Source organism: Pedococcus sp. P2_D9 (assembly GCF_056404275.1).
Genome location: NZ_JBFUEI010000002.1, coordinates 57,672 through 112,802 on the forward strand (window position 1 = coordinate 57,672; position 55,131 = coordinate 112,802).

At 67.8% G+C, this 55,131-nt stretch carries 65 protein-coding genes (2 of these 65 running past the window's edge); 5 read left to right on the forward strand and 60 right to left on the reverse strand.

The annotated features are described in order from the left end of the window. Positions 1–172, forward strand: partial view of a hypothetical protein gene (locus AC1DXJ_RS02990; protein ID WP_477613491.1) — the 3' end only. Its footprint begins 701 nt before the window's first position; only the last 172 of its 873 coding nucleotides appear in the window; its start codon lies beyond the left edge, outside the window; the stop codon is at positions 170–172. Positions 173–261: 89 nt separating this feature from the next. On the opposite strand, the gene AC1DXJ_RS02995 is transcribed toward AC1DXJ_RS02990, so the two are convergent. Beyond that, positions 262–912 (reverse strand): TetR/AcrR family transcriptional regulator, encoded by a 651-nt coding sequence (locus tag AC1DXJ_RS02995; protein WP_477613492.1) that lies wholly within the window; start codon positions 910–912, stop codon positions 262–264. A gap of 61 nt (positions 913–973) precedes the next feature. On the opposite strand from AC1DXJ_RS02995, the gene AC1DXJ_RS03000 reads away from it, so the two are divergent. Beyond that, entirely contained in the window at positions 974–1,558 is a 585-nt protein-coding gene (locus tag AC1DXJ_RS03000) for a dimethylsulfonioproprionate lyase family protein (protein WP_477613493.1), read from the forward strand. A gap of 19 nt (positions 1,559–1,577) precedes the next feature. Here the strand turns inward: AC1DXJ_RS03000 and truA are convergent, their stop codons facing one another. Further along, positions 1,578–2,447 (reverse strand): tRNA pseudouridine(38-40) synthase TruA, encoded by an 870-nt coding sequence (gene truA, locus AC1DXJ_RS03005; protein ID WP_477613494.1) that lies wholly within the window; start codon positions 2,445–2,447, stop codon positions 1,578–1,580. A 66-nt stretch (positions 2,448–2,513) separates the two neighbouring features. Between truA and AC1DXJ_RS03010 the strand changes: the two genes are divergently transcribed. Further along, a complete protein-coding gene (locus tag AC1DXJ_RS03010) occupies positions 2,514–3,713 on the forward strand; it encodes an MFS transporter (RefSeq protein ID WP_477636312.1) in 1,200 nt (399 codons plus the stop codon). 359 nt (positions 3,714–4,072) lie between these two features. Here AC1DXJ_RS03010 and rplQ read toward each other — a convergent pair whose 3' ends face one another. From rplQ to rpsJ, 31 genes are all read right to left on the reverse strand, one after another. Continuing rightward, entirely contained in the window at positions 4,073–4,792 is a 720-nt protein-coding gene (gene rplQ, locus AC1DXJ_RS03015) for a 50S ribosomal protein L17, sunset domain variant (RefSeq protein WP_477613496.1), read from the reverse strand. A 65-nt stretch (positions 4,793–4,857) separates the two neighbouring features. After that, on the reverse strand, positions 4,858–5,892 hold the full coding sequence (locus AC1DXJ_RS03020) for a DNA-directed RNA polymerase subunit alpha (protein WP_477613497.1): 1,035 nt from the start codon (positions 5,890–5,892) through the stop codon (positions 4,858–4,860). A 142-nt stretch (positions 5,893–6,034) separates the two neighbouring features. Beyond that, positions 6,035–6,643: a 30S ribosomal protein S4 gene (gene rpsD, locus AC1DXJ_RS03025; RefSeq protein ID WP_477613498.1), complete on the reverse strand. Its 609-nt coding sequence runs from the start codon at positions 6,641–6,643 to the stop codon at positions 6,035–6,037. A gap of 35 nt (positions 6,644–6,678) precedes the next feature. After that, positions 6,679–7,083 (reverse strand): 30S ribosomal protein S11, encoded by a 405-nt coding sequence (rpsK, locus tag AC1DXJ_RS03030; protein ID WP_057378146.1) that lies wholly within the window; start codon positions 7,081–7,083, stop codon positions 6,679–6,681. Further along, positions 7,083–7,460 carry a 30S ribosomal protein S13 gene (gene rpsM, locus AC1DXJ_RS03035; RefSeq protein WP_477613499.1) on the reverse strand — a complete coding sequence of 126 codons (378 nt, stop codon included), beginning with the start codon at positions 7,458–7,460 and terminating at the stop codon, positions 7,083–7,085. Before rpsM ends, rpsK begins: the two co-directional genes overlap by 1 nt. A 238-nt stretch (positions 7,461–7,698) precedes the next feature. After that, a complete protein-coding gene (gene rpmJ, locus AC1DXJ_RS03040) occupies positions 7,699–7,812 on the reverse strand; it encodes a 50S ribosomal protein L36 (protein ID WP_010148647.1) in 114 nt (37 codons plus the stop codon). Between the two features lie 68 nt (positions 7,813–7,880). Continuing rightward, positions 7,881–8,102, reverse strand: a complete 222-nt coding sequence (infA, locus tag AC1DXJ_RS03045) for a translation initiation factor IF-1 (protein WP_006946284.1) — start codon at positions 8,100–8,102, stop codon at positions 7,881–7,883. Positions 8,103–8,243: 141 nt separating this feature from the next. Then, entirely contained in the window at positions 8,244–9,086 is an 843-nt protein-coding gene (gene map / locus AC1DXJ_RS03050; protein WP_477613500.1) for a type I methionyl aminopeptidase, read from the reverse strand. Then, a complete protein-coding gene (locus tag AC1DXJ_RS03055) occupies positions 9,086–9,661 on the reverse strand; it encodes an adenylate kinase (protein ID WP_477613501.1) in 576 nt (191 codons plus the stop codon). Before AC1DXJ_RS03055 ends, map begins: the two co-directional genes overlap by 1 nt. Then, positions 9,661–10,974 carry a preprotein translocase subunit SecY gene (secY, locus tag AC1DXJ_RS03060; RefSeq protein ID WP_477613502.1) on the reverse strand — a complete coding sequence of 438 codons (1,314 nt, stop codon included), beginning with the start codon at positions 10,972–10,974 and terminating at the stop codon, positions 9,661–9,663. Before secY ends, AC1DXJ_RS03055 begins: the two co-directional genes overlap by 1 nt. A gap of 160 nt (positions 10,975–11,134) precedes the next feature. Beyond that, on the reverse strand, positions 11,135–11,620 hold the full coding sequence (gene rplO / locus AC1DXJ_RS03065; RefSeq protein ID WP_477613503.1) for a 50S ribosomal protein L15: 486 nt from the start codon (positions 11,618–11,620) through the stop codon (positions 11,135–11,137). Between the two features lie 2 nt (positions 11,621–11,622). Further along, complete coding sequence (gene rpmD, locus AC1DXJ_RS03070; protein WP_056924254.1) at positions 11,623–11,805, reverse strand: 50S ribosomal protein L30; 183 nt, start codon at positions 11,803–11,805, stop codon at positions 11,623–11,625. Then, positions 11,802–12,458: a 30S ribosomal protein S5 gene (rpsE, locus tag AC1DXJ_RS03075; protein WP_477613504.1), complete on the reverse strand. Its 657-nt coding sequence runs from the start codon at positions 12,456–12,458 to the stop codon at positions 11,802–11,804. Before rpsE ends, rpmD begins: the two co-directional genes overlap by 4 nt. A gap of 40 nt (positions 12,459–12,498) precedes the next feature. Next, entirely contained in the window at positions 12,499–12,873 is a 375-nt protein-coding gene (rplR, locus tag AC1DXJ_RS03080; RefSeq protein WP_477613505.1) for a 50S ribosomal protein L18, read from the reverse strand. Positions 12,874–12,876: 3 nt separating this feature from the next. After that, positions 12,877–13,413: a 50S ribosomal protein L6 gene (rplF, locus tag AC1DXJ_RS03085; protein ID WP_477613506.1), complete on the reverse strand. Its 537-nt coding sequence runs from the start codon at positions 13,411–13,413 to the stop codon at positions 12,877–12,879. 11 nt (positions 13,414–13,424) lie between these two features. Next, the gene (gene rpsH / locus AC1DXJ_RS03090; protein ID WP_477613507.1) at positions 13,425–13,823 is read right to left on the reverse strand and encodes a 30S ribosomal protein S8; all 399 of its coding nucleotides are present in this window, start codon (positions 13,821–13,823) and stop codon (positions 13,425–13,427) included. A 78-nt stretch (positions 13,824–13,901) separates the two neighbouring features. Further along, on the reverse strand, positions 13,902–14,087 hold the full coding sequence (locus AC1DXJ_RS03095) for a type Z 30S ribosomal protein S14 (protein ID WP_035902511.1): 186 nt from the start codon (positions 14,085–14,087) through the stop codon (positions 13,902–13,904). A gap of 1 nt (position 14,088) precedes the next feature. Next, positions 14,089–14,679, reverse strand: coding sequence for a 50S ribosomal protein L5 (gene rplE, locus AC1DXJ_RS03100; protein ID WP_477613508.1), 591 nt, complete (start codon positions 14,677–14,679; stop codon positions 14,089–14,091). 5 nt (positions 14,680–14,684) lie between these two features. Further along, on the reverse strand, positions 14,685–15,044 hold the full coding sequence (gene rplX, locus AC1DXJ_RS03105) for a 50S ribosomal protein L24 (RefSeq protein WP_477613509.1): 360 nt from the start codon (positions 15,042–15,044) through the stop codon (positions 14,685–14,687). Between the two features lie 3 nt (positions 15,045–15,047). Further along, positions 15,048–15,416 (reverse strand): 50S ribosomal protein L14, encoded by a 369-nt coding sequence (gene rplN / locus AC1DXJ_RS03110; RefSeq protein WP_056923992.1) that lies wholly within the window; start codon positions 15,414–15,416, stop codon positions 15,048–15,050. Between the two features lie 141 nt (positions 15,417–15,557). Beyond that, on the reverse strand, positions 15,558–15,848 hold the full coding sequence (rpsQ, locus tag AC1DXJ_RS03115; protein WP_477613510.1) for a 30S ribosomal protein S17: 291 nt from the start codon (positions 15,846–15,848) through the stop codon (positions 15,558–15,560). Beyond that, positions 15,845–16,099, reverse strand: coding sequence for a 50S ribosomal protein L29 (gene rpmC, locus AC1DXJ_RS03120; protein WP_477613511.1), 255 nt, complete (start codon positions 16,097–16,099; stop codon positions 15,845–15,847). The genes rpsQ and rpmC overlap by 4 nt, the downstream gene beginning before the upstream one ends. Continuing rightward, on the reverse strand, positions 16,099–16,518 hold the full coding sequence (rplP, locus tag AC1DXJ_RS03125) for a 50S ribosomal protein L16 (protein ID WP_477613512.1): 420 nt from the start codon (positions 16,516–16,518) through the stop codon (positions 16,099–16,101). Before rplP ends, rpmC begins: the two co-directional genes overlap by 1 nt. 1 nt (position 16,519) lies before the next feature. Then, positions 16,520–17,341, reverse strand: a complete 822-nt coding sequence (gene rpsC / locus AC1DXJ_RS03130; protein WP_477613513.1) for a 30S ribosomal protein S3 — start codon at positions 17,339–17,341, stop codon at positions 16,520–16,522. Beyond that, positions 17,341–17,709, reverse strand: a complete 369-nt coding sequence (gene rplV, locus AC1DXJ_RS03135; RefSeq protein ID WP_477613901.1) for a 50S ribosomal protein L22 — start codon at positions 17,707–17,709, stop codon at positions 17,341–17,343. The genes rpsC and rplV overlap by 1 nt, the downstream gene beginning before the upstream one ends. 32 nt (positions 17,710–17,741) lie before the next feature. Next, a complete protein-coding gene (gene rpsS, locus AC1DXJ_RS03140) occupies positions 17,742–18,023 on the reverse strand; it encodes a 30S ribosomal protein S19 (protein ID WP_056923996.1) in 282 nt (93 codons plus the stop codon). 18 nt (positions 18,024–18,041) lie between these two features. After that, complete coding sequence (rplB, locus tag AC1DXJ_RS03145; protein ID WP_056923997.1) at positions 18,042–18,878, reverse strand: 50S ribosomal protein L2; 837 nt, start codon at positions 18,876–18,878, stop codon at positions 18,042–18,044. A 35-nt stretch (positions 18,879–18,913) separates the two neighbouring features. Next, the gene (rplW, locus tag AC1DXJ_RS03150) at positions 18,914–19,225 is read right to left on the reverse strand and encodes a 50S ribosomal protein L23 (protein ID WP_477613514.1); all 312 of its coding nucleotides are present in this window, start codon (positions 19,223–19,225) and stop codon (positions 18,914–18,916) included. Further along, positions 19,222–20,274 carry a 50S ribosomal protein L4, sunset domain variant gene (gene rplD, locus AC1DXJ_RS03155; RefSeq protein ID WP_477636313.1) on the reverse strand — a complete coding sequence of 351 codons (1,053 nt, stop codon included), beginning with the start codon at positions 20,272–20,274 and terminating at the stop codon, positions 19,222–19,224. Before rplD ends, rplW begins: the two co-directional genes overlap by 4 nt. A gap of 5 nt (positions 20,275–20,279) precedes the next feature. After that, complete coding sequence (gene rplC, locus AC1DXJ_RS03160; RefSeq protein ID WP_477613516.1) at positions 20,280–20,936, reverse strand: 50S ribosomal protein L3; 657 nt, start codon at positions 20,934–20,936, stop codon at positions 20,280–20,282. A gap of 10 nt (positions 20,937–20,946) precedes the next feature. Continuing rightward, on the reverse strand, positions 20,947–21,255 hold the full coding sequence (rpsJ, locus tag AC1DXJ_RS03165; RefSeq protein WP_009775966.1) for a 30S ribosomal protein S10: 309 nt from the start codon (positions 21,253–21,255) through the stop codon (positions 20,947–20,949). A gap of 422 nt (positions 21,256–21,677) precedes the next feature. Here rpsJ and AC1DXJ_RS03170 point away from each other — a divergent pair, with 422 nt between their 5' ends. After that, positions 21,678–22,985, forward strand: coding sequence for an alpha-hydroxy-acid oxidizing protein (locus AC1DXJ_RS03170; RefSeq protein WP_477613518.1), 1,308 nt, complete (start codon positions 21,678–21,680; stop codon positions 22,983–22,985). Then, entirely contained in the window at positions 22,985–23,542 is a 558-nt protein-coding gene (locus tag AC1DXJ_RS03175; RefSeq protein WP_477636314.1) for a GNAT family N-acetyltransferase, read from the forward strand. Before AC1DXJ_RS03170 ends, AC1DXJ_RS03175 begins: the two co-directional genes overlap by 1 nt. Before the next feature lie 350 nt (positions 23,543–23,892). Here AC1DXJ_RS03175 and tuf read toward each other — a convergent pair whose 3' ends face one another. The 27 genes from tuf to nusG all read right to left on the reverse strand — a co-directional run. Continuing rightward, positions 23,893–25,089 (reverse strand): elongation factor Tu, encoded by a 1,197-nt coding sequence (gene tuf / locus AC1DXJ_RS03180; protein ID WP_477613520.1) that lies wholly within the window; start codon positions 25,087–25,089, stop codon positions 23,893–23,895. A 123-nt stretch (positions 25,090–25,212) separates the two neighbouring features. Continuing rightward, a complete protein-coding gene (gene fusA / locus AC1DXJ_RS03185; RefSeq protein WP_477613521.1) occupies positions 25,213–27,330 on the reverse strand; it encodes an elongation factor G in 2,118 nt (705 codons plus the stop codon). A 120-nt stretch (positions 27,331–27,450) separates the two neighbouring features. Then, a complete protein-coding gene (gene rpsG, locus AC1DXJ_RS03190) occupies positions 27,451–27,921 on the reverse strand; it encodes a 30S ribosomal protein S7 (protein ID WP_056915473.1) in 471 nt (156 codons plus the stop codon). After that, entirely contained in the window at positions 27,921–28,295 is a 375-nt protein-coding gene (rpsL, locus tag AC1DXJ_RS03195) for a 30S ribosomal protein S12 (protein ID WP_056883290.1), read from the reverse strand. Before rpsL ends, rpsG begins: the two co-directional genes overlap by 1 nt. 566 nt (positions 28,296–28,861) lie before the next feature. After that, positions 28,862–32,740 (reverse strand): DNA-directed RNA polymerase subunit beta', encoded by a 3,879-nt coding sequence (locus AC1DXJ_RS03200; protein ID WP_477613522.1) that lies wholly within the window; start codon positions 32,738–32,740, stop codon positions 28,862–28,864. 105 nt (positions 32,741–32,845) lie between these two features. Next, positions 32,846–36,322 carry a DNA-directed RNA polymerase subunit beta gene (gene rpoB / locus AC1DXJ_RS03205; protein ID WP_477613523.1) on the reverse strand — a complete coding sequence of 1,159 codons (3,477 nt, stop codon included), beginning with the start codon at positions 36,320–36,322 and terminating at the stop codon, positions 32,846–32,848. Between the two features lie 446 nt (positions 36,323–36,768). Next, positions 36,769–37,428 carry a hypothetical protein gene (locus AC1DXJ_RS03210; protein WP_477613524.1) on the reverse strand — a complete coding sequence of 220 codons (660 nt, stop codon included), beginning with the start codon at positions 37,426–37,428 and terminating at the stop codon, positions 36,769–36,771. Positions 37,429–37,435: 7 nt separating this feature from the next. After that, entirely contained in the window at positions 37,436–38,038 is a 603-nt protein-coding gene (locus AC1DXJ_RS03215) for a hypothetical protein (RefSeq protein WP_477613525.1), read from the reverse strand. After that, complete coding sequence (locus tag AC1DXJ_RS03220; protein WP_477613526.1) at positions 38,035–39,306, reverse strand: MCE family protein; 1,272 nt, start codon at positions 39,304–39,306, stop codon at positions 38,035–38,037. Before AC1DXJ_RS03220 ends, AC1DXJ_RS03215 begins: the two co-directional genes overlap by 4 nt. After that, positions 39,303–40,580: an MCE family protein gene (locus AC1DXJ_RS03225; RefSeq protein ID WP_477613527.1), complete on the reverse strand. Its 1,278-nt coding sequence runs from the start codon at positions 40,578–40,580 to the stop codon at positions 39,303–39,305. Before AC1DXJ_RS03225 ends, AC1DXJ_RS03220 begins: the two co-directional genes overlap by 4 nt. Next, positions 40,577–41,851 carry an MCE family protein gene (locus AC1DXJ_RS03230; RefSeq protein WP_477613528.1) on the reverse strand — a complete coding sequence of 425 codons (1,275 nt, stop codon included), beginning with the start codon at positions 41,849–41,851 and terminating at the stop codon, positions 40,577–40,579. The genes AC1DXJ_RS03225 and AC1DXJ_RS03230 overlap by 4 nt, the downstream gene beginning before the upstream one ends. Then, the gene (locus tag AC1DXJ_RS03235; protein ID WP_477613529.1) at positions 41,851–42,822 is read right to left on the reverse strand and encodes an MCE family protein; all 972 of its coding nucleotides are present in this window, start codon (positions 42,820–42,822) and stop codon (positions 41,851–41,853) included. The genes AC1DXJ_RS03230 and AC1DXJ_RS03235 overlap by 1 nt, the downstream gene beginning before the upstream one ends. Then, entirely contained in the window at positions 42,819–43,868 is a 1,050-nt protein-coding gene (locus AC1DXJ_RS03240; RefSeq protein ID WP_477613530.1) for an MCE family protein, read from the reverse strand. Before AC1DXJ_RS03240 ends, AC1DXJ_RS03235 begins: the two co-directional genes overlap by 4 nt. Further along, positions 43,865–45,184, reverse strand: a complete 1,320-nt coding sequence (locus AC1DXJ_RS03245) for an MCE family protein (RefSeq protein ID WP_477613531.1) — start codon at positions 45,182–45,184, stop codon at positions 43,865–43,867. The genes AC1DXJ_RS03240 and AC1DXJ_RS03245 overlap by 4 nt, the downstream gene beginning before the upstream one ends. A 3-nt stretch (positions 45,185–45,187) precedes the next feature. Next, positions 45,188–46,015, reverse strand: coding sequence for an MlaE family ABC transporter permease (locus AC1DXJ_RS03250; RefSeq protein WP_477613532.1), 828 nt, complete (start codon positions 46,013–46,015; stop codon positions 45,188–45,190). A 16-nt stretch (positions 46,016–46,031) separates the two neighbouring features. After that, entirely contained in the window at positions 46,032–46,802 is a 771-nt protein-coding gene (locus tag AC1DXJ_RS03255; protein ID WP_477613533.1) for an MlaE family ABC transporter permease, read from the reverse strand. Further along, the gene (locus AC1DXJ_RS03260; protein ID WP_477613534.1) at positions 46,803–47,801 is read right to left on the reverse strand and encodes an ABC transporter ATP-binding protein; all 999 of its coding nucleotides are present in this window, start codon (positions 47,799–47,801) and stop codon (positions 46,803–46,805) included. 177 nt (positions 47,802–47,978) lie between these two features. Further along, positions 47,979–48,245, reverse strand: a complete 267-nt coding sequence (locus AC1DXJ_RS03265; protein ID WP_477636315.1) for a hypothetical protein — start codon at positions 48,243–48,245, stop codon at positions 47,979–47,981. 269 nt (positions 48,246–48,514) lie between these two features. Then, positions 48,515–49,726: a hypothetical protein gene (locus AC1DXJ_RS03270; protein ID WP_477613536.1), complete on the reverse strand. Its 1,212-nt coding sequence runs from the start codon at positions 49,724–49,726 to the stop codon at positions 48,515–48,517. Beyond that, entirely contained in the window at positions 49,723–50,454 is a 732-nt protein-coding gene (locus AC1DXJ_RS03275) for an ABC transporter ATP-binding protein (protein WP_477613537.1), read from the reverse strand. The genes AC1DXJ_RS03270 and AC1DXJ_RS03275 overlap by 4 nt, the downstream gene beginning before the upstream one ends. Before the next feature lie 10 nt (positions 50,455–50,464). Continuing rightward, complete coding sequence (locus AC1DXJ_RS03280; RefSeq protein WP_477613538.1) at positions 50,465–50,827, reverse strand: hypothetical protein; 363 nt, start codon at positions 50,825–50,827, stop codon at positions 50,465–50,467. Between the two features lie 222 nt (positions 50,828–51,049). Beyond that, on the reverse strand, positions 51,050–51,436 hold the full coding sequence (rplL, locus tag AC1DXJ_RS03285; RefSeq protein WP_477613539.1) for a 50S ribosomal protein L7/L12: 387 nt from the start codon (positions 51,434–51,436) through the stop codon (positions 51,050–51,052). A gap of 85 nt (positions 51,437–51,521) precedes the next feature. Then, on the reverse strand, positions 51,522–52,190 hold the full coding sequence (gene rplJ, locus AC1DXJ_RS03290; protein WP_477613540.1) for a 50S ribosomal protein L10: 669 nt from the start codon (positions 52,188–52,190) through the stop codon (positions 51,522–51,524). Positions 52,191–52,483: 293 nt separating this feature from the next. Beyond that, positions 52,484–53,254, reverse strand: a complete 771-nt coding sequence (locus AC1DXJ_RS03295; RefSeq protein ID WP_477613541.1) for a hypothetical protein — start codon at positions 53,252–53,254, stop codon at positions 52,484–52,486. A 153-nt stretch (positions 53,255–53,407) separates the two neighbouring features. Further along, positions 53,408–54,127: a 50S ribosomal protein L1 gene (gene rplA, locus AC1DXJ_RS03300; RefSeq protein WP_477613542.1), complete on the reverse strand. Its 720-nt coding sequence runs from the start codon at positions 54,125–54,127 to the stop codon at positions 53,408–53,410. Positions 54,128–54,357: 230 nt separating this feature from the next. After that, entirely contained in the window at positions 54,358–54,792 is a 435-nt protein-coding gene (rplK, locus tag AC1DXJ_RS03305; RefSeq protein WP_056924021.1) for a 50S ribosomal protein L11, read from the reverse strand. Between the two features lie 92 nt (positions 54,793–54,884). Continuing rightward, positions 54,885–55,131, reverse strand: partial view of a transcription termination/antitermination protein NusG gene (gene nusG / locus AC1DXJ_RS03310; protein ID WP_477613543.1) — the end only. It continues 650 nt past the right edge of the window; only the last 247 of its 897 coding nucleotides appear in the window; its start codon lies off the right edge, out of view — the gene reads right to left on this strand; the stop codon is at positions 54,885–54,887.

A 55,131-nucleotide genomic window follows, 5' to 3' on the forward strand; every position in this document is an offset into this window, starting at 1 on the left:
GACGAACGTCCTGGGCGTCGACCCCACCGAGGTCAAGCAGACCTTCGCCGGGATGACCCGCACCCAGATGGAGGTCCAGCTGGCTGCGGTCACGGCGGCCTTCTCGACGTCGCCCACCTTCGCCGGTCTGGCGATCCACGACTCACGCGGCTACGCGTCCCTGGCTCCCTGAGCCCCGGGGCGAGCCGGCCTGCTCCCGCGTGGCTGGCTCGCCCCCGCACCCTCACCCTCACCCGGCGAACCGCACGCGACAGGGGCCCCTCAGGGGTCGCCGGTGAGCAGCATCCGACACCACAGGTCGTCAAGGTGGGCGGCGTAGCGCTGCGCCGACCAGCCGCGTGAGTCCAGGAGCAGCCAGTACTCCGGCCCGTTGGTCGACCAGACGATGTCGGCGACCTCGCGGTCGGTCAGGTCGGCCCGCAGGTGACCGGTCGACCGGAGGTCCGCGGCGAAGAGCAGCATGTTCGCTGCCCTCCGCTCCACGAGCCGGGCCCACGCCTGCGCGCACTTCTCGTCGGCGTCGCCCGCGCGACGCAAGGCGTCGATGAGCGGCGCCGTCCGCGGCATCAGCCGACCGAGCGACGCGGCATACACGGCGATCTTGGCCCGGCCCGACGGCGCAGCCCGCACCGCGCGGACGTAGTCGCGCTGCTCTGCCGGGATCGGCTCGTCGGAGGAACCCAGCACCATGTCGATCACCGCCACCATCAGCTCGGGCTTGCGCCCGACGCTGGCGTACACGGTGTCGACCGACACCCCTGCCCGTGCAGCGATCTGAGCCACCGTCGTGGCGGCATACCCGTTGTCCGACAACAGGTCTCGCGCCGCCGCCAGTACGTCGCGGCGGGTGCGGGCAGCCCGCTCGGCGCGGACGGGCGAGGTGTAGCGCCGAGGCTTGACGGAGTCGCTCATAGGGCATACCTTACCAATATTCGCCCGAATCCGTTTCGGATGAATATTCGGGAGGAACCCCATGACCGAGAAGTCGACGCCCGCCACGGCCCCCACCGCCACCGCTACCGCCACCGCCACCGCCGCCGAGCGCGACGACGAGGCCATGCCACAACCCCGGGCGGTCTTCCGGCGCCAGGGATCTGCGCGCGGCACCTGGGCCATGGGCTCGCTCTTCGAGCACCTGCTGACGGCGCAGGAGTCCGGGGGCAAGCTCGGCGTTGCCCTGGTCACCCAGCCTCCGGGCATCGCGACACCCCTGCACCGCCACCACCGTGAGGCGGAGGCGTTCTACCTCCTGGACGGCAGCATGACCTACCGCGCGGGGGACGAGGTCTTCCACCTGACCGAGGGTGACTTCATCTGGTTGCCGCCGATGCTCCCCCACGCTTTCCGCGTCACGGGCGACCGGCCGGTGCGCTTCCTCGGGCTGGCCGACCCCGGTCACCTCTTCGGGCTCTACGACGAGGTCGGCCTGCCGGCCGGCGAGCTCCGCCTGCCTGGCGCTGACGGGCGACCCATGGCGGAGGAGATCCCGCGCTGGAACGCCGTCGGGCCGAAGTACGGACTCGAGGTGGTCGGGCCGCCGCTGCCCGAGGACGCCTGAGCCAAGCCCAGGTGTCGGGTCAGCCGAGGGTTCGCCTGACCCGCGACTCCCTGGCGCGGACAGCCAGCCCCGGGTCGTCGGGGTAGACGACCTCCTCGAGCGAGAGACCGTGCGGCGGCATCACCACGACAGCGGCGTCCCGGACCGCCGCCCGCATCACCTCGGCCGGCCAGTCCACCGGGCGGCGCCCCTCGCCCACCGGCACCACGGCCCCCACCAGTGAGCGCACCATGGAGTGGCAGAACGCGTCAGCCACCACCGTCGCCTCGAGCGTGCCGTCCTCGGCTCGCCGCCACGAGTAGTCGAGCAGGGTCCGCACCGTGGTCGCGCCTTCCCGCCTCTTGCAGAACGCCCCGAAGTCGTTCAGCCCCAACAGCTTCTGTGCCGCCGCGTGCATGGCGTCGACGTCGAGGGTGCGCTTGGTGACAACCGTGTCGCGGCGACGAAGCGGGTCCGCCAGCTCCGGTCGGTCCGCCAGTCGGTAGAGGTACCGCCTCTGCAGCGCCGAGAACCGCGCGTCGAAACCCTCGGCGGCGACGGCCACGGCCCGCATGCCGATGTCGGTCGGGAGTATGCCGCGCAGCCGGCTCAACGCCGCCTCCTCGGGAGTGCGGGTCGAGCGACCTGGCAACAGCGCCCAGCCGGCCGGCTGCGGGTCGAGGTGTGCCACCTGACCGCGCGCGTGGACCCCGGCATCCGTGCGCCCAGCGACGGTCAGCCGCACCGGCTCCTCGGCGCGCAGGATGGTGCTCAGGGCAGCGGACAGCACGCCTTCCACGGTGCGCAGGCCCGGCTGGGCCGCCCACCCGGAGAAGTCGGTGCCGTCGTAGCCGAAGTCGAGCCGGATCCGCAGGGGCGCAGTCGTCGGCTCCCCCTGCTGCTCGTCCATACGTCAAAGCCTAGCCACGCGCGAGGGTTGGCCCCCGCCTGACCTGACGTCTGCCAGAGTGGCCGGGTGAGGAGTGCCACCGCCCCGCCGCCGACCACCGCCACGCTGCCCCGACACCGCGCAGCGGTCGCCGCCGCCTTTGCCGTGCAGGGCCTGCTGTTCATCTCGCTGACGACGCGGCTGCCGAGGTTCCAGACCATCTGGGACCTCTCGGAGCTGTTCGTCTCGGGCCTGCTGCTCATGGTGGTGCTGCTCGCCGGCGCTGGGTCCGCCCTCGCCGAGCTGGCGGCCACCCGCATGGGCAGCGCCGGCACGCTGCGGGCCGGGTTCGCCCTGCAGGCAGTGGGCCTGGGTGCTGTCGCCGTGGCGCCGCAGCGTGCCGTCTTCGTGGCGGGCCTGGCGGTCTACGGCCTGGGGCTGGGAGYGGTCGACGCGGCCTCCAACATGCAGGCGGTGGCGGTGGAGCACCGCTACGGCCGCACCATCCTGCCGTCCTTCCACGGCGCCTGGACCGCAGGCGGGATCGTCGCAACGCTCGTCACGATCGCCGTGACCCGGCTCGGACTGGTCGCCGGCCTGCTGCCGCTCTGTGTGCTCGCCCTCGGACTGCTCGCGGCACCCCTGCTGCCCGCGAGTGCCGACGCCCCCGCCACCGCCTCGGACAGCCCCGCCCTCGAGGTGCCCTGGCGCAAGATAGCCCTGCTCGGCGCCGCGATGGTCCTCTTCTACATGGTCGACACGGCAGCCACCACGTGGGGGCCGGTCTTCCTCAAGTCGGTGCACGATGCCCCCGACTGGTTGCTCCCCCTCGCGACCCTTCCCTATCTCGTGGCGAGCCTTGGCACTAGGCTCGCGGGCGACGCCGCGGTGGCCAGGGTCGGGGCGGTGCCGCTGCTGCGGATCGGTGCACTCGTCGCCTGCGCGGCGCTGGCCGTCATCGTCTTCTCGCCGTCGTGGCCCGTCGCCGTGCTGGGCTTCACCGTGCTCGGCGGCTCGGTGGCGGTGATCGCTCCCCTGTCCTTCTCCGCGGCGGCAGTCGTCGGCGGCGGTGGGCTCGACCCCGAGGCGCGCCGCGCGAGGGTGGACGCGGTCATCGCCCGGTTCAACCAGTTCAACTACGTCGGCGGCCTGCTCGGCGCGGTCCTCACCGGAGTCGTCGGCTCCGACTCCCTGCGACCGGGCTTCGCCGTGCCGATGGTCCTGATCCTGGCCATCCTCCCGCTCGCCGGCGCCTTCCGCGCAGAGCCGGCCCCCCGGCATACCTGACGCGGTCGACGGGCGGCCTGACGCGCAGGACGCCCGCACTTGTTGCCACACGCACGTCACCAGACCCCCGAAACAGCCCCTCCGTGACCGCCACCCAGCAACAAGTCACAGGACGCCCGCACTTGTTGCCAGACGCACGTCACCAGACCCCCAAAACAGCCCCTCCGTGACCGCCGTCTGGCAACAAGTCGCAGGACGCCCGCACTTGTTGCCGGACGCACGTCACCGGACCCCCGAAACAGCCCCTCCGTGACCGCCACTCAGCAACAAGTCGGAGACCGGACAGGCGACAGGGCCGTCCACCCCGCGTGGGGTGAACGGCCCTGTCGGTATGCCGTGTGGTGCCTGTCGTGCGTAGGTCAGGCGCCGGCCTTGGTGAAGCCAGCGGCCTCTGCGTCGGCAGCAGACTTGAACCAGAACTCGGCCACCGTCTGGTCGAACCACTGACCGTCGGCCTCGTGGTACTTGCCGGAGTCGGCGTTGCCCTTGACGGTGTACTCCGCGTCGGGGGACGAGCCGTCCTCGTTGGCGGCGACGGCGCCGGCCGGGACCTCCTTGGCCGAAGCCTCGGTGGTCTCGGTCGCCTCGGTGGTCTCCTCGGCCTCGGCCTTGGCCTCGTCCTCCGCAGCCTTGGTCTCGGCAGCAGCCTCCTTGGCCTCGGCCTGCTTGGCGGAGCGCTTGGTGGCGGCCTCCGCCTCCTTGACGGTCGCCTTCTTGGCCATCGGCTCGCGGACGAGCTCGATCACGGCCATGGGGGCGTTGTCACCCTTGCGGGCGCCAATCTTGGTGATGCGGGTGTATCCGCCGGGACGCTCGGCCATGTCGGGCGCGATCTCGGTGAAGAGACGGTGCACGACACCCTTGTCGGAGATGACCGACAGGACGCGACGACGGGCGTGCAGGTCACCGCGCTTGGCGAACGTCACGAGACGCTCGGCCAGCGGGCGCAGGCGCTTGGCCTTGGCCTCGGTGGTGGTGATCGAGTCGTGCTCGAACAGCGACTGCGCCAGGTTGGCCAGGATCAGTCGCTCGTGGGCCGGACCGCCGCCGAGACGGGGACCCTTGGTGGGGGTAGGCATGGTTCAGGTTCTCCTTGGTGTGCGAGGGGCGGATGGTCTCCCGCCCGCCCCTCAGCGGCGGTTGGTCAGAGCTGCTCGTCTTCGGCCAGCGAACGGCCGTCGTCAGCGAAGTCGTCGTCGTAGTCGCCGTAGTTGTCAGCGATCGCGCTCGGGTCGAACCCGGGCGGGCTGTCCTTGAGCGCCAGACCCATGCCGACGAGCTTGGCCTTGACCTCGTCGATCGACTTCGCACCGAAGTTGCGGATGTCGAGCAGGTCCGCCTCGCTGCGACCCACGAGCTCACCCACGGTGTGGATGCCCTCACGCTTGAGGCAGTTGTAGGACCGGACGGTGAGGTCGAGGTCCTCGATCGGCAGCGCGAGGTCGGCGGCCAGGGCGGCGTCGGTCGGGGACGGGCCCATGTCGATGCCCTCGGCCTCGACGTTGAGCTCACGGGCCAGCCCGAACAGCTCGACCAGGGTCTTGCCGGCCGAAGCCATGGCGTCACGCGGGGCCATCGAGTTCTTGGTCTCGACGTCGACGATGAGCTTGTCGAAGTCGGTGCGCTGCTCGACACGGGTGGCCTCGACCTTGTAGGTCACGGCCAGTACGGGCGAGTAGATGGAGTCGACCGGGATGCGGCCGATCTCCTGGTCACCGGACTTGTTCTGGTTGGCCGAGACGTAGCCGCGACCGCGCTCGACGGTCAGCTCCATCTCGATCTTGCCCTTGCCGTTGAGCGTGGCGATGTGCAGGTCGGGGTTGTGCACCTCGACCCCGGCCGGCGGCGCGATGTCCGCGGCGGTGACGGCGCCCGCACCCTGCTTGCGCAGGTACATGACGACCGGCTCGTCGTGCTCCGAGGAGACGACCAGGCCCTTGATGTTGAGGATGATCTCGGTGACGTCTTCCTTGACCCCGGGGATCGTGGAGAACTCGTGCAGCACGCCGTCGATGCGGATGCTGGTCACGGCTGCGCCGGGGATGCTCGACAGGAGCGTGCGGCGCATGGAGTTGCCGAGCGTGTAGCCGAAGCCGGGCTCGAGGGGCTCGATGACGAAGCGGCTGCGGTTGTCTGCAACCACGTCTTCGCTGAGGGATGGGCGCTGTGCAATGAGCACGGGTATTTCCTTCCTCGTCGGCGACCGCTATATGACGCCGATGATGTGCCGGTCCGACCGGCTGCCGTGGTTGCCTCTGTCTGCGACCACAGCCGAAGGCGAGGTATGCCGCGTGGTCGCCCACGCGGCATACCCCATGCCGTCAGTTCTTGGAGTAGAGCTCGACGATCAGCTGCTCGGTGAGGATCGTGTCGATCTGCGCACGCTCCGGGAGCTGGTGGATCATGATCTGCAGCGTGCCCGGGACGACCTGGAGCCAGGCCGGGGTGGGGCGCTCACCGAACGTCTGGCGAGCCAGCTCGATCGGGAAGGTGTTCACGGACTGCTTGCGAACGGTGATGATGTCGTACTGCTCGACGCGGTAGGACGGAACGTCCACGCGCACGCCGTTGACCTCGAAGTGACCGTGCGTGACGAGCTGGCGAGCCGCACGACGGGTGCGGGCCAGGCCGGCGCGGTAGACCACGTTGTCCAGGCGGGACTCGAGGATCTGCAGCAGGGTCTCACCGGTCTTACCAGAACGCCGTGAGGCCTCCTTGTAGTAACCGCGGAACTGCTTCTCCATGACGCCGTAGGTGAAGCGAGCCTTCTGCTTCTCCTGCAGCTGGGTGAGGTACTCCTTCTCCTGCATCCGGCGACGGCCGTGCTGGCCGGGCGGGAAGGGACGGAGCTCGAAGTTCTTGTCGCCGCCGACGAGGTCGACCTTGAGGCGACGCGACTTCTTGGTGATGGGGCCGGTGTAACGAGCCATGAGTTTTCTCTATCTCCCTGTTCTTTACCGACGGCTCAGACGCGGCGGCGCTTGGGCGGGCGGACACCGTTGTGCGGCGAGGGGGTGACGTCGCTGATCGCACCGACCTCGAGGCCGGTCGCGGTCAGGGAGCGGATGGCGGTCTCGCGGCCAGAACCCGGACCCTTGACGAAGACATCGACCTTGCGCATGCCGTGCTCCATCGCGCGGCGGGCGGCAGCCTCGGCGGCCATCTGCGCAGCGAACGGGGTGGACTTGCGCGAACCCTTGAAGCCGACCTGGCCGGCGGAGGCCCAGGCAATGACGGCGCCGGTGGGGTCCGTGATCGAGATGATGGTGTTGTTGAAGGTGCTCTTGATGTGAGCGTGCCCGTGGGCGATGTTCTTCTTTTCCTTGCGGCGCACCTTCTTGGCGCCGGCAGTGCGAGCCTTGGGAGGCATTACTTACCAACCTTCTTCTTGCCGGCGACGGTGCGCTTGGGGCCCTTGCGGGTGCGCGCGTTGGTCTTGGTGCGCTGTCCACGCACGGGCAGGCCGCGGCGGTGGCGGATGCCCTCGTAGGAACCGATCTCGACCTTGCGGCGGATGTCGGCGGCGATCTCGCGACGGAGGTCACCCTCGATCTTGACGTTCGCCTCGAGGAAGTCACGGAGCTGGACCAGCTCGGTGTCGGTCAGGTCGCGGACGCGGGTGTTCGGGTTGACACCCGTGGCAGCCAGCGCCTGCTGGGAGCGGGTACGACCCACTCCGAAGATGTAGGTGAGAGCGATCTCGACGCGCTTCTCGCGTGGGAGATCAACACCAACAAGACGTGCCATCTTGTGTGTTTCCTTTGTTTCACCGGAGGTCTGGAGCAGTACCGTTCCGGGCTTGGTCCCGAAGCTTTCCTCGGGGCACCGGTCCCCGGCCTCCGGGCCGGGGGTGACGTCCTGGGCTGCGTCGACGACGCTGCCTCCAGGGGCCGGGTACTGCGGTCAATTCACTTGTCTGCGCTTCTCGAAGAGATGCGAGTCGTGCTGGGGCGAGACCCGTTTCGGGGCCTCGCGGTACTTCTGGTCAGCCCTGGCGCTGCTTGTGGCGCAGGTTCTCGCAGATCACCATGACCCGGCCGTGACGGCGGATCACCTTGCACTTGTCGCAGATCTTCTTGACGCTCGGCTGAACCTTCATAGCCTCTGCTTCGCCTCGATCTGGCACTGCCGGTCCGGATGGTCCAGCAGGTCTAACGGGTGGTGCGTCTAGCGGTAGCGGAAGACGATCCGGCCACGGGTCAGGTCGTACGGGCTGAGCTCCACCACCACGCGGTCCTCGGGGAGGATCCGGATGTAGTGCTGGCGCATCTTGCCCGAGATGTGAGCGAGAACCTTGTGACCGTTCGTGAGCTCGACCCGGAACATCGCGTTCGGGAGAGCCTCGACGATCGTGCCCTCGATCTCGATGACACCGTCCTTCTTGGCCATATCCTCCACAATCTGTTGCGTGGTACCCCCTGCTGGGGCGCGCACACGAATACGGCGCGCGAGGTCGCGCACCGACAGACGAGTCTACGCCAGGACGCGCTGAGCACGAAATCGTGCTCCGGACCGCCGCCCGCAGGAGGGTCAGCCCAGGGGTGCGTATGCCGCGCCCGCGGCTTCCAGCCGCTCTTTGCCACCGTCGAGGGCGGTGAGCACCCACAGCCCGTCGTCGGTGACCGCCACGGTGTTCTCCCAGTGCGCGGCACGGGAGGAGTCGGTGGTCACGACCGTCCAGTCGTCCTTGAGCACCCGGGTCTCGGCGGACCCGAGCGTCACCATCGGCTCGATCGCCACCGTCACCCCCGAGCGCACCGTGGGGCCCTTGTCGCGGACGCGGTAGTTCGGCACCTGCGGGTCCATGTGCATCTCGGTGCCGATGCCGTGGCCGACGTACTCCTCGACGATCCCGTAGTCGTGGCCGTCGCGCTCGCCCGAGGCGACGATGCTGTCCTCGACACCGGCACCCACGGCATACAGCGACTCCCCCACGGACAGCGCGGCGATGCCGGCCCACATGGAGTCCTCGGTGGCGTCGATGAGCGCGAGGTCCTCGGGACGCCCGGCGTCGCGGCCTCCCACGATCACGGAGATGGCCGCGTCACCGTGCCAGCCGTCCACGATGGCGCCGCAGTCGATGGAGATGAGGTCACCCTCGGCCAGCACCCGCGACCCGGGGATCCCGTGCACCACCTCGTCGTTGACCGACGTGCAGAGCGAGCCGGTGAAGCCGTGGTAGCCGAGGAACGACGGGGTCGCCCCACACCCGCGGATGTGCTCCTCCGCGAGCTCGTCGAGCTGCTTGGTCGTCATCCCCGGACGGACCGTCTGGGCCATCAGCTGCAGGGTCTGACCGACCACCAGGCCAGCCTTGCGCATCCGCAGGATCTGGTCTGGGGTCTTGGTCTCGATGCGGGACCGGCCGAACATCAGGATCGAGCAACCCCTTCGAGGGCGTCGGAGATGCGGGTGAAGACGTCGTCGACCGAACCCATCCCGTCGACCTGCACAAGCAGGCCACGAGCGGCGTAGACGTCGGTGAGCGGAGCGGTCTCGCGACGGTAGATCGCCTGCCGTTCGCGGATGACCTCTTCGGTGTCGTCCTCGCGACCCTCGATCTGGGCCCGCTTCAGCAGTCGCTGGACCACGGCCTCGTCGTCGACGGTCAGCTCGAGGACGGCCTCGAGCGCGTGGCCGTGCTCGGCCAGGATCGCGTCGAGGGTCTCGACCTGCGCCGCGGTGCGCGGGAAGCCGTCGAGCAGGAAGCCCTGCTCCGCGTCATCCTCGAAGAGCCGGTCGCGGACGACGGCGTTGGTGATCTCGTCGGTGACGTAGCCACCGGACGCGAGCACCTCCTTGACCTGGACGCCCAGCGGAGTCTCGTTCTTGATGTTGGCGCGGAAGATGTCACCCGTGGAGATCGCGGGGATGCCCAGGCTCGCGGCGATCTTGGCGGCCTGGGTGCCCTTACCGGCACCCGGTGGGCCGAGGATGATGAGGCGCATCAGCGGAGGAACCCTTCGTAATGGCGCTGCTGCAGCTGCGACTCGATCTGCTTCACCGTCTCGAGGCCGACGCCGACGATGATGAGGATGGAGGTGCCACCGAACGGGAAGTTCTGGTTGGCCCCGACGAGTACCAGTGCGATGAGCGGGATCAGCGAGACGAGGCCGAGGTAGATGGCCCCTGGAACCGTGATGCGGGTGAGCACGTAGTCGAGGTACTCGGCCGTGGGTCGCCCGGCGCGGATACCTGGGATGAAGCCGCCGTAGCGCTTCATGTTGTCAGCCACCTCGACCGGGTTGAACGTGATCGACACGTAGAAGAACGTGAAGAACAAGATCAGCACGATGTAGGCGAGCATGTAGATCGGGTGGTCGCCCCGCACGAGGTGCTGGTCGATCCAGGTCACCCAGCCGGCTTGGTCACCGGTGGTCGACCGGTTGAACTGTGCCAGCAAAGAGGGCAGGGCGAGCAGGGACGAGGCGAAGATCACGGGGATGACGCCGGCCATGTTGACCTTGAGCGGGATGTAGGTCGAGGTGCCGCCGTACATCTGGCGGCCGACCTGGCGCTTGGCGTACTGCACGGGGATGCGCCGCTGGCTCTGCTCGACGAACACGACCAGCGCGATGATCAGGAACCCCAGCAGGATGACGCCGATGAAGATGTCCCAGCGGCCGTCCTTCTGCTGGATCGCCCACAGCGAGGACGGGAACGAGCTGGCGATCGAGGTGAAGATCAGCAGCGACATGCCGTTGCCGATGCCCTTGTCGGTGACCAGCTCGCCGAGCCACATGACGACGCCGGTGCCGGCGGTCAGGGTGAGCACCATGATGACCAGGGTCACGATCGACTCGTCGGGCAGGATGCTCGTGCAGTTCGGGCCGAACAGTGCCGAGGGGTTCTGGGCGAACGTGATGAGCGTCGAGGACTGCAGGACCGCCAGGCCGATCGTCAGGTAGCGCGTGTACTGCGTCATCTTCGTCTGGCCCTGCTGGCCCTCCTTCTTGAGGGCCTCGAACCGCGGGATGACCACGGTGAGGAGCTGCACGATGATGCTCGCCGTGATGTACGGCATGATCCCGAGCGCGAAGATCGACAGCTGCAGGAGCGCGCCGCCACTGAACAGGTTGGCGAGGCCGAGCACACCGGTGGTCGAGTCCGCACCCTTGATGCAGGCCTGGACGGCCTTGTAGCTCACGCCGGGAACCGGCACGTGCGAGCCGAGCCGGAAGATGATGACGATCGCGAGGGTGAACAGCAGCTTCCTGCGCAGGTCCGGCGTCTTGAACGCACGGGTGAAGGCGGTGAGCACAGGTCCTCCTGGTGACGCGGGCCGGTTCGGCCTCGCGATGATGACGGTCAGGCAATCCTAGGAAGGCTACCCCGAGACTTTGGGCGGGACAGCAAACGGGGTATGCCGCGTGCTCACCTTGAGCGGTGAGCCCGCGGCATACCCTGTCGTCGTTGCGTGGTCAGGCGGAGGTGACCGAGCCGCCGGCGGCTTCGATCTTCTCCTTGGCGGTCGCCGAGAACTTGTCAGCGGTCACGTTGACCTTGACGGTGATCTCGCCGGTGCCGAGCACCTTGACCGGGGAGTTGTCGCGGACCGCACCCTTGGCCACGAGGTCGGCGATGGTCACATCGCCACCCTCGGGGAAGAGGGCGGACAGCTTGTCCAGGTTCACGACCTGGAACTCCACGCGGAACGGGTTCTTGAAGCCACGCAGCTTCGGGAGACGCATGTGCAGCGGCATGGCGCCACCTTCGAAGCGCTCCGGAACCTGGTAGCGGGCCTTGGTGCCCTTGGTGCCACGACCGGCGGTCTTGCCCTTGGAGCCCTCACCGCGACCCACACGGGTCTTCGCGGTCTTGGCGCCGGGGGCCGGACGCAGGTGGTGCACCTTGAGGGTCGTGCCCTCGGGCGCGGCAGCGGCCTTGACGGCCTTCTTCTCTGCCATGGTCAGTCAACCTCCTCGACGGCAACGAGGTGCGTCACCGTCTTGACCATCCCGCGGATCTCGGGACGGTCCTCCTTGACGACGACGTCGCCAATGCGCTTCAGACCGAGGCTGCGCAGCGTGTCACGCTGGTTCTGCTTGCCACCGATCTCGGAACGGGTCTGGGTCACCTTGAGACGCATCAGGCACCTGCCTTGGCGGCTTCGCGGCCAGCAGCCTGGGCGCGCAGCATCGCGGCCGGGGCCACGCGGTCGACCGGGAGGCCGCGGCGGGCAGCCACTTCCTCCGGACGCTCGAGACCCCGCAGGGCCGCGACCGTCGCGTGGACGACGTTGATGGCGTTGTCGGAGCCGAGCGACTTGCTCAGCACGTCGTGGATGCCGGCGCACTCGAGCACCGCACGCACCGGACCACCGGCGATGACACCGGTACCGGGGGCGGCGGGACGGAGCATGACGACACCGGCAGCGGCCTCACCCTGCACGGGGTGCGGGATGGTGCCCTGGATGCGGGGGACCTTGAAGAACTCCTTCTTGGCCTCCTCGACACCCTTGGCGATCGCCGCGGGAACTTCCTTGGCCTTGCCGTAGCCGACGCCGACGGTGCCGTCGCCGTCGCCCACGACCACGAGGGCGGTGAAGCTGAAGCGACGTCCACCCTTGACGACCTTGGACACGCGGTTGATGGTCACGACGCGCTCGACGTAGGCGCTCTTCTCGGCCTGGTCACGGCCGCCGTCACGACGGTTGTCGCGGCCACCGCGGCGGTCGCCGCGCTCACCACGAGCTGCGTCGCCGCCAGCAGCGGCACCAGTGCCTCGACGCTGGGGTCCGGGCATCAGATGTTCCTCATCTCAATAACAGTTGCGGTCACGGTGCTCACAGGGCCAGTCCACCCTCGCGGGCGCCCTCGGCGATGGCAGCGACGCGGCCGTGGTACTTGTTGCCACCACGGTCGAAGACGACAGCCTCGACACCGGCGCTCTTGGCGCGCTCGGCGAGCAGCTCGCCCACCTTGCGGGCCTTGGCGGTCTTGTCACCCTCGAACGAACGCAGGTCCGCCTCCATGGTGGAGGCCGACGCCACGGTCTTGCCGAGGGTGTCGTCGACGATCTGCACGAAGACGTGGCGCGAGGACCGCGACACGACCAGGCGCGGACGAACCGTCGTGCCGGTCACCTTCTTGCGCAGGCGCAGGTGGCGACGTCCGCGTGCAGCGGACTTGCCCTTGGCGCGCTTGACGATCATTGCCATGGCTTACTTACCGGCCTTTCCGACCTTGCGACGGATGTGCTCGCCCGCATAGCGAACGCCCTTGCCCTTGTACGGGTCGGGCTTGCGCAGCTTGCGGATGTTTGCAGCAACCTCGCCAACGAGCTGCTTGTCGATGCCCTGGACCGCGAAGCGGGTCGGGTTCTCGACGGCGAAGGAGATGCCCTCAGGGGCCTTGACGGTGATCGAGTGGCTGTAGCCCAGCGCGAACTCGAGGTCCCCGCCCTTGTTGGCCACGCGGTAACCCGTGCCGTGGATCTCCATCTTCTTCTCATAGCCCTCGGTCACACCGAGCACCATGTTGTTGATGAGCGACCGGGTCAGGCCGTGCAGGGCACGCGACTGGCGCTCGTCGTTGGGGCGCTTGACCTCGAGGTCCGCGTCACCCTTCTCGACGGTGATCGGCTCGGCCACGACGTGGCTGAGCTCGCCCTTGGGGCCCTTCACCTTGACGGACTGGCCGTCGATGGTGACCTCGACACCGCTCGGGATGGAGACCGGGAGTCGTCCGATACGCGACATGTCGAATCCCCTTACCAGACGTAGGCGAGGACTTCCCCGCCCACACCCTTGGCTTTGGCCTGGCGGTCCGTGAGGAGACCAGACGAGGTGGAAAGGATGGCCACACCGAGACCGCCGAGAACCTTGGGCAGGTTCGTCGACTTGGCGTAGACGCGCAGACCGGGCTTGGAGACACGGCGCACGCCAGCGATGGACCGCTCGCGGTTGGGGCCGTACTTGAGCTCGATGGTCAGCGTCTTGCCGACCTCGGCGTCCTCGACCTTCCAGGCGGCGATGTAGCCCTCCGCCTGGAGGATCTCGGCAATGTGGGACTTCAGCTTGGAAAACGGCATGGAGACATCGTCGTGGTGCGCCGAGTTGGCGTTCCTGACGCGGGTCAACATGTCCGCAATCGGGTCAGTCATGGTCATGGGCTTCTCCGGCCCTCTCTCACCGTGGTTTCACTGCGGATGCAGCGACCTGCGATGTAAGGATGAAATCGGTGGGTATTACCAGGAGCTCTTGGTGACGCCGGGCAGCTCGCCGCGGTGAGCCATCTCGCGAAGGCAGATGCGGCACAGCCCGAACTTGCGGTAGACCGAGTGCGGTCGGCCGCAGCGCTGACAACGGGTGTAGCCGCGCACCTTGAACTTCGGCTTCTTGTTGGCCTTGTTGACCAGGGCGGTCTTCGCCATGTCAGTTCTCCTTGAAGGGGAAGCCGAGCGCCTTGAGCAGTGCGCGGCCCTCGTCGTCATTGGTGGCGGTGGTCACCACGGTGATGTCCATGCCACGCACGCGGTCGATCCGGTCCTGGTCGATCTCGTGGAACATCGACTGCTCGGTGAGACCGAAGGTGTAGTTGCCGTTGCCGTCGAACTGCTTGGGCGACAGGCCGCGGAAGTCACGGATACGGGGCAGGGCCACCGACACGAGACGGTCGAGGAACTCCCACATCCGGTCGCCGCGCAGCGTGGTGTGCGCACCGATCGGCATGCCCTCGCGCAGCTTGAACTGCGCGATGGACTTGCGGGCCTTGGTCACCAGCGGCTTCTGGCCGGTGATGGCGGACAAGTCCCTGATCGCGCCCTCGATGAGCTTGGCGTCCTTGGCGGCGTCACCAACACCCATGTTGACGACGACCTTGACCACGCCGGGCACCTGCATGACGTTCTCGTAGCCGAACTGCGTGAACAGCCCGCCCTTGATCTCGTCCGCGTAGCGCTGCTTGAGGCGCGGCGTGACCGCTGCGGAAACTTCGGTCTGAGGCTTGGTTTCTGTTTCGGTCATGTCTCTCACAGGTCCTTGCCCGAGCGCACCGCGACACGGGTGCGGACGGTCTTGGTGCGGCCGCCACGCTCGACGGTCTCGACGCGGGTCTTGATCCGGGTCGCGAGCTTCTTGTCATCGGGGTCCACGACGGCCACGTTGCTCACGTGGATCGCGGCTTCCTGGACGACCAGGCCACCGGTACGGGTACCGCGGGCGGACTGACCGGCCTTGGTGTGGCGGGTCACCCGGTTGACGCCCTCGACGAGCACGCGCTCGGTCTCGGGGTACACGGCGATGACCTTGCCGATGCTGTTGCGATCCTTGCCGGTGAGCACCTTGACGGTGTCACCCTTCTTGATCTTCATCTTCTTCTTGTCAGCCATGGGTCAGAGCACCTCCGGCGCCAACGAGATGATCTTCATGAACTTCTTCTCACGCAGCTCGCGGCCCACCGGGCCGAAGATGCGGGTGCCACGGGGGTCCCCGTCGGCCTTGAGGATGACGGCGGCGTTCTCGTCGAACTTGATGTACGACCCGTCGCCGCGACGGCGCTCCTTGGTGGTGCGCACGATGACGGCCTTGACGACGTCGCCCTTCTTGACGTTGCCGCCGGGAATGGCGTCCTTGACGGCGGCGACGATGACGTCACCGATGCCGGCGTAACGACGACCCGAGCCACCGAGAACACGGATGCAAAGGATTTCCTTGGCACCAGTGTTGTCGGCGACGCGCAGTCGCGACTCCTGCTGGATCACTGTCTAACTCCTGTCGTCGAGCTGGTTCTCACGCACGGTGAGCCTTGCCGAACTGTGGGGGGCTTGTTGTCCGTGCCCCCGCGGCATACCTGGCGTTGTTTCTCCGGTATGCCGCGTGGGCGGCGGATGCTGAGGTTGGTACTACTTGGCCTTCTCGAGGATCTCCACCACGCGCCAGCGCTTGGTGGCCGAGAGCGGACGGGTCTCCATGATCGAGACGCGGTCACCGATACCGGCGGCGTTGTCCTCGTCGTGGGCCTTGACCTTGCTCGAGCGTCGCAGGACCTTGCCGTAGAGAGCGTGCTTGACGCGGTCCTCGACCTCGACCACGACGGTCTTGTCCATCTTGTCGCTCACCACGTAGCCCTGACGGGTCTTGCGGTAGTTGCGGTCTTGCGCCGTCACTGCCTCATCCTTCACGTCCTTGGTCATGCCGACTCCTCCTTGGCTTCGACACTCGGGCTCTGCCCGATGCCGAGCTCGCGCTCACGCAGCTCGGTGTAGATGCGGGCGATGTCCTTGCGGACGGCGCGCAGGCGGCCGTGGTTGTCCAGCTGGCCGGTGGCCGACTGGAACCGGAGGTTGAACAGCTCCTCCTTGGCCTTGCGGAGCTCGTCCACAAGGTGGTCGTCGTCGAGACCACGAAGGTTCTCGGACACCAGGTCCTTGGATCCGACTGCCATCAGATGTCACCACCCTCACGCCGAACGAAGCGGCACTTCATGGGGAGCTTGTGCATCGCCAGACGCATGGCTTCACGGGCGACCTCTTCGGACACACCGTTCACCTCGAACATCACGCGACCAGGCTTGACGTTGGCGATCCACCACTCGGGGGAGCCCTTACCGGAACCCATGCGGGTCTCAGCAGGCTTCTTGGTCAGCGGGCGGTCGGGGTAGATGTTGATCCACACCTTTCCGCCACGCTTCATGTAACGCGTCATCGCAATACGAGCGGACTCGATCTGACGGTTGGTGACGTAGGCGGGCTCGAGGGCCTGGATGCCATAGTCGCCGAACGCGATCTTGGTGCCACCCTTGGCAGCGCCCGAACGACCCGGGTGGTGCTGCTTGCGGTGCTTGACTCGACGAGGAATCAACATGTCAGGACTGCTCTCCCTCAGTGCTGGCTGCGGCTGCGGTCGCCTCAGCGGCGGGAGCCTCAGCAGCGGTCTCGGTGGCGGCCTCCGGACGCTCGCGACGAGCGCGGGCCGGACGGTCTGCGCCGTCACGACGCGGGCCACGGCTCGGACGCGGCGCAGCAGCCTGCTGCTGAGCCAGCTCGCGAGCGGTGACGTCGCCCTTGTAGATCCACACCTTGACGCCGATGCGACCGAACGTGGTGCGGGCCTCGTAGAAGCCGTAGTCGATCTGCGCACGCAGGGTGTGCAGCGGAACGCGACCCTCGCGGTAGAACTCGGTGCGAGACATCTCGGCGCCGCCGAGGCGACCGGAGACCTGGACACGGATGCCCTTGGCGCCGGCGCGGGTGGCGGACTGCATGCCCTTGCGCATCGCACGACGGAACGACACACGAGCAGAGAGCTGCTCGGCGATGCCCTGCGCGACGAGCTGGCTGTCCACCTCGGGGTTCTTGACCTCGAGGATGTTCAGCTGGACCTGCTTGCCGGTGAGCTTCTCGAGCTCGCCACGGATGCGGTCGGCCTCGGCGCCACGACGACCGATGACGATGCCGGGACGCGCGGTGTGGATGTCCACACGGACGCGGTCACGGGTGCGCTCGATCTCGACGCGGGAGATGCCGGCCCGCTCCATGCCCTCGGACATGAGCTTGCGGATGGCGACGTCTTCCTTGACGTAGTCGCGGTACCGCTGACCCTCCTTGGTGGAGTCAGCGAACCAGCGGCTCTTGTGCTCGGTGGTGATACCGAGGCGGAAGCCGTGCGGGTTGACCTTCTGACCCATTAGCGGGTGCCTCCCTTGGTGGTCTTCGGCGTGACGACCACGGTGATGTGGCTGGTCCGCTTGTTGATGCGTGCCGCGCGGCCCTGGGCCCGCGGGCGGAACCGCTTCATGGTCGGACCCTCGTCGACGAACGCCTCGCTGATGACCAGGTTGGTCTCGTCGAAGGCCTCAGAGGCCTTGTCCGCCTTGACCCGGAGGTTGGCGATGGCGCTCTCGAGCACCTTCTGCACCGGGTCGGAGGCGTACTGCGGCGCGAACCGGAGCACAGCGATGGCCTCAGTGGCCTGCTTGCCGCGGATCAGGTCCACCATGCGGCGGGCCTTCTGGGGCGTGACGCGGACGTGCCGCGCACTCGCCTTGGCTTCCATCACGTTGTCCTTGTTCTCGGTCGGGGCAGCCATCAGCGACGACGCCCCTTCTTGTCGTCCTTCACGTGACCCTTGAACGTGCGGGTCGGTGCGAACTCACCGAGCTTGTGGCCGACCATCGACTCGGTGACGAACACCGGGACGTGCTTGCGACCGTCGTGCACGGCGAGGGTGTGACCCAGCATGTCGGGGCTCACGACCGACCGACGCGACCAGGTCTTGATGACGTTCTTGGTGCCCGCTTCGTTCTGGACGTCGACCTTCTTCTGAAGGTGGCCGTCGATGAAAGGGCCCTTCTTCAAGCTACGAGGCATGGTTTCTCAGGCTCCTTCTCAGCGCTTCTTGCCAGTACGACGGCGGCGAACGATCATCTTGTCGCTCGGCTTGCCGGGGCGGCGGGTGCGGCCCTCGGCCTGACCCCACGGGCTGACGGGGTGACGACCACCGGACGTCTTACCCTCACCACCACCGTGCGGGTGGTCGACCGGGTTCATGGCGACACCACGGACGGTCGGGCGCTTGCCCTTCCACCTCATGCGGCCGGCCTTGCCCCAGTTGATGTTGGACTGCTCGGCGTTGCCGACCTCGCCGACCGTGGCGCGGCAGCGCAGGTCGACGTTGCGGATCTCACCGGACGGCATACGCAGCTGGGCGTAGGGACCGTCCTTGGCGACGAGCTGCACGCGCACACCAGCGGAGCGGGCGATCTTCGCACCGCCACCGGGCTTGAGCTCGACGGCGTGGATGACCGTACCGGTCGGGATGTTGCGCAGCGGCAGGCTGTTGCCGGGCTTGATGTCGGCCGAGGGGCCGTTCTCGATGTTGGCGCCCTGCTCCAGGCCCTTGGGGGCCAGGATGTAGCGCTTCTCACCGTCGGCGTAGTGCAGCAGCGCGATGCGCGCCGTGCGGTTGGGGTCGTACTCGATGTGAGCGACCTTGGCCGGCACGCCGTCCTTGTCATGGCGACGGAAGTCGATGACGCGGTAGGCGCGCTTGTGTCCACCACCGATGTGACGGGTGGTGATGCGGCCGTTGCTGTTGCGTCCACCGGACTTCGTCAGGGGGCGCACCAGCGACTTCTCAGGCGTGGAGCGCGTGACCTCGACGAAGTCGGCGACGCTGGAGCCTCGGCGGCCAGGCGTGGTCGGCTTGTACTTACGGATACCCATGTTTCGTAATCCCTTACGTCTCTTCAGCGATTCCGTCAGGCGCCGGCACCGAAGATGTCGATCGAGCCCTCGCGGAGGGTGACGATCGCACGCTTGGTGTCCTTGCGCTTGCCGAGGCCGAACCGGGTGCGGCGGGTCTTGCCGACACGGTTGAGGGTGTGGACGGAGTCAACCTTGACGTTGAAGACGCGCTCGACGGCGATCTTGATCTCCGTCTTGTTCGCCCGCGGGTCGACGATGAAGGTGTACTTGCCCTGGTCGAGCAGCGAGTACGACTTCTCGGAAACGACCGGCGCGATCAGGATGTCGCGGGGGTCCTTGCCGTACAGAGCAGACTGGGTGCTCACTTGGTCTCCTCCTCAGCCACGTCAGTGGTCTCCTGGGCAGCAGCGCCACCGGCGGGGACGAAACCTGCAGCCTGGGCGGCATCCGCAGTGCGGAACCAGACCTCGGCGACGGTCGCGTCGTACCAGCGGGAGCCGGGGACGTGGAACTTCATCGAGTCCTTGTTGCCCTTGACCTCGAAGCCCTCCGGCGCGGAGCCGTCCTCGAGGGCGACAGCCGAGTCGGCGCCGTAGCCACCGTCGGTGTCCTCGGGAGCGTCCACCAGCGTCGCGGCCTTCTCGGCCTTGGCGGGCTTCTCGGCCTTGGCGGGCTTGTCGGCCTTGGCCGGCTTCTCCGCCTTGGCAGGCTTGTCCGCCTTGGCCTCGGACTTCTCGGTCTTGGCAGCCTTGGCCGGCTTGTCGGCCTTGGCAGGTGCGTCGTCGACGATCTCGACCTCGATGACGCCGCCGACCGGCTGCGCCTTGGAGACGAACGCCTCCAGGGCAGCGGTGGTGAAGACGACATCGTCCGCGCACAGCACGTCGTACGTGTTGAGCTGGTCGGCGGCGAGCACGTGCACGCCGTCGAGGTTGCGGACCGACTTCAGCGACACGACATCGCTGCGGTCGAGCACGACGAGCAGGTTGGGACGGTCGGTCAGGCCGGCGAGCAGCGCGAGCGCGTCCTTGGTGGACGGCGCAGTGCCGGTCACGAGGGACTCGACGACGTGCACCCGGTCGTTGCGGGCCCGGTCGGAGAGGGCACCGCGCAGGGCGGCGGCCTTCATCTTCTTGGGGGTCCGCTGGGCGTAGTCACGCGGCTGCGGGCCGTGGACGACGCCACCGCCTGCGAACTGCGGGGCGCGGGTCGAGCCCTGACGGGCGCGGCCGGTGCCCTTCTGGCGGTAGGGCTTGCGGCCACCACCGCGGACTTCGCCGCGGGTCTTGGTGGAGTGCGTGCCCTGACGCGCGGCGGCCAGCTGGGCCACGACGACCTGGTGGATCAGCGGAACGTTGACCTGGACGTCGAAGATCTCGGCGGGCAGGTCAGCAGCGACGGTCTTGGTTGCCATCTGGCTCAGGCTCCCTTCGCGGCCGTGCGGACGAGGACGGTGCCGTTGCGGGGGCCGGGAACGGCACCCTTGATCAGCAGCAGGCCCCGCTCCACGTCCACGGCGTGGATCGTGAGGTTCTGGGTGGTCTGGCGCTCGCCGCCCATCCGGCCGGCCATGCGCATGCCCTTGAACACGCGACCCGGGGTGGCGCAGCCACCGATCGAGCCAGGCTTGCGGTGGTTCTTGTGGGAACCGTGGGAGGAGCTGACGCCGTGGAAGCCGTGACGCTTCATGACGCCGGCAAAGCCCTTGCCCTTGGTGGTCCCGGTGACGTCGATCGCCTGGCCGGCCTCGAAGGTCTCGACCGTGACTTCCTGGCCGAGCGTGTACTCGGCGGCGTCAGCGGTACGGAGCTCCACGAGGTGGCGACGCGGGGTCACGCCGGCCTTCTCGAAGTGCCCGGTCAGGGGCTTGGTCACCTTGCGGGGGTCGATGGCGCCGAACGCGATCTGGACGGCGTCGTAGCCGTCCTTCGCAGCGGCGCGGACCTGCGTGACGACGCAGGGGCCCGCTTCGATGACGGTGACGGGGATGAGCCGGTTGTCGGCATCCCACACCTGGGTCATACCGAGCTTCTTGCCCAGTACGCCCTTCACGGTCTTGGTAGCAGTGGTGGTCATTTCGCCAGCCTCAGAGCTTGATCTCGATGTTGACGTCTGCCGGCAGGTCGAGACGCATCAGCGAGTCGACGGCCTTCGGCGTCGGGTCGATGATGTCGATCAAGCGCTTGTGGGTGCGCATCTCGAAGTGCTCGCGGCTGTCCTTGTACTTGTGGGGCGAACGGATGACCACGAAGACGTTCTTCTCCGTGGGCAGCGGCACAGGGCCGACTACCGTCGCGCCAGCACGGGTCACCGTGTCGACAATCTTGCGCGCCGAGTTGTCGATGACCTCGTGGTCATACGACTTCAAGCGGATGCGGATCTTCTGTCCCGCCATCTCCGTTACGTCTCTCTCTCGCCGAACATCTAGCTTGGCCGGCTCTTGGCCATCTCCGACCCCCGCGGTCGGGTGTGTCGCACCCGCTTCGCGGCCGGACGACACGCGTTTTCACGCAGTCGTGCGGTTCGGATTGACCGGCAGAGCCGGGGCTTGCGCTTCCCTGGAGTGTCGCCCCGCGCATCAATGCACGGTTCGAGGTGTGTCACCGGGGGTGGCGGCGTCGACATGGGTCAACGGCGCGCGTCAAGCAACCGGTCCAGTGTGCCAGAGGCGACGGTGACCTACCAAATCGAGGCCGGGCCACGCGGCATACCCGCTCCGATGGCGCGTCGCGCCGCTCTGCCCCCTCCCGGGTATGCCGGGTGCTCACCGGTGTCGTTCACCCCCAGCGGGGTGGTCCCGCTGGCAGGATCGGGGCCATGACGACGCCGCCCGAAGGTCCAGGCAGGGCCAGGCAGGGCCTGATCTACCGCGCGGGAGTGCTGGGCCACCGCCCCACGGTGCCGACCGACTTCGCCGAGCTCGAGCGACGTGCGGCAGCGACGATGTCACCACGGGCCTGGGCCTATGTCGCGGGCGGGGCGGGCGAGGGCGCGACCATGCGGGCGAACCGCGCCGCCTTCGAGCGCGTCCGGATCGTGCCCCGCCTGCTGCCCGGCAACGCCCAGCGCGACCTGTCCACCGAGATCCTCGGCCGACGGCTTCCCGCACCGGTGCTGCTCGCCCCCGTGGGTGCGGCCGGGTTGGTCCACCGCGACAGCGACCTCGAGATCGGCTCGGCGGCGGCTGAGCTCGGCCTGCCGTACATCCTGTCCAACCAGGGGTGTTCCCCGATGGAGGACGTCGCGGCAGCCATGGGGTCGGCGCCGCGATGGTTCCAGCTCTACTGGTCCACCGACGAACCGCTCGTCGACAGCTTCCTCGCCCGCGCCGCCGCGAGCGGCGCCGAGGCGATCGTGGTCACCCTCGACACGACGATGCTGGGGTGGCGCCCCCAGGACCTGAACCTCGGGTCCCTGCCGTTCTCCCAGGGCATCGGCATCGCGCAGTACACCTCCGACCCGCGCTTCCAGCAGGTGGTCCGCGACCGGATCGCGGCGAAGGCGGCCGCGGCTGAGGCAGCCGTGCGCGCCAAGGACGACGTCAAGGTGACGGTGGGCGCGCTCCGGTCGCTGTTGTCGATCAGCCGCGAGCACCCCGGCGACCTGCGGGCCAACCTCCGCTCCCCCACGCCCCGGGCTGCGGTCGAGACGTTCCTCGACATCTACTCGAACCCCGGGCTCACCTGGGAGCAGCTCGCCACCCTGCGCGACCGCACGGACCTCCCGTTCCTGGTCAAGGGTGTCCTGCACCCTGACGACGCGACACGGGCCGTGGAAGCGGGTGCCAGCGGGGTCGTGGTCAGCAACCACGGCGGACGGCAGGTCGACGGCGCGATCGCCTCCCTCGACGCCCTGCCGTCGGTGCGCGCAGCCCTCGGACCCGACCTCGCGGTGATCCTGGACAGCGGTGTCCGCACCGGCAGCGACGTCGTCAAGGCCATCGCGCTGGGCGCCGACGCCGTCGCGATCGGCCGGCCCTACCTCTACGGCCTGGCCCTCGGTGGGCGGGACGGTGTCAGGGACGTGCTGGCCAACATCGTGGCCGAGCTGGACCTGACGATGGGGCTGTCGGGTGTCGGCTCGGTGGCGCAGATCGGACCCGAGCTGTTGCAGACGCCCTCCTGATGTCCAGGCCGCACCTGACGACGCCGCGGCTCCAGCTGCGTCCACTGAAGGCGGACGACAGCGACCTGCTGGTCGAGCTCGACGGCGACCCCGACGTGATGGAGTTCCTGACCGGGAGGGCCACCGGGCCACAGGAGGTCATCGAGGTCTGGATGCCGCACCGCACCGAACCCGCGCACGACGCGCTGGGGCTGGGCTACTGGTCCRCCTTCGAGGACGAGGAGTTCGTCGGGTGGTTCTGCCTCACCCCGGACGACGGGTTGACGAGCGAGGCTGCCGAGCTGGGCTACCGGCTGCGCAGGCGAGCCTGGGGGCGAGGGCTGGCCACCGAGGGCGCCACCCGCTTGATGGAGCACGGCTTCGTCACCGTCGGGCTCGACCGGATCTGGGCCGAGACGATGGCAGTGAACGTCCGCTCCCGGGCGGTCCTCGAACGGCTCGGCCTGCGCCACGTCCGCACCGACATCAGGGAATGGGACGAGCCGCTGCCCGGTGCCGAGCTGGGCGAGGTCGTCTACGAGCTGACCGCCGCCGAGTTCGCAGCGGCCCACGGCTGACCCCCGCCCACCTGTTGCCGGCTGGTGGTCACCAACCCCGGAAATCGCCGCCCCGTGACGACCTGGCGGCAACACGTCGCAAGACGCCCCCACCTGTTGCCGGCTGGTCGTCACCAAACCCCGGAGATCGCCACTCCGTGACGACCTGGCGGCAACACGTCGCCAGAGGCCCCCACCTGTTGCCGGCTCGTGGTCACCAACACCCGGGAATCGCCACCCCGTGACGACCTGGCGGCAACACGTCGCAGGCCCGCGCGGCATACGGGACAGCGAAGGGCCCCGCAGCCGAAGCTGCGGGGCCCTCCTGTGGTGCTGGTGCGTCAGATCACCGGTGGCGAAGTCGCCGAGTGTTACTTGGTGATCTTGGTGACGCGGCCGGCGCCGACGGTACGGCCGCCCTCGCGAATGGCGAAGCGCAGGCCCTCCTCCATGGCGATCGGCTGGATGAGCTCGACGTTCATCTCCGTGTTGTCACCGGGCATGACCATCTCGGTGCCCTCGGGGAGGTGCACGACGCCGGTCACGTCGGTGGTGCGGAAGTAGAACTGCGGGCGGTAGTTGTCGTAGAACGGCGTGTGACGGCCGCCCTCATCCTTGGACAGGATGTAGACGTTGGCCTCGAAGTCCGTGTGCGGGGTGATCGAGCCCGGCTTGACGATGACCTGGCCGCGCTCGACGTCCTCGCGCTTGGTGCCACGAAGAAGCAGGCCGACGTTCTCGCCCGCACGACCCTCGTCGAGCAGCTTGCGGAACATCTCGATGCCGGTGACCGTGGTCTTGGCCGGCGGGCCGGGGTGGATGCCGACGATCTCGACCTCAGCGTTGACGTTGAGGATGCCGCGCTCGATACGACCGGTGACGACGGTGCCACGACCGGTGATCGTGAACACGTCCTCGACGGGCATGAGGAACGGCTTGTCGACGTCACGCTCGGGGATCGGGATGTGGTTGTCCACGGCGTCCATGAGCTCCAGGACGGAGTTGCCCCACTCGGCGTCGCCCTCGAGCGCCTTGAGCGCCGAGACCTTGACGACCGGCAGGTCGTCGCCCGGGAACTCGTAGTCGGACAGCAGCTCGCGGACCTCCATCTCGACGAGCTCGAGGATCTCCTCGTCGTCGACCATGTCGGCCTTGTTGAGCGCCACGACGATGTAGGGAACGCCGACCTGGCGGGCCAGGAGGACGTGCTCCTTCGTCTGCGGCATCGGGCCGTCGGTCGCCGCAACCACGAGGATCGCACCGTCCATCTGCGCCGCACCCGTGATCATGTTCTTCACGTAGTCAGCGTGACCGGGGCAGTCGACGTGGGCGTAGTGACGGCTCTCCGTCTGGTACTCGATGTGCGCGATCGAGATCGTGATACCGCGCTGCTTCTCTTCGGGTGCCTTGTCGATGTCGTCGAACGCGAACTGCGGGTTCAGGTCCGGGTACTTGTCGTGCAGGACCTTGGAAATCGCAGCCGTCAGCGTCGTCTTACCGTGGTCGATGTGACCAATGGTGCCGATGTTGACGTGCGGCTTAGTCCGCTCGAACTTTGCCTTCGCCACTTGATGTCCTCCTCAGGACTCTTCTTGGTGAAACGCCTTTTGCCCAGATGGGACGTGGCGCGGATTGGGGGTTGTGGAGCTCTGGTGGTTCGTTGCGTGGAGTGCGACCGGTAATGCTACCGGTCACTCACCACGCGTCTTCTTGATGATCTCCTCGGCAACAGCCTTGGGGACCTCGGCGTAGGAGTCAAACTCCATCGAGTAGTTCGCCCGACCCTGGGTCTTGGACCGCAGGTCACCGACGTAGCCGAACATCTCCGACAGGGGGACCAGGCCGCGGACGACCTTGGCACCACTGATGTCCTCCATGGCCTGGATCTGGCCACGGCGGGAGTTGATGTCACCGATGACGTCGCCCATGTAGTCCTCGGGCGTACGCACCTCGACGGCCATCATCGGCTCGAGGAGCACGGGGTCGGCCTTGCGGACGGCCTCCTTGAGCGCCATGGAACCGGCGATCTTGAACGCCATCTCGGAGGAGTCGACGTCGTGGTAGGCGCCATCGAGCAGCGTCGCCTTGATGCCGACCAGCGGGTAGCCGGCGAGCACGCCGTACTGCATGGCGTCCTGGATGCCGGCGTCGACCGACGGGATGTACTCGCGCGGAACGCGGCCACCGGTGACCTTGTTCACGAACTCGTACATCTCGCCCGACTCGGCGGTGTCGAGGGGCTCGATGCTGATCTGGATCTTGGCGAACTGGCCGGAGCCACCCGTCTGCTTCTTGTGGGTGAAGTCGAGCTTCTCCACGGTGCGACGGATCGTCTCGCGGTAGGCCACCTGCGGCTTGCCGACGTTGGCCTCGACCTTGAACTCGCGCTTCATGCGGTCCACGAGGATGTCCAGGTGGAGCTCGCCCATGCCGGCGATGATCGTCTGGCCGGTCTCCTCGTCGTGGTGGACCTGGAAGGTCGGGTCCTCGGCGGAGAGCTTCTGGATGGCCGTGGAGAGCTTCTCCTGGTCACCCTTGGTCTTGGGCTCGATGGCCACCTGGATGACCGGGTCCGGGAACGTCATCGACTCGAGCACGATCTGCTCATTCGGGTCGCTCAACGTGTCACCGGTGGTGGTGTCCTTGAGGCCGATCGCCGCGTAGATGTGACCCGCGAGGGCCTCCTCCACGGGGTTCTCCTTGTTGGCGTGCATCTGGAAGAGCTTGCCGATGCGCTCCTTGCGGCCCTTGGTCGTGTTGACGACCGCGGAGCCGGCGGAGATCTGGCCGGAGTAGACCCGGATGAAGGTCAGCGTGCCGAAGAACGGGTGCGTGGCGACCTTGAACGCCAGCGCCGAGAACGGCTCGCTCGTGTCGGGCTTGCGCGTCATCTCGATCTCCTCGTGGTTCGGCTTGTGGCCGACCATCGGGGGGACGTCGAGCGGCGAAGGCAGGTAGTCGACGACGGCGTCGAGCATCGGCTGCACACCGCGGTTCTTGAAGGCAGAGCCGCACAGGATCGGGTAGAGCTCGGAGTTGACCGTGAGCTTGCGGATGGCGCCCTTGATCTCCTCGGGCGTCAGCTCCTCGCCACCGAGGTACTTCTCCATGAGGACGTCGTCGGACTCGGCAACGCGCTCGACGAGGGCGTGGCGGTACTCCTCGACCTTCTCGAGCATGTCGGCCGGGATCTCCTGGATCTCGTACTTGGCACCCATGGTGACGTCACCCTTGGAGTCACCGGGCCACACGAGGGCACGACGGTAGATGAGGTCGACGACGCCGACGAACTCGCTCTCGGAGCCGATCGGCAGCTGGAGCACGAGGGGCTCCGCGCCGAGGCGGTCCTTGATGGTGTCGACGGTGAAGTAGAAGTCCGCGCCGAGCTTGTCCATCTTGTTGACGAACGCGATGCGGGGGACGTCGTACTTGTCGGCCTGACGCCACACGGTCTCGGACTGGGGCTCGACGCCCTCCTTGCCGTCGAACACGGCGACGGCACCGTCGAGGACGCGCAGCGAGCGCTCCACCTCGACCGTGAAGTCCACGTGACCGGGGGTGTCGATGATGTTGATCTGGGTGCCCTCCCAGAAGGAGGTCACGGCGGCAGACGTGATCGTGATGCCGCGCTCCTTCTCCTGCTCCATCCAGTCGGTCGTCGACGCACCGTCGTGGGTCTCACCGATCTTGTGGTTGACACCGGTGTAGAAGAGGATGCGCTCAGTCGTCGTCGTCTTGCCGGCGTCGATGTGCGCCATGATCCCGATGTTGCGGACCTTGGTCAGGTCCGTCAGGACGTCGAGTGCCAATGTGATCGTCTCATCTCGCTCGTTAGAAAAAGTTCGTTGTGGTGCGTGGGGGCGGGGCCTCGACCACGCACCTCCGGTATGCCGCGGGCGKGTGTTGCGCCCGCGGCATACCGGACGCTGTTACCAGCGGTAGTGCGCGAAGGCCTTGTTGGACTCGGCCATCTTGTGGGTGTCCTCACGACGCTTCACCGCGGCACCGAGGCCGTTGGACGCGTCGAGGATCTCGTTCATGAGGCGCTCGGTCATGGTCTTCTCACGACGCTGACGCGAGTAGCCGACCATCCAGCGCAGGGCCAGGGTGGTCGCGCGGTTGGGCTTGACCTCGATCGGCACCTGGTAGGTGGCGCCACCGACACGGCGGGACTTGACCTCGAGCGTCGGACGGATGTTGTCCAGCGCGCGCTTGAGGGTCACGACGGGGTCGGAGCCGGTCTTCTCCTTGACGCCCTCGAGGGCGCCGTAGACGATCGTCTCGGCGATGGACTTCTTGCCATCGAGGAGGATCTTGTTGACCAGCTGGGTCACCAACGGGGAGTTGTGGACCGGGTCGACGACGAGGGGGCGCTTGGGCGCGGGTCCCTTGCGAGGCATTACTTCTTCTCCATCTTCGCGCCGTAACGGGAGCGGGCCTGCTTGCGGTTCTTGACACCCTGGGTGTCGAGCGAGCCGCGGACGATCTTGTAACGCACGCCGGGGAGGTCCTTCACACGACCACCACGCACGAGCACGATCGAGTGCTCCTGCAGGTTGTGGCCGACGCCCGGGATGTAGGCCGTGACCTCGATGCCGCTGGTGAGGCGCACGCGGGCGACCTTCCGCAGGGCAGAGTTCGGCTTCTTGGGGGTGGTGGTGTACACACGCGTGCACACACCACGGCGCTGGGGCGAGCCCTTGAGGGCAGGAGTCTTGGTCTTGGTGACCTTGTCCTGACGCCCCTTGCGCACAAGCTGGTTGATCGTAGGCAACCTGTTCTCCGTACGTAGTTGATGTTCTGTGTCGTCGGGCTGCGTCTCGCAACCCTCGGGCACTCCTTGGTGTGGTGCCTCGCCCGACCCCCGCACTCGGGTGTGTCGTGCTTGGCGCTCTCCCCTGCACCCTCCACGCGCGACCCAGTGCGGATCGATTGCGGAGTGCCCGGCGAGAGGGGTGCTGGTCCAGCGGCCGACATCTTGCTGTCTGGTCGGCACCGACTCCAGCGCATGACTGAGGCAGACCTCAGACACAGTGTTCAAAGATACCGCCTGCGTGGTGGCGGTCCAAATCGGTTACACCAAGCGCCGCCGGCCCGACGTGCTGCGACTTGGTGCGGGCAGATCGTCACCGGACCCCCGAATCGCCGCCTCGGTGACCACCAGCCGGCACCAAGTCGCCGAGGTGCCGACTTGGTGCGCGCAGATCGTCACGGGACCACCGAATCGCCGGCTCGGTGACCACCAGCGGGCAACAAGTCGCGCACCGACAATGCGAAAGGGCGGGTATGCCGCGTGGTGACCACGCGGCATACCCGCCCTCAGCGGGCGGAGCCGGAGGCTCAGTCCAGGCCGAGCTCGGCGTCGTCGAGGCGGATGGCCTCGCCGGAGCCGGGACCGAACACCGGGTAGTCGTACTCGTAGCTGGGCATCGAGTACATCGCAGCCTTGGCCTCTTCCGTGGCCTCGACCTTGACGTTCCGGTAGCGCGGGAGACCCGTGCCGGCCGGGATGAGCTTTCCGAGGATGACGTTCTCCTTCAGACCCAGCAAYGGGTCCGACTTGGCGTTCATCGCGGCCTCGGTCAGCACGCGGGTCGTCTCCTGGAAGGAGGCGGCCGAGAGCCAGGAGTCCGTGGCCAGCGACGCCTTGGTGATACCCATGAGCTCGGGGCGACCCGAGGCCGGGCGGCCACCTTCGGCGACGACGCGACGGTTCTCGGTCTCGAACCGACCACGCTCGGCCAGCTCACCGGGGAGCAGGTCGGCATCGGCGGACTCGATGATCGTGATCCGGCGCAGCATCTGGCGGACGATGACCTCGATGTGCTTGTCGTGGATCGACACACCCTGCTGGCGGTAGACGTGCTGCACCTCGTCGACGAGGTGCATCTGGACCGCCCGCGGGCCGAGGATGCGAAGGACCTGCTTGGGGTCGATCGAACCCTGCGTCATGCGGTGGCCGACCTCGACATGGTCGCCGTCGGCGATCAGCAGACGCGCGCGCTTGCTCACCGGGTAGGCGTGCTCCTCGGAGCCGTCGTCCGGGGTGAGCATGATGCGACGGGTCTTGTCGGTGTCCTCGATGCTGACCCGACCGGACGCCTCGGCGATCGGGGCCACACCCTTGGGGGTGCGGGCCTCGAACAGCTCGACGACACGGGGCAGACCCTGCGTGATGTCGTCACCAGCCACACCACCGGTGTGGAAGGTACGCATCGTCAGCTGGGTGCCGGGCTCACCGATGGACTGGGCCGCGATGATGCCGACGGCCTCGCCGATGTCCACGAGCTTGCCGGTCGCGAGTGACCGGCCGTAGCAGGCGGCGCAGGTGCCGACGTGGGACTCACAGGTGAGCACCGACCGGACCTTGACCTGCTCGACGCCGGCGGCGACGAGCGCGTCGATGACGACGTCACCGAGGTCGATACCGGCCTCGGCCAGGACGGAACCGTCCTTCTCGACGTCGGCGGCGAGCGTGCGGGCGTAGACCGAGGTCTCCACGTCGTCGTGCTCGACCAGGGCGCCGGAGGTGGTCTTCTGCGCGATCGGCATGGTCAGGCCACGCTCGGTCCCACAGTCGTCCTCGCGGATGATGACGTCCTGCGAGACGTCCACCAGGCGACGGGTCAGGTAACCCGAGTCGGCGGTACGAAGCGCGGTGTCGGCAAGACCCTTACGGGAACCGTGCGTGGAGATGAAGAACTCGAGCACGGACAGGCCCTCGCGGAAGTTCGCGCGGATCGGTCGCGGGATGATGTCGCCCTTCGGGTTGGACACCAGACCACGCATACCGGCGATCTGCCGCAGCTGCATCCAGTTACCACGCGCACCCGAGGACACCATCTTGTAGATGGTGTTGGTCTTCGGGAGGTTGGCCTCCATCTCCTTGGCGACCTCGTTGGTGGCCTGGGTCCAGATCTCGATGAGCTCCTGACGGCGCTCGTCGTCCGTGATCAGACCACGCTCGTACTGCACCTGGACCTTGGTGGCCTTGACCTCGTAGCCCTCGAGGATCTCGAGCTTGCGCGGCGGGGTCACGACGTCGGAGATGGCCACCGTGGTGCCCGAGCGGGTCGCCCAGTGGAAGCCGTACTCCTTGAGCGCGTCGAGGCTCGCAGCGACCTGCACCTTGGTGTAGCGCTCGGCCAGGTCGTTGACGATGGTCGACAGACGCTTCTTGTCGACGACCGCGTCCACGAACGGGTAGTCCACCGGCAGCGTCTGGTTGAACAGCGCGCGACCGAGGCTGGTCTCGATGGTGAGCGAGGCCACCTGGCCCTGCTCGTTGACCTCGGTGCCCTCGGCGAGCTCCGTGCCCGGGATCGGGACGACGTCGAGCAGGCGGATCTTGACGATGCTGCCGAGCTCGAGCTCGCCGGCGTCGAACGCCATGCGGGCCTCGGAGACCGACGAGAACGCGCGGCCGGAGCCCTTGCCGTTCTCCACCTCGGACGTGAGGTGGTAGAGCCCGATGATCATGTCCTGGGTGGGCATGGTCACCGGACGGCCGTCGGCCGGCTTGAGGATGTTGTTGCTCGAGAGCATGAGGATGCGGGCCTCGGCCTGCGCCTCGGTGCTCAGGGGCACGTGCACAGCCATCTGGTCACCGTCGAAGTCGGCGTTGAAGGCCGAGCAGACGAGCGGGTGGATCTGGATGGCCTTGCCCTCGACGAGCTGAGGCTCGAAGGCCTGGATGCCGAGGCGGTGCAGGGTGGGCGCGCGGTTGAGGAGCACGGGGTGCTCCGTGATGACCTCTTCGAGGACGTCCCACACGACCGGACGGGCGCGCTCGACCATGCGCTTGGCCGACTTGATGTTCTGCGCGTGGTCGAGGTCGACCAGGCGCTTCATCACGAACGGCTTGAACAGCTCGAGGGCCATCTGCTTGGGCAGACCGCACTGGTGCAGCTTGAGCTGCGGGCCGACGACGATGACCGAACGGCCGGAGTAGTCGACGCGCTTGCCGAGCAGGTTCTGGCGGAASCGGCCCTGCTTGCCCTTGAGCATGTCGGACAGCGACTTGAGCGGACGGTTGCCGGGACCCGTGACCGGGCGACCACGACGGCCGTTGTCGAAGAGGCTGTCGACAGCCTCCTGGAGCATCCGCTTCTCGTTGTTGACGATGATCTCCGGCGCACCGAGGTCGAGCAGACGCTTGAGCCGGTTGTTGCGGTTGATCACGCGACGGTAGAGGTCGTTGAGGTCGGAGGTCGCGAAGCGGCCACCGTCGAGCTGCACCATCGGGCGCAGGTCCGGCGGGATGACCGGGACGGCGTCCAGGACCATGCCGGACGGCTTGTTCGTCGTGGCCTGGAAGGCGGTGACGACCTTGAGCCGCTTGAGGGCACGGGTCTTCTTCTGGCCCTTGCCGGTGGCGATGATCTCGCGTAGCAGCTCGGACTCGGCCTGGAGGTCGAAGTCCTGCAGGCGCTTCTGGATCGCGGCGGCGCCCATGCCACCCTCGAAGTACAGACCGAAGCGGTCACGCATCTCGCGGTAGAGGATCTCGTCGCCCTCGAGGTCCTGGACCTTGAGGTTCTTGAACCGGTCCCAGACCTGCTCGATGCGCTCGATCTGCATGTCGGCGCGCTTGCGGATCTGGTTCATCTCGCGCTCGGCGGACTCGCGCACCTTGCGGCGGGCGTCAGCCTTGGCACCCTCGGCCTCGAGCTCGGCGATGTCGGACTCGAGCCGCTTGGCCCGGGTGTCGACCTCGGAGTCACGCTTGTTCTCGTACTCCTTCTTCTCCACCTCGATCTGGGCCTCGAGCGAGGGCAGGTCCTTGTGGCGCTGCTCCTCGTCGACCGAGGTGATCATGTAGGCCGCGAAGTAGATGACCTTCTCGAGGTCCTTCGGGGCGAGGTCGAGCAGGTAGCCCAGGCGCGACGGGACGCCCTTGAAGTACCAGATGTGGGTGACGGGGGCGGCGAGCTCGATGTGGCCCATCCGCTCACGACGCACCTTGGCACGAGTGACCTCGACGCCGCAGCGCTCACAGATGATGCCCTTGAAGCGGACCCGCTTGTACTTGCCGCAGTTGCACTCCCAGTCCCGGGTGGGGCCGAAGATGCGCTCGCAGAACAGGCCCTCCTTCTCAGGCTTGAGGGTGCGGTAGTTGATCGTCTCGGGCTTCTTCACCTCGCCGTGGCTCCACTGACGGATGTCGTCAGCAGTGGCCAGGCCGATGCGCAGTTCGTCAAAGAAGTTGACGTCGAGCACGTGGTTCCTTCTTCCGTGTCTCTAGCTAAAACTCAAAGGGTGGGTCGTGAGGAGGGCTGGTATGCCGCGTGCCCGCCCAGGGCGTCCACGCGGCATACCCGCGCCTTAGACCTCTTCGACCGAACTGGGCTCGCGCCGGGACAGGTCGATGCCGAGCTCCTCCGCCGCGCGGAAGACGTCCTCGTCGGACTCCTTCAGCTCGATGGAGGTGCCCTCGCTGTTGAGCACCTCGACGTTCAGGCACAGCGACTGCATCTCCTTGATGAGCACCTTGAAGGACTCGGGGATGCCGGGCTCCGGGATGTTGTCGCCCTTGACGATCGCCTCGTAGACCTTCACGCGGCCCTGGACGTCGTCGGACTTGATCGTGAGCAGCTCCTGCAGCGCGTAGGCCGCGCCGTAGGCCTCGAGTGCCCACACCTCCATCTCACCGAAGCGCTGGCCACCGAACTGAGCCTTACCACCCAGCGGCTGCTGCGTGATCATGCTGTAGGGGCCGGTGCTGCGGGCGTGGATCTTGTCGTCCACGAGGTGGTGCAGCTTGAGGATGTACATGTAGCCCACGGACACCGGCTCGGGGAACGGCTCGCCGGAGCGACCGTCGAAGAGCCGGGACTTGCCGGAGCCGTCGATGAGCCGCACGTCGTCGCGGGTCTTGGTCGTGGAGTCCAGCAGACCCACGATCTCGTCCTCGCGCACACCGTCGAACACCGGCGAGGCGACACGGGTGCCGGCCGGGGCCGAGCGCGCGTCCTCGGGGATGAGCTTGGCCCAGTCCGGGTTGCCCGCGATCTCCCAACCGCGGGAGGCGGCCCAGCCGAGGTGCAGCTCGAGGATCTGGCCGACGTTCATACGACCGGGGACACCGAGCGGGTTGAGCACGACGTCCACAGGGGTGCCGTCCTCGAGGAACGGCATGTCCTCGACGGGCAGGATCTTGGAGATGACGCCCTTGTTGCCGTGACGGCCGGCGAGCTTGTCTCCATCGGTGATCTTGCGCTTGTTGGCGACGTAGACGCGGACGAGCTGGTTGACGCCCGGGGGCAGGTCGTCGCCTTCGTCCTTGTCGAACACCTTGACGCCGATGACCGTGCCGGTCTCGCCGTGGGGCACCTTGAGCGACGTGTCGCGGACCTCGCGAGCCTTCTCACCGAAGATGGCGCGCAGCAGGCGCTCCTCCGGCGTCAGCTCGGTCTCACCCTTGGGCGTGACCTTGCCGACGAGCAGGTCGCCGTCGCGGACCTCGGCGCCGATGCGGATGATGCCGCGCTCGTCGAGGTCGGCCAGGACCTCCTCGGAGACGTTCGGGATGTCCCGGGTGATCTCCTCGGGGCCGAGCTTGGTGTCGCGGGCGTCGACCTCGTGCTCCTCGATGTGGATCGAGGAGAGGACGTCGTCCTGCACCAGACGCTGGCTGAGGATGATCGCGTCCTCGTAGTTGTGGCCCTCCCACGGCATGAACGCCACGAGCAGGTTGCGGCCCAGGGCCATCTCGCCACCGTCGGTCGCGGGACCGTCGGCGATGACGCCGCCGGCCTCGACCCGGTCGCCCTCGTTGACGACGACGACCTGGTTGTAGGACGTGCCCTGGTTGGAGCGCGCGAACTTGGCGATCCGGTAGGTGCGCGTCGAGCCGTCGTCACCTGCGACGGTGACGAGGTCGGCGGACACCTCGGTGACCACACCAGCGGTCTCGGCCCGGACGACGTCGCCCGAGTCGAGGGCGGCGCGGTACTCCATGCCGGTGCCGACCAGCGGAGCCTCGGACTTGACCAGCGGCACCGCCTGGCGCTGCATGTTGGAACCCATGAGCGCACGGTTGGCGTCGTCGTGCTCGAGGAACGGGATCAGCGCGGTCGCGGCCGACACCATCTGGCGCGGGGAGACGTCCATGTAGTCGACGTCGGCACCGGGGATGTAGTCGATCTCGCCGCCCTTGGTGCGCACCAGGACGCGGTCCTCGGTGAACAGGCCCTCGGCGTTGATGACGGCGTTGGCCTGCGCGATGACGTGGCGGTCCTCCTCGTCGGCGGACAGGTAGTCCACCTTGTCGGTGACCTTGCCCTTGACGACCTTGCGGTAGGGCGTCTCGATGAACCCGAACGGGTTGATCCGACCGTAGGACGCGAGCGAGCCGATCAGGCCGATGTTCGGGCCCTCAGGGGTCTCGATCGGGCACATGCGGCCGTAGTGCGACGGGTGGACGTCACGGACCTCCATGCCGGCGCGGTCGCGGGACAGACCACCCGGGCCGAGGGCCGACAGACGCCGCTTGTGCGTCAGGCCCGCGAGCGGGTTGTTCTGGTCCATGAACTGCGACAGCTGGGAGGTGCCGAAGAACTCCTTGATCGACGCCACCACGGGGCGGATGTTGATCAGGGTCTGCGGGGTGATCGCCTCGACGTCCTGCGTGGTCATGCGCTCGCGGACGACGCGCTCCATGCGGGACAGCCCGGTGCGGACCTGGTTCTGGATGAGCTCGCCCACGTTGCGCAGACGACGGTTGCCGAAGTGGTCGATGTCGTCGACCTCGACCGGCACCTCGTCGCCGTTCTTGCCGGCGAGCGTCGACTCACCGGCGTGCAGCGAGACGATGTACTTGATCGTGGCGACGATGTCGTCGACGGACAGGACCGAGGCGCTGAGCTCGGCGGCGACGCCCAGCTTGCGGTCGATCTTGTAGCGGCCGACCTTGGCCAGGTCGTAGCGCTTGGGGTTGAAGTAGAGGTTGTCCAGCAGGGTCTGGGCAGCCTCGCGGGTCGGCGGTTCGCCCGGGCGCAGCTTGCGGTAGATGTCGAGCAGCGCGTCGTCCTGGCCGGCCGTGTGGTCCTTCTCCAGGGTGAGGCGCATCGACTCGAACTCGCCGAACTCCTCGAGGATGTCGGCCTCGGTCATGCCCAGGGCCTTGAGGAGGACGGTGACCGACTGCTTGCGCTTGCGGTCGACGCGGACGCCCACCATGTCGCGCTTGTCGATCTCGAACTCCAGCCAGGCACCACGGCTCGGGATGACCTTGGCGGTGTAGATGTCCTTGTCGGACGTCTTGTCGGGCGTGCGCTCGAAGTAGACGCCCGGGCTGCGGACCAGCTGGGAGACGACGACACGCTCGGTGCCGTTGATCACGAAGGTGCCGCGCTCGGTCATGAGCGGGAAGTCACCCATGAAGACCGTCTGGCTCTTGATCTCGCCAGTCGTGGTGTTCATGAACTCCGCGGTGACGAACAGGGGCGCGGAGTAGGTCTGGTCGCGCTCCTTGCAGTCCTCGATGGAGTACTTGACCTCCTCGAAGCGGTGGTCGCGGAACGACAGCGACATGGAGCCGCTGAAGTCCTCGATCGGGGAGATCTCTTCGAAGATCTCCTCGAGGCCGGAGCGATCCGGCACATCCCCACGGCCGGCGGCCTTGGCCTCTGCGACACGGGCCTGCCAGCGCTCGTTACCGAGCAGCCAGTCGAAGCTTTCCGTTTGCAGCGCCAGGAGGTCGGGGACCTCGAGGGGTTCGCGGATCTTTGCGAAGGACAGACGGCCTGAAACCGTCCGTGCGGTGGACACAGTCTGAGTCGCGTTGCGCGAGGCAGCCAAGGAGGGGTCCTTCCACGGGCCTTGTCTTAAATCTGATGGTTCGAAACCGGTGCAGCGCTGACCGCCGGTGCCGACCACGCAGGAGACAGGGCCAGGAATTCGTGCCGCAGGGCACGACGAAAGGCTGAGGTCTGAGGCGGGATCGAAGAAAGAGGGCAGCGCAAAGGAAGAGCATACACGAAAGAGGGCAGCCTCGTCCAACCGTGTCCAGCGGGCTCACGCCACGACCGTTGACGGGGGTCAGGCCCGGGCCACAAGCCACGGGCTGATCCGACGCAGACGAGGATGACGCGCGAAACCCCCTACGTCAAGACATTCGCCCCGTGTGGCGCCGAACGACCTGCGGCGACGCACCCGAAGGGGGGATGCATCGCCGCAGGTCAGGAGGATCCGGGAGGCGTCCGGGAGGCGTCGCCGCGCCGGATCTCCGAAGGGGTGGTAGGCCCTTAGAAGGCTTCGACCTTGCTGATCAGCCAGCGGTCGCCGACCTGGGTCATCGTCGCGATGACCCGGTTCTGGTCGACCACGGGGTCCTGCTGGTCGGTGCCGATGCGGGCCTGGTTGACGAACGCCAGCACCTTGACGGTCGTGGGCGAGGAGCTCATCACCCCGACGTCGGACACCTTGGCCTGCACGACGGTCTGGTTCTTGACCGCGAGCGGCTTGATGTCCTTGTCCATGGCGGCTGTGAACTCGCCCTTGAACGACCCGGTGAGCAGGCCCTCGATCTGTGCCGACTGCGCGTCGATGGTCTTGTAGCTGTAGCTGAGCATCTGCTCGATCGAGGTGCGGGCCTGGCTGGCCGCCGCCCGGTTGGTGGCGGCCTGGGCGCCGGCGTCGCGCAGGCTGACGCCCACGACGGTCCCGAGCACGGCCAGCACGGCGACGAGGGCCACGAGCGGAGCGATCCAGCGTCGCCGGCCGTCGGCCGCAGGCCGTGACGACGTCCAGGTATGCCGCGTGGGCAGCTTCGGGAGCCGGGGCCAGCTCCGCGTGGGGCTCGTCTGGTCACCTGCCCCCGGCGCGCCTGCGCCAGGGTCGACGAGGGGCTGCTGGGGGGCGCGTGCCCGGGACCGCTCTCCGGCCACCCGGGGGCGGGCCTTCACCTTGGTATCAACCGACGAACTCAAGGTTCTCCACCTTCCACTCGTCGCCGACCAGGCGCAGGTCGAGCCGCATCCGGTAGGTCTTGGTCTCGCCGTTCGGAACGGCGGTGTTCTTGGTCGGGGCGACCACGCCCACGAGCGCGACGGCGGAGTCCTTGTCACCGGAGACCAGGGCGGCCTCGGTGCGCTGCACCGAGGAGACCGTCTTGTTGGCGACGAGGACCTTGCTGAGCTGGTCGGCCGAGGTCGAGTAGCTCTTGAGGAAGTCCCCCGTGGCGCCGGCCTTCACCCGGGCCATGTCCGCGTCGACCTTGGTGTAGTCGACCGTGACGAAGTTGATGGCCAGCTGCTTGGCCGCTGCCACGGCGTCGGCGTTGGCCGCCGACGTCTGCCGCGCGGCATACCAGTCGCGTCCGCGGGTGGCCCCGAGCGCGAGGCTCGCGATCAGCGCGATGGCGACCACGACCCACACCATGGTCGGGGTGATGCGTAGAGCCCTGGCCCGGTCACGGGCTGTCTGGTGATCTGTGTCGGCAGCGAGCGCGTCGGGGGGTGACACGTCCTCGTCCGCCTCCACCGCCCTCCCGGCGTGGGTGGTGATCGTGCTCATCGAGCAGCCTCCTTCATGATCCACAACCACGAGGCGTCGCCGCTCTCGGCCCCCGAGGGAGGCAGTGGCACCGATACCTGTGGTGTTGTCAGGCTCAACGAGGCAGCCATGCCCGGGGATACGGGCTGGTTGCCGAAAGCGAACGGGACGGTGGAGTTCGTGCTCGAGTGCGGACCCGGGGCGTTCTGGGCGCCGCGAACGCTGGCCGCCGACCCGCGGGGGGCTGTGCAGCGTGCCGAGGTGTTCGCCTTGGTGTTGCTGGTCTGGTTGGGCGTGCGCCGCACCGTGCCCTGGTAGCCCTGCGTGCAGACCGGCGGGTCGTGCGCCATGGCCAGTCCGAAGTGGGCGGTGCCGTCGCCGGGGACGACCGTGAAGCCGCCGGCCACGACATCGGGGTAGGTGACGAGGAGCTGCTGGATCCCGTCGACCCGTGCCGTGGTCACCTGGCCGACGGTGATCAGGTTGGCCAGCAGCGCGGCGAGGTTGCCCTGGTTGTCCCTGATCAGGGACTCGAGCTCCTTGGACGCGACGACGCCGCGGTCGAGGATCAGGCGCAGGTCGCCGTCAGAGGCCTTGAGGGTCTCGGACAGGTCCGCGAAGTTCTTGGCGAAGACCTTGATGTCGCCCGAGGTCTCGCGCTGCGTGTCGAGCACGATGCGGCCGTCGTCGATCAGCTTGACCGTCTCGGGCAGCGCCTCCGTGGCCGACCTCGTCAGCTTGTCACCGCTGTCGATCAGTCGCTGGAGGTCCTGTCCCCCGTCGGCGAACCCCTTGCCGAGCTCGTCGACCACGGTGCGCAGGTCCTGCTTGTCGACCGAGTTGACGGTCCCGTCGAGGTCGAGCAGCAGCGTGTCGACCCGCAGCGGGAAGACCGTGTCCTTGCGCGGGATGGTGTCGCCGTTCCTCAGCGAGGCGCCCTTGTCGGTGCGCGGCTGGAAGTCGAGGTACTGCTCGCCGACCGCGGAGCGGTTCTCCACGACGACCTTGGTGTCCTTCGGAATCACTACTCCCCGTTGGATTTTCGCGTCGACGATCACACCGTCCCTGGACAGCTTCAGGTTGTCGACCCGGCCGACGGTGACGCCGCGGTAGGTGACCTCGGAGCCGACGAAGATGCCGCCGGACTGCTCGAAGTCGGCCGCGACGTGGTACTGACCACCGGCCACCTGGTCGTAGAGCCCGACGTAGCGGGCCGAGAGGACCGAGACGGTGACGAGGGTGATCAGCAGGAACGCGAACAGCTGGACCTGCACCGAGCGGCGGATCATGCGGCACCTCCGTAGAGCGAGCGCCACGAACCGTCCGAGCCCGACGAGCCGGACTGCTGGTCGCGGGCACCGACGCAGATCACGCCCGGGACGCACGCGCCCGAGGTCGAGCTGCCGCCCGGGGTGATCGGCACACTCGGGATGCTGGGCGTCGGCAGCGGCAGGCTGGGCAGCCCGGTGGGCCCGCCCGTCGGGCCGCCGGGGGGCGGAGTCGTCGGGATCCCCAGGTTGCCGGCGAGGTGCGCGAAGTTGAGGTCCAGGTCGGCGGACATGTTGGTGTAGTCGCCCTTCATGGCCCCGGTCGTCGCGTCCGAGAAGGGGTAGGTCAGCAGCAGCTGCAGCGACTTCGGCAGGTTGTCCCCGGCCTTGGTGAGCTGGGCCAGGATCGGCGCGAGGGCCTGGAGGTTGGCGGCGGTGTCGGCCTTGCTCTGCTGGATGACCTGGGTCCCGACCGCCCCGAGCCTGCTGAGCGCCTGGAGCATCTGCACGAGCTGCTGGCGCTGGTCGGCGAGCACCTCGAGGCCCTTGGGCAGCGCCTCGAGGGCCCTGCCGATGTCCTCCTTCTGGGCTGCGAGCTTGGCGGCGAGCGCGTCGATGTTGTCGATGGCGCGGACGATCTCGGACTTCTGGCTGTCGAGGCCGCCGATGAAGGTGTCGAGCTGCTTGATGACGTCCTTGATCTGCGCCTGGTTGCCCCGCGCGGCGTTGTTGAGCTCGGTCTCGATGACCTTGAGCTGGGCGACGCCACCACCGTTGAGCAGCAGCGACATCGCGCTGAGCACCTCCTCGACCTCCGGGTTGCGGCCGGTGCGGGCGAGCGGGATGTTGTCGCCGTCGCCGAGCCGGCCCTCGGGGGCCGCACCGGTCGGCGCGGACAGCTGGACGTACTTCTCCCCCAGCAGCGAGGTCTGCTTGAGCTCCGCCACGGCGTTGTCGGGCAGCTTGACGTTCTTGGGCAGGCGCAGCGTCACCCGAGCCGTCCAGCCGTTGAGCTCGATCTTCTCCACCGAGCCCACCGTCACCTGGTCGACCTTGACCGACGACTGCGGGACGAGGTCGAGGACGTCGGCGAACTCGGCCGTCACGCGGAAGATGTCACCGCGGTTGGCTGCTCCGCCGGGCAGCGGCAGGTCGAAGGCGCCCTGGCAGCCGGTGACGCCGAGGAGGACGGCGCCCACGACGAGCCCGGACACGGCGCGCCGGCCACGCGGCATACCCGTGGTCCGTGGCTTGGTGGTCTGTGGCTTGGTGGTCTGTGGCTGGTGGTCGTTCATCGGGTCCCTCCCAGCAGGCCGCCCAGGGTCGGGTCCGCACCGCGCATCGTCACGACGGCCCCGCCCTGGCCGGGGGTGGTCGCGGGCGATCCCGACGACGCTCCGGCCTGGGCCTGCGGCACGGCGGACAGGAGGTTGACCGGCAGTTTCACGCCTTGTCCCGCGAGCTGGTCGAGCAGCGACTGGATCGGCTTGAGGGCCCCGCTGACGGTCTTGCACAGCGAAGCCGGCTGACCGCCCTGGACGATGAGGGAGCACAGCATGTTCTGCACGGTGAGGTTCTCGTTCACGTTGGCCCGGGTGTCGAGCGTGCCGGTGTCGGGGTTGTAGGCGTTCTGCAGGTTGCTGATCGCCACCGGGGCGTTCGTGAGGGTCTCGGCCAGGGCATCCCGCTGCTTGGCCACCGTGCCGGTCACCGACGCCAGCTGCTTGAGGTTGGTGGTCAGGCCCGCCCGGTTGTCGTGGACGAACGAGCTGATCTCGCTCAGCGCGACAGCGAGGTTCTTCAGGGCGGCGGCGAGGTCGTCGCGCTCCCCGTCGAGCTGCTGCGAGACGTTGGCGAGGTCGCTGTTGAGCCTGCGGACCTGGCTGTCGTTGGTGGCGAGCATGGTCGTGAAGGTCTGGAGGTTCTTCACGGTGCCGAACAGGTCGTTGCGGCCACCGGACAGAGCCTCGAGCGCCAGGCTGAGGTCGCGGTTCGTGTCGTGCAGCTTCTGGCCCTGTCCGCCGAGGTTCTTGGCGCCGGTGTCGAGCACGTCGGCGAAGGCGCCGTCCTTGTTGGCACCCGTGGGACCGAGGGCCACCAGGAGGTCGTCCAGGCTCGAGGAGATGCGGTCCAGCTCGACGGGAACCGCCGTGCGGTCCAGGCCGATCTGGGCGTTGTCCTTCATCACCGGACCAGCGGTGTATGCCGGGAGCAGCTGCACGTAGCGGTCGCTCACCAAGGAGGGGGCCACCACCGCGGCCTTGGCGTCCGCGGGCACCCGGTACTTGCGGTCGAACTCGAACTTGACCTCGACCTTGTCGCCCTTCGGAGTCACCTCGGTGACCTTGCCGACCTGGACGCCGAGGATGCGCACGTCGGACCCGGGGAACAGGCCGACCGCGCGGCTGAACTCACCGGTCACGTGGATGCTGTCCTGCCGCGGCCAGAAGGCGTACGCGCCGGCGACGAGGGCTACCACGACGAGCGCAGCGACGACCTTGGGGATCAGGCCGAGCCGGGGCGTGGCGGGCAGCGACGGCAGTCGCAGGGCGGGCAGGCGCTTCATCAGTTGCCTCCCGGGGAGACGGGGGTCGTGAGGTTCTGGATGTAGGTGTCGAACCACCGGCCGTTGCCGAGGACGTTGGCGAAGAGCCGCGTGAACGGGCCCATCGCGGCGATCGTGTCCCCGAGGTCCTTCTCGTGCTTCTGCAGCACCGCGAGGACCTTGGTCAGCTGGTCGAGGGCGGGCTTGAGCTCCGAGCGGTTGTCCCGGACCAGCCCGGTGAGCTGCTGGGCCATCGCAGAGGTGTTGGTGAACAGCGTGTGGATCGCCTCGCGACGGGCATTGAGCTCGACCATCAGGAGGTCGGCGTTCTTGATGATCGACTCCACGGCCTTGTTGCGCTCGGCGACGGTGCCCGAGACGCTGTTGGCGGAGGCGAGCAACCGCTTGAGCTCGTCGTCGCGCGCGGCGATGGTGTTGGACAACCTGCTGAGGCCGTCCAGAGCCGCCTTGACGTCGGGCGGGCTGTCCTTGAACTCGGTCGCCAGGGTGGTCAGCGACTTCGCCAGCAGGTCGGTGTCGATCTCCTCGGACGTGGTCGCGAGGTCGCTGAACGCGTTGACGATGTCGTAGGACGAGATGGTCCGCTCCAGCGGGATCTCGCTGTCCGCCTTGAGCTGGCCACCACCGGCGGGCTCCAGGGCGAGGAACTTCGAACCCAGCAAGGTCCGCATCCGGATGCTGGCACCGGTCCGGGTGCCGAAGGCTGCCGGTTCGGTGACCTTGAAGTCGACGACCACGTGGTTGCCCGCGAGGTCGACCTTCTCCACCTTGCCGACCTTGACCCCGGCGATCCGCACGTCGTCGCCCTTGATCAGGCCGCCCGCCTCGCTGAACGAAGCGCGGTAGTGGTCGCCGCCCCCGAGGAACGGGATGCTCTGGACGTTGAACGCGAGGAACAGCACCAGCGCGATGGACGCCAGCCCGGCAGCGCCGATCGGGACGGGGTTGCGCTCGCGGAAGGGGGTACTCATGACGAGCACCTCGCTGCGGAGAGCCCAGCCGGCTTGTCGACCGGGATCTTGATGGCCGGGGCACCCTTGGTCGGCGACGGCACGACGATCGTCCCGCTGAAGTCGCACATGTAGAAGTTGAACCAGGAGCCGTAGGTCGCGGTCCGCGTGATCGTGTTGATCTTGCCCGGCGAGGTCGCCAGGAACTTCTCGAAAACGGCGGTGTTCGACGGCTTGTTGAGGTTCGTGGTGAGCGCACGGAGGTTGCTGATGTCCGCCTTGATCGAGGGACGGGTGACCTTCAGCAGGTCGGCAGTCTCCGCCGTCAGGGAGTTGATGTTGGTCAACGAGGCACCGATCGTCGTGCGGTCGGCGGCCAGGCCGGAGATGAAGCGCTGGAGCTGGTCGATCAGCGCCTTGAGGGCGGAGTCGTGGGCATCCACGGTGCCGAGCACCGCATTGAGGTTGGAGATGGTCCGACCGATGACCTCGTCGCGGTCCGCGAGGGTCGAGGTCAGCGAGGCCGTCTTGGACAGCAGCGAGTTGATGTTGCCGCCCTCACCCTGGAGGACGCTGATGATGTTGGCCGACAGCTCGTTGACGTCCTTGGGCGACAGGGCAGCGAACAACGGCTTGAAGCCGTTGAACAAGACCGTGAGGTCCAGCGCGGACTGGGTGTGGTCGAGTCCGATCGTGGCCCCGTCCTTCAGGGGCGTGGCACTGCCGACGTCCTGGGTGAGGGCGATGTAGCGCTCACCGATGAGGTTGCGGTACTTGATGGTCGCCTTGGTCCCTTGCGTGAGGACGCTGGTCTTCAGCACGTTGAACTCGACGTCCGCGTGCACGCGGTCGCTGGCGACCTTGATGGACTTCACCTCACCCACGCGCACGCCGGCGATCCGCACCTCCTGGCCCGGAGCGAGGCCGGTCACGTCGTTGAACATGCCGCGATAGGTCGCCTTGTCACCGAACTGGGTGTTGGAGATGGTGGCCGCGAGGGTGCCCGTGGCGAACAGCGTCGCCGCCACGAAGATCAGGAACTTCACCAGGCTGGATCGGGTGCTCACTGCTGGTTCACCACCGTTCCGCGCAGCATCGGGCCCGCGAGGAGCGTCGTGATGGCTGAGGGGCGACCGTCTCGCGACAGGAGAGCGGCCACGACGGCCTGTTCCTGCTCGGTGCCGGCCAGACCGGAGTCGGCCTCAGCGATGCTCTGCCCCGACAGCCCGGAGAACATCGACGGCAACGCACTGCCCGCCGCCCCCGAGCCCGAGTGGTTGATGCCGTCACTGAAGTGGTTGCCCTTCCAGGGGTTCGCCTGGGTGCCGACGCGGCCCGGCAGGCCCTGGCAGCTCGGGGCACGCCTCTCGCCCCACCGGGGTTCCTCGCCGGGCTTGTAGCCCTGGCGCTGCTGGGTGACCTCGACCGTGATGTGGAAGGTCTTGTCCCGCCAGGCCTGGTCGATCCGCGGCAGCCAGTTGACCATCGCCGTGGCGACACAGGGGTACTGCGGTGAGTACTTCGCCAGCACCTCGACGGTCGGTCGCTGCACCCGACCCACCTGGATGATCCGCTGGCCATTGGCGTCCAGGAAGTCCGCGGTCGTGTTCGCGAAGCCCGCCGTCCCCGCCAGGAAGCCGGCCAGCTCGTCCTTCTTGGCCACGATCGTCGTGCTCGTGGTGATCAACGCCGTCGCCGCGCGGACGAGATCCGGCGCCGCCACGGCATACGTGGAGGCAAGGTCGGCCAGCCCGCTGATGTCCGCCTTGATCACGGGCAGCTTGGGGTTGATCTCCTTGAAGTAGCTGTCGACCAGGACCAGGTTCTGGCCGAGGCGGGTTCCCCGCCCGTCCAGCGCCGACGCCAGCGCGTTCAACGTCATCGCCAGCTTCTCCGGCTGCACGGTGCGCAGCAACGGCAACAGGTCGTCGAAGACCTTCTCGAGCTCGATCGCCACCGAGGTGCGGTCCTGACCGATGGTGTCGCCCTTGGCGATGTGCCGCCCCACGGCACCGGTCGTCGGCGTCACCAGGTCGACGTACCGCTCACCGAACAACGTCTTCGGGAGCAGGCGCGCCGACACGTTGGCCGGGATCAGGTCGACCATCTCCGGCTTCAGGGCCAGCTTGAGCGTCGCGCCGTTGCCGGTGGTCTCGATCGACCGCACCTCACCGACGATCAACCCACGGATCTTGACGTCGGACGCCGTCTGCAGCTGGGACCCGATCCGGTCGGTCATCAGGTTGACCATCACCACGGGGGTGAACCGCTTCTGGAACGACGCCACCGACAGACCGATGAGCAGGCCCACGATGACGATGAAGCCGACCCCGTAGGCACGGTTGCCCAGGCGTGACATGAAACCGCTCGATGAGTCAGCCATGCGCTAACCCGCGATCCGTACGGTCGTCGTGGCGCCCCACACCGCCAGGGAGAAGAAGAAGTCCACGATGTTGATGGCGACGATGGAGGTCCGCACGGCCTTGCCGACGGCCACGCCCACGCCTGCCGGACCTCCGGACGCGTTGTAGCCGTAGTAGCAGTGGATGAGGATGATCACGACCGCGAACACCATCACCTTGAGGAACGAGAAGAGGACGTCGATCGGCGGCAGGAACAGGTGGAAGTAGTGGTCGTACGTGCCGGCCGACTGCCCGAAGTAGTGCACGACGATGAAGCGGGTCGCGCCGTAGGACGAGAGCAGGCCCAGGACGTAGAGCGGGACGACCGCCACGAAGCCGGCGATCATCCGGGTCGTCACGAGGAACGGCAGCGAGGGGATTCCCATGACCTCGAGTGCGTCGACCTCCTCGGAGATGCGCATCGCACCGAGCTGGGCGGTGAAACCACACCCGACCGTCGCCGCGAGCGCCAGCCCCGCGACCAGCGGGGCGATCTCGCGGGTGTTGAGGTAGGCGGAGACGAAGCCGGTGAGGGCACCGGTCCCGAGCTGGTTGAGCGAGGAGTAGCCCTGGAGACCGACCTGGCTGCCGGTGAAGAAGGCGAGGAAGGCGATGACCCCCACGGTGCCTGCGATGACGGCGAGGGCACCCGAACCGAGCGAGACCTCCGCCAGCAGCCGCAGGATCTCCTTCTTGTAGCGGCGCAGGGTGCGCGGGCTCCAGGCGAGCGAGCGGACGTAGAACCGCATCTGCTCACCGAGGCTGTCGAGCGCCTCGACAGGCCGACCCGCGAGGTCCAGGACTTTGCTCACTGGGACTGCACCTCCTTCAGATCTTCTGGGGGACGACTTGGAAGTACACGGCGCTGGCGACGAAGTTCACGACGAACAGGAACATGAAGGTGATGACCACGCTCTGGTTCACTGCGTCGCCGACGCCCTTGGGGCCGCCGCCCGCGGTGAGGCCCTTGTACGAGGCCACAACCGCGGCGATGAAGCCGAAGATGAGGGCCTTGATCTCGCTGGTCCACAGGTCCGCCAGCTGGGCGAGCGCGGTGAACGAGGCGATGTAGGCGCCGGGGGTGCCGCCCTGGATGATGACGTTGAAGAAGTAGCCACCCGCGACGCCGACGACCGACACCAGCCCGTTGAGCAGCAGCGCGACGACCATGGCAGCCAGCACCCGGGGCACGACGAGGCGCTGGATGGGGCTGATCCCGAGGACCTCCATCGCGTCGATCTCCTCGCGGATCTTGCGCGAGCCGAGGTCTGCGCAGATCGCCGACCCGCCGGCACCGGCGATCAGCAGGGCCGTGACGATGGGTGAGGCCTCACGGATGACGGCGAGCACCGAGGCCGCCCCGGTGAAGGACTGGGCGCCGAGCTGGCGGGTCAGGGTGCCGAGCTGGAGGGCGATGACCGCACCGAAGGGGATGGAGACCAGGGCCGTCGGGACGATCGTCACCGAGGCGATGAACCAGCACTGCTGGATGAACTCCTTGGTCTGGAACGGCCGCTTCGGCAGGGACCGTCCGACGTCGAGGACGAGCGCGAAGAGCGATCCGCTCTGGCGCAGTGCACCAATAGCTGGATTGCCCATCTAGATCGCCGCCTCAGCAGACTGAGTKGGCTCGGTGTGGCGGACACCGGGAACGCCGGCGTTGTGCGACTGGAACGACCCGGGGGGCGGCGTGATGCCGTTCGCGCGGCACCAGTCCCCCGCCGGACGCTCGCCGCGGCGGGGGGTGCCGTCGCTGGTGCCGAGCTGGAGCGGGATGGGCGGCAGCGGCGGCAGCTCCTGGCCGGACTTCGCCTCGGCCGCGAGCTCGTCGGCGTCCTTCTCCTCGGACATGCCGATGGGGCCGATCGTCTGGGCGTTCAGGAACTGGCGCACCACCGGCTCCTCCGAGCTCAGCAGCATCTCGCGCGGCCCGAACATGGCGAGGTGCTTGTGGTACAGCAGCCCGATGTTGTCGGGCACCGTGCGCGTCGAGTTGATGTCGTGGGTGACGATCAGGAAGGTCGCGTCGATCTGCGCGTTGAGGTCGATGAACAGCTGGTTGATGTAGGACGTGCGGACCGGGTCCAGACCGGAGTCCGGCTCGTCGATCAGCAGGATCTCGGGGTCGAGCACCAGCGCGCGGGCCAGGCCGGCCCTCTTGCGCATGCCACCCGAGATCTCGCCGGGCAGCTTGGACTCAGCGCCGGTCAGGCCGACCAGGTCCATCTTCTCGAGGACGATGGTGCGGATGTCCGACTCGGACTTCTTGGTGTGCTCACGCAGGGGGAACGCCACGTTGTCGTAGAGGTTCATCGAGCCGAACAGCGCGCCGTCCTGGAACAGCACCCCGAACAGTTTGCGCACCTCGTAGAGCTCGCGCTCGCGCATCTGGGTCAGGTCGCGGTCCTGGATCCAGATCGCGCCCGCCTCCGGCTTCAGCAGGCCGACCAGCGTCTTGAGGAAGACCGACTTGCCGGTACCCGACGGCCCGAGCATCACGGAGATCTCCCCCGCGGGGAGGGTCAGCGAGACGTCGTTCCAGATCACCTGCGACCCAAATCGCTTGGTCAGGCCTTCGACCCTGATCTCAACGCCCACAGCTCCACCTCGTCGTGAATGTCCACGCCCGCCACACATGGCGGGCCCCGGTTCGCAGGGCTCAACGAGGCGGGCAAGCCGAAGTTACGCCCCGGTATGCCACGGCAGCCGGTGCACACGCGGCATACGGGCGCTTTTTCTGGCATGCGAAAGCGGGCCCGACTGGGTGGTTTGGAGTCAGCGATGGCGTGGGGTCAGGACGACGAAAGCGATCGCACACGCGGCATACAGTGCTAGCGCGGCGGCGAGGGGGAGTCTCCCGACGGTCCGGCTGATCGGAGCCAGAGCGGTCATGAACTCGAGGCCGACGGAGACCAGGCCAAGCCCCAGCACCACGGCCGGCCCCTGGTTGACTGTGATTGTGGGCGCGACGACCCCGCCCGCTGCCAACAGCACGAACCACGTGAGGAAGGCGGCGTTCGCGTAGAAGGCGTGGCCAACCATGGCCGTCAAACCAAGCAATGTCGTGGTCAGGCCCAGACTCCAGGCACGGACCTGCCGTGCGCGCACCGCACCGCCCGCGAGCGCCCCGAACGCGCCTCCGAGTGGCACCACCGCGAACGCCACTTGGAGCGCGGCCAACGGCCAAACCAGTGGGAGGGGCTGCCTCAGCGCCGACACCACATGACTCCCCGCCGCCACCGCTGCGAGGGCCGTGCACGCGACTCCCAGCCCCGCAGCTTTCGCTCGGTGCGCCTTCGCGAATGTTCCGATCACGTGAGGTCGCCGCGCATGACGTGGCACGACAGGATCGCCTCGAAGGCTGAGGTGACGTCCGAGGGAACCGGCTTGGGTGGGGTTTGTCCGACGAGTACTGCGACCAACCAGCCTTGGACGACGTCCTGCGCATCGAGGAGGGGGCCAGCCTCCTTCGCGGAGTAGAGCTCGGCACACTGGTGTGGCCGGGCCAGCGCGCGTGAGGTCGCCTGGGGAGAGTAGCCCTGCGCCGTCAGGTTCGCGGGGTCGAAGTCCAGCGGGGCCGCGGATCCCAGCTTCGCGTACTGGTCGAGTCGAGCGACGGTGAAGCGTTGGGGAGCGACGAACTGAGTCCCGTCCAGCGTGTGGTAGCTGTCGGCCAGAGACCTCTGGACGGGCTCGAGCAGCGGCAGTCGAGATGTGGGTCCACACACCGCAGGGTGCCGGCCAACGCACCGCACCTGTTCCGTGGAGACCTCGTAGACCTGGCTGTCCAACGGCCACGCGGCAGGCAGGACCACAGCCACGGCGACGACAGGGGCGAGGAGAACCCACAGGAAGCTACTCGGTCGACGCACCGCGGTCAGCCAGCTGGAGGCGAGAACCAGACCACCGCCCAGGACCAGCAGTCCGGCGAGCGACAGCGCGGCCCGGGACGGTGTCCGCTGCAGGCCAGTCAACGTCCCGTACGTGGTGACCGCCTCGAACGGGCCGCGGCCAAACGGTGCCGCGATGACGAGGGTGGCCAGCACTGCCAGCACGGCCGCCGGCGCGGCCAGGAAGCCGTCGACCACGAGGCCGACGCATGCCCCCACCAAGGACGAGACAAGGATCGGGAGGAGCACCTCGGCATACACCCAGTAGTCCGTCGGACCGACTCCGCCGCGGCGGAGCACAGCGACGGCCACAGCCAGCCAGGTCAGCACGTACGCGGCACCAGCGCAGAGGGCCACGGCGAGCGCGGGCGCCAGCGCCTGGCTCCCGCGCCGCGCCGAGGCCTTGGCCAGCTCGGCCACGGTCGGTCGATACCGTCTCGCGGTGTCGTGGGCCGCGGCGGCGGCAACCAGCGGGCAGGCGATGATCACGCTGGCGGCCGACAGTCTCGTGCCCCAGTCCCACTCGACCTGCCAGTGGCCTTGGCTGAAGACAGTGGTGAGGGTGAAGCCCGCCAGGGCCACGGCCACCGGAGCCCCCGCACCGCGACGGATCCACAGTGCGATGCCGTTCACGCCGGGACCGGCTCCTCGATGACGCGGAAGAAGCCCGACTCGATCGCGCTGCGCCGAGACCCGGCCGGGGCGAGGTCCGCGAGGTCCGCGACCGTGCCGGAGAAGCGAAGTCGACCGGCGTGGATCACCAGGACGTCGCCTGCGAGGTCGGCAACGTCTTCCACGACATGGCTGCTCAGGAGCACCGTCGATTCAAGCCCCCTGATCAGCTCGACCATGGACCTTCGCTGAGCCGGATCGAGACCCGTGGTCGGCTCGTCCAGGAGAAGGACCTCCGGCTCTGATGCAAGGGCCTGGGCGAAGGCCACCCGGCGAACCATGCCTCCAGAGAGGGTCGACAGTCGGCGAGCGGCGACGTCGGCGAGGCCCACAGCCTCCAGGCATTCGTCGGCACGCGACTGGGCCTCTCTCGTGGGCAGGCCCTTGAGCCACGCGAGGTACGACACCACTTCCCGGGGCGTCAGCCGACCCGGGAAGCTCGCCCCTTGAGGCATCAGCGCCACGAGCGGGAGGGCCTCGCGTCGGGTCGCCCGCGCATAGAGGTCCCTCCCGCCGACAGCGACCGATCCGGAGGTGGGTTCGAGGATGCCCGCGGCGCACGACAGGAGCGTGGACTTGCCTGCGCCGTTGACCCCCAGCAGGGCCGTCACGCCACGCCCCAGAGTGAACGAGACCTCGCTGAGGGCGGTCTCCCGCCCGTAGGCGTGTGTGACGTCCTGCACCTGCATGACGGACCGGCTAGGGGTAGCGACGATAGTCATCCGAGCAGGGATCGCTCAGCGTCACCGACCGGCATGTCCGCACCTGGTAGGAGTAGTTCCCGACCACCGTGCCGTACGGCACGTTGATGGACTTGTCCAACATCTTTGCGTAGCTGGACTCACCGTCACTGCGCTGTCCTGAGGACAGGGTGAATGCGGTCCCGCGCGCGTTGTTGCCCCACACCTTCGCGTAAACGCGACCGTCACCGACTTTGGTGTCCCGCAGGGTGCTGGTGAGGGTCACCTTGGTGCCCGAGAGCCCGAGCGTGCCGTATCCGCCTCCCCCACTCATCACGATGGGGTTGGACGAGCTGGCCCAGGTCCAGGCCTGTGCTGACATCACCCCTACCGTGGAAAGCGCCACCACTCCAGCGACCACCCCGACCGTGCGTCTGATCCCGTACATGCCATACCCCCTGTCCAAGACCGTGTCGTCTGACCTTGAGACTCGAGAGAGGGCCGGGCGTGACGCGGCCTGCCGGGCGGACATGCGGAAGCGGGCCCGACCTGGTGGTCGGACCCGCTTCGCAGCAGTGCTGGTGCTCCCCGAGGGGAGCTCAGATCACTTGAGGGTGACGGTGGCGCCGGCGGCCTCGAGGGCCTCCTTGGCCTTGTCGGCCGCAGCCTTGTCAACCTTCTCGAGGACGGGCTTGGGGGCGCCGTCGACGAGGTCCTTGGCTTCCTTCAGGCCGAGGGAGGTCAGCGCGCGGACCTCCTTGATGACCTGGATCTTCTTGTCGCCAGCAGCCTCGAGGACGACGTCGAACTCGTCCTGCTCCTCGGCGGCAGCGGTGTCGCCACCGGCCGGGGCGCCGGCCGCGGCAACGGCCACGGGGGCAGCAGCGGTGACGTTGAAGGTGTCCTCGAACTGCTTCACGAACTCAGAGAGCTCGATGAGGGTCATTTCCTTGAAGGCCTCAAGGAGCTCGTCGGTGGAGAGCTTCGCCATGATGGGCGTCCTTTCTAATTCTTGGTATGCCGTGAGTGGCGTCTTGGTGTGTGAGCGGGCTCGGTGCGGGGTTGCCCCGACCGGGTCAGCTCTCGTCGCCACCCTCGGCGACGTCTGCGGTTGCCTCGGCCACGGGGGCCTCGGCGGACGCGTCGGCTGCGGGAGCCTCGGCGGTGTTGTCGTCAGCCTCGGCAACCTCGGCCTCGGCGGCGGGAGCGGCGGCAGCAGCCACCGGGCCCTCGGCCTCGACCTTGGCGCGCAGCGCGTCGACGACCCGAGCGGTCTGCGACAGCGGTGCGGCGAAGAGGTAGACAGCCTGGCTGAGCGACGCCTGAAGGGCACCGGCCAGCTTGGCCAGGAGAACCTCGCGGGACTCGAGGTCCGCGAGCTTCGTGATCTCCGCGGGAGTCAGGGCCTTGCCGTCGAGGACGCCGCCCTTGATCACGAGGAGGGGGTTCGCCTTGGCGAAGTCACGCAGGCCCTTGGCGGCCTCGACCGGGTCGCCATCGACGAATGCGATGGCGGACGGTCCGACGAGCTGGCCGTCGAACGCCGTGACTCCGGCGTCCTTGGCAGCAAGCTCGGTGAGCGTGTTCTTCACGACGGCGAAGGTGGCGTTTCCGCGCAACGAGTTGCGGAGATCGGTGATCTGCTTCACCGAAAGCCCGCGGTACTCGGTCAGCACGGCCGCGCCGGAGTTGCGGAACTTGTCCGACAGCTCGGCGATGGCGGCAGCCTTGTCAGCCTTGGCCATGGGGCCTCCCTTCCGTGTGTTCGACCGGCCGGAGCTGGAGGCCACACGGAAAGAGCCCCATGCACAGGGCACGGGGCTCGCACGCGGGCAGGCTCTGGGAGCCGGCACTGCGGGTGAATCGTGGCCTGCGCTGGACGCCCACCGGAGTGGAACCTTCGGTCACGTGCTGCCTATTGCGGTGGCACGCGACAACCGAGCGGTCTTTGGTCAGGGTCCAGAGTACGGGTGGGCGGGCCCCCGACCAAATCGCTGTCTCCCGGCGCCCCCGGGCACCGCCCGGTCGACCCGTCGGCTCACGGGACCTTGAAGGTGCCCACCTGACTGGCGGGTGGTGCGGTGATGGTGACCGGCTTCCCCCAGCCGCCGAACGTGCCGCCGACGGTCTGTCCCTCGACCTCGACGGTCATCGAGACGGGCCTGTCCTTGGCGTCCAGGACGTAGCGGGTGGTGACCGGGGCCATCGACGGCACCGCGCCCTGGCCGGCTTCGCCGAGGAGCTTGGCCGGGTCGATCGACACCTCGTAGGTCGTCCCGGTGGCCGACGAGCTCACGACCGTGGCCTCCGCGCCGACCATCGCGTCGGCGAACTGGCGGGGACTGCCCATCTGGCCCAGCATCCCGGAGAACAGCTGGCTGGACGGGTCCTTGGCCTTGGGGTCGATCTTCACCCAGGGCTTGGTCGAACCGGGGAGGCCCTTGATGTAGAGCACGCCGTCGATCGACACGATCTCCATCCGGACGCCCTCGAGCGCCATGACCATCCGCTGGCGCATCGTGCCCTTCCTCATGATGAAGGAACCGCTGGCCGTGCCCCCGGCGCCGACGTTCATGGTCATCGTGCCGGAGCCGGCCTTCACCATCGCGGCGAGCATGCGAGTACCGAGGTCGCCCCCGTCGACCGTCGTGCCGACCGCGAGACCGGCAGCGGAGGCAGAGCTCGACGCCGTGGTCGAGCTGGTCGAGGGTGTCGCGCCGGCGTTCGACACGGCAGGCGTGGTGCTGCCGCAGGCGCCGAGCGCCAGGGTCGCGGCAAGGGCGAGGGCGGCGCACGAGATGGTCTTCACAAGAATCCCCCAGGACGGGCACGTGGGGCACGTCCCCGACGGCTGCGTCCACGCTACCCCGACAGCCACGCCCGGCGCCGGGATTCGGGCAGACGAGAGCCCGCCCCCGGTGCGGGTGGCGGGCTCTCGGCAGGACTGCGGCGAGGCTGGGACTCAGGCGGTGGCCTCGTCCTCGACCAGCAGGTTGCGGGTGCGGGTGTAGTCCAGCGGGATGCCGGGGCCCATCGTCGTCGACAGGGTGGCCTTCTCGATGTAGCGGCCCTTGGAGGAGGACGGCTTCAGGCGCAGGATCTCGTCCAGCGCGGTCGCGTAGTTCTCGACCAGCGACTTCTCGTCGAAGGAGGCCTTGCCGATGATGAAGTGGAGGTTCGCGTGCTTGTCGACACGGAACTCGATCTTGCCGCCCTTGATGTCGGTCACGGCCTTGGCCGTGTCCATCGTGACCGTGCCGGTCTTCGGGTTGGGCATGAGACCACGCGGGCCCAGGACCTTGCCGAGACGACCGACCTTGCCCATCATGTCCGGCGTCGCGACGACCGAGTCGAAGTCGAGCCAGCCGCCGGCAACCTTCTCGAGCAGCTCGTCGGAACCGACGAAGTCGGCGCCGGCCTCACGGGCGGCCTCGGCCTTGTCGCCGTTGGCGAACACGAGGACGCGGGCGGTCTTGCCCGTGCCGTGCGGCAGGTTGACGGTGCCACGGACCATCTGGTCGGCCTTGCGGGGGTCGACGCCGAGCCGCATCGCGACCTCGACCGTCTCGTCGTACTTGGCCTTGGCGGACGCCTTGGCGAGGCGGACGGCCTCGAGGGGGGCGTAGCTCTTGGTCGCGTCGATCTTGTCCGCGGCCTCGCGGTAAGCCTTGCTGCGCTTCATTTCTGCTCCTTGGTCTTTCAATGGTGCTGCCTGGGTGTTTCGGTGGAGTTGTGGTCTGTACGGACCAGCGCGGTCCTGCCACGTGCCCCGGTATGCCGCGTGGGCGGCATACCGAGTGGGTTTCCTGCAACCTTTGCTAGCAAAGGTTGCTGGTTGGTGGACAGGTTGCAACCTGTCCAGCGTCACCTAACCCTTGCTAGCAAAGGTTAGGTGACGTCGGGGGGTGTAGATCAGAGGGTGGTGTCGATGCCCATCGAGCGGGCGGTGCCGGCGATGATCTTCATCGCCTGGTCGATGTCGTTGGCGTTCAGGTCTTCCATCTTCTGCTCGGCGATGGCGCGGACCTGGTCGGCCGACAGCTTGGCGACCTTGGTCTTGTGCGGCTCGCCGGAGCCCTTGGGCACACCCGCGGCCTTCTTGATCAGCTCGGCGGCCGGCGGCGTCTTGGTGATGAAGGTGAAGGAACGGTCTTCGTAGACCGTGATCTCCACGGGGATGACGTTGCCGCGCTGGGACTCGGTCGCAGCGTTGTACGCCTTGACGAACTCCATGATGTTGACGCCGTGCTGGCCGAGGGCCGGGCCGACGGGCGGGGCGGGCGTGGCCGCGCCGGCCTGGATCTGCAGCTTGATGAAGCCGGAGATCTTCTTGCTCTTGGGAGGCATTGCTGTGTTCCTTCTGTTGTGGTGGGCCTACGCCGTGGGCGATGACCCGGTTGCATGCTCCCGGGATGCCGGGAACAGGTGCTGTCGTGCGCTCAGATCTTGGCGACCTGGTTGAACGACAGCTCGACCGGGGTCTCCCGGCCGAAGATGGAGACGAGCACCTTGAGCTTCTGGGTGTCGGGGTTGATCTCGGAGATCGTCGCGGGAAGGGTCTCGAACGGCCCCTCCATGACGGTGACGGACTCGCCGACCTCGAAGTCGACGACCGCGGCTTCCTTGGCCTTGCCCGCGCCACCCCCGGCGGCGCCGGCAGTCGCCGGGCTCTCCAGGTCGGCCGGA

Excerpts from the sequence above, each read along its gene's own strand:
- AC1DXJ_RS03255 (WP_477613533.1), bottom strand. The coding sequence starts at position 46,802 with ATGGGCAATCCAGCTATTGGTGCACTGCGCCAGAGCGGATCGCTCTTC.
- rplV (WP_477613901.1), bottom strand. The coding sequence starts at position 17,709 with ATGGAAGCCAAGGCGAGTGCGCGGCACGTCCGCGTCACGCCCCAGAAG.
- AC1DXJ_RS03220 (WP_477613526.1), bottom strand. The coding sequence starts at position 39,306 with ATGATCCGCCGCTCGGTGCAGGTCCAGCTGTTCGCGTTCCTGCTGATC.
- AC1DXJ_RS03055 (WP_477613501.1), bottom strand. The coding sequence starts at position 9,661 with ATGCGCCTCATCATCCTCGGCCCACCGGGTGCCGGTAAGGGCACCCAG.
- rplQ (WP_477613496.1), bottom strand. The coding sequence starts at position 4,792 with ATGCCTACCCCCACCAAGGGTCCCCGTCTCGGCGGCGGTCCGGCCCAC.
- AC1DXJ_RS02995 (WP_477613492.1), bottom strand. The coding sequence starts at position 912 with ATGAGCGACTCCGTCAAGCCTCGGCGCTACACCTCGCCCGTCCGCGCC.
- rpsS (WP_056923996.1), bottom strand. The coding sequence starts at position 18,023 with ATGCCTCGTAGCTTGAAGAAGGGCCCTTTCATCGACGGCCACCTTCAG.
- rplK (WP_056924021.1), bottom strand. The coding sequence starts at position 54,792 with ATGCCTCCCAAGAGCAAGAAGATCTCCGGCTTCATCAAGCTGCAGATC.
- map (WP_477613500.1), bottom strand. The coding sequence starts at position 9,086 with ATGTTCGGCCGGTCCCGCATCGAGACCAAGACCCCAGACCAGATCCTG.
- rplR (WP_477613505.1), bottom strand. The coding sequence starts at position 12,873 with ATGGCAATGATCGTCAAGCGCGCCAAGGGCAAGTCCGCTGCACGCGGA.
- AC1DXJ_RS03280 (WP_477613538.1), bottom strand. The coding sequence starts at position 50,827 with ATGTCAGCACAGGCCTGGACCTGGGCCAGCTCGTCCAACCCCATCGTG.
- rpsJ (WP_009775966.1), bottom strand. The coding sequence starts at position 21,255 with ATGGCGGGACAGAAGATCCGCATCCGCTTGAAGTCGTATGACCACGAG.
- AC1DXJ_RS03265 (WP_477636315.1), bottom strand. The coding sequence starts at position 48,245 with ATGGTTGGCCACGCCTTCTACGCGAACGCCGCCTTCCTCACGTGGTTC.
- rpsM (WP_477613499.1), bottom strand. The coding sequence starts at position 7,460 with ATGGCACGTCTTGTTGGTGTTGATCTCCCACGCGAGAAGCGCGTCGAG.
- AC1DXJ_RS03245 (WP_477613531.1), bottom strand. The coding sequence starts at position 45,184 with ATGGCTGACTCATCGAGCGGTTTCATGTCACGCCTGGGCAACCGTGCC.
- rplX (WP_477613509.1), bottom strand. The coding sequence starts at position 15,044 with ATGGCTGACAAGAAGAAGATGAAGATCAAGAAGGGTGACACCGTCAAG.
- rplA (WP_477613542.1), bottom strand. The coding sequence starts at position 54,127 with ATGAAGCGCAGCAAGGCTTACCGCGAGGCCGCGGACAAGATCGACGCG.
- AC1DXJ_RS03225 (WP_477613527.1), bottom strand. The coding sequence starts at position 40,580 with ATGAACGACCACCAGCCACAGACCACCAAGCCACAGACCACCAAGCCA.
- AC1DXJ_RS03170 (WP_477613518.1), top strand. The coding sequence starts at position 21,678 with ATGACGACGCCGCCCGAAGGTCCAGGCAGGGCCAGGCAGGGCCTGATC.
- AC1DXJ_RS03230 (WP_477613528.1), bottom strand. The coding sequence starts at position 41,851 with ATGAAGCGCCTGCCCGCCCTGCGACTGCCGTCGCTGCCCGCCACGCCC.
- rplC (WP_477613516.1), bottom strand. The coding sequence starts at position 20,936 with ATGACCACCACTGCTACCAAGACCGTGAAGGGCGTACTGGGCAAGAAG.
- rplP (WP_477613512.1), bottom strand. The coding sequence starts at position 16,518 with ATGTTGATTCCTCGTCGAGTCAAGCACCGCAAGCAGCACCACCCGGGT.
- rpsQ (WP_477613510.1), bottom strand. The coding sequence starts at position 15,848 with ATGACCAAGGACGTGAAGGATGAGGCAGTGACGGCGCAAGACCGCAAC.
- AC1DXJ_RS03275 (WP_477613537.1), bottom strand. The coding sequence starts at position 50,454 with ATGCAGGTGCAGGACGTCACACACGCCTACGGGCGGGAGACCGCCCTC.
- rpsC (WP_477613513.1), bottom strand. The coding sequence starts at position 17,341 with ATGGGTCAGAAGGTCAACCCGCACGGCTTCCGCCTCGGTATCACCACC.
- rpmJ (WP_010148647.1), bottom strand. The coding sequence starts at position 7,812 with ATGAAGGTTCAGCCGAGCGTCAAGAAGATCTGCGACAAGTGCAAGGTG.
- AC1DXJ_RS03000 (WP_477613493.1), top strand. The coding sequence starts at position 974 with ATGACCGAGAAGTCGACGCCCGCCACGGCCCCCACCGCCACCGCTACC.
- rplF (WP_477613506.1), bottom strand. The coding sequence starts at position 13,413 with ATGTCGCGTATCGGACGACTCCCGGTCTCCATCCCGAGCGGTGTCGAG.
- rpmC (WP_477613511.1), bottom strand. The coding sequence starts at position 16,099 with ATGGCAGTCGGATCCAAGGACCTGGTGTCCGAGAACCTTCGTGGTCTC.
- rplD (WP_477636313.1), bottom strand. The coding sequence starts at position 20,274 with ATGGCAACCAAGACCGTCGCTGCTGACCTGCCCGCCGAGATCTTCGAC.
- rplL (WP_477613539.1), bottom strand. The coding sequence starts at position 51,436 with ATGGCGAAGCTCTCCACCGACGAGCTCCTTGAGGCCTTCAAGGAAATG.
- rplO (WP_477613503.1), bottom strand. The coding sequence starts at position 11,620 with ATGGCAGAGAAGAAGGCCGTCAAGGCCGCTGCCGCGCCCGAGGGCACG.
- rpsD (WP_477613498.1), bottom strand. The coding sequence starts at position 6,643 with ATGGCTCGTTACACCGGCCCCATCACCAAGAAGTCGCGTCGCCTCAAG.
- rpsK (WP_057378146.1), bottom strand. The coding sequence starts at position 7,083 with ATGCCTCCCAAGGCTCGCACTGCCGGCGCCAAGAAGGTGCGCCGCAAG.
- rpsH (WP_477613507.1), bottom strand. The coding sequence starts at position 13,823 with ATGACCATGACTGACCCGATTGCGGACATGTTGACCCGCGTCAGGAAC.
- AC1DXJ_RS03095 (WP_035902511.1), bottom strand. The coding sequence starts at position 14,087 with ATGGCGAAGACCGCCCTGGTCAACAAGGCCAACAAGAAGCCGAAGTTC.
- rplE (WP_477613508.1), bottom strand. The coding sequence starts at position 14,679 with ATGACCGAAACAGAAACCAAGCCTCAGACCGAAGTTTCCGCAGCGGTC.
- rpsE (WP_477613504.1), bottom strand. The coding sequence starts at position 12,458 with ATGCCCGGACCCCAGCGTCGAGGCACTGGTGCCGCTGCTGGCGGCGAC.
- infA (WP_006946284.1), bottom strand. The coding sequence starts at position 8,102 with ATGGCCAAGAAGGACGGTGTCATCGAGATCGAGGGCACGATCGTCGAG.
- AC1DXJ_RS03215 (WP_477613525.1), bottom strand. The coding sequence starts at position 38,038 with ATGAGCACGATCACCACCCACGCCGGGAGGGCGGTGGAGGCGGACGAG.
- AC1DXJ_RS03235 (WP_477613529.1), bottom strand. The coding sequence starts at position 42,822 with ATGAGTACCCCCTTCCGCGAGCGCAACCCCGTCCCGATCGGCGCTGCC.
- truA (WP_477613494.1), bottom strand. The coding sequence starts at position 2,447 with ATGGACGAGCAGCAGGGGGAGCCGACGACTGCGCCCCTGCGGATCCGG.
- rplJ (WP_477613540.1), bottom strand. The coding sequence starts at position 52,190 with ATGGCCAAGGCTGACAAGGCTGCCGCCATCGCCGAGCTGTCGGACAAG.
- rplB (WP_056923997.1), bottom strand. The coding sequence starts at position 18,878 with ATGGGTATCCGTAAGTACAAGCCGACCACGCCTGGCCGCCGAGGCTCC.
- rpsG (WP_056915473.1), bottom strand. The coding sequence starts at position 27,921 with ATGCCTCGCAAGGGACCCGCGCCCAAGCGCCCCCTCGTCGTCGACCCG.